This is a genomic window from Dyella sp. (assembly GCF_035685885.1).
GTDB lineage: Bacteria > Pseudomonadota > Gammaproteobacteria > Xanthomonadales > Rhodanobacteraceae > Dyella.
In genome coordinates, this window is record NZ_DASRZX010000146.1 from 1 (window position 1) to 55,167 (window position 55,167).

At 64.3% G+C, this 55,167-nt stretch carries 59 protein-coding genes and 1 tRNA gene (1 of these 60 only partly in view); 23 read left to right on the forward strand and 37 right to left on the reverse strand.

The genetic code is table 11. The annotated features are described in order from the left end of the window. Together VFG49_RS16055 and VFG49_RS16060 are read left to right on the forward strand one after the other, a co-directional pair. The coding region (locus VFG49_RS16055) for a peptidylprolyl isomerase (protein ID WP_324862335.1) at positions 1 to 259 on the forward strand (259 nt) is incomplete at its 5' end. 6 nt (positions 260 to 265) lie between these two features. Further along, entirely contained in the window at positions 266 to 994 is a 729-nt protein-coding gene (locus tag VFG49_RS16060; protein WP_324862336.1) for a UDP-2,3-diacylglucosamine diphosphatase, read from the forward strand. A gap of 102 nt (positions 995 to 1,096) precedes the next feature. Here the strand turns inward: VFG49_RS16060 and VFG49_RS16065 are convergent, their stop codons facing one another. The 9 genes from VFG49_RS16065 to VFG49_RS16105 form a co-directional block, all read right to left on the reverse strand. Beyond that, positions 1,097 to 1,684 (reverse strand): hypothetical protein, encoded by a 588-nt coding sequence (locus VFG49_RS16065; RefSeq protein ID WP_324862338.1) that lies wholly within the window; start codon positions 1,682 to 1,684, stop codon positions 1,097 to 1,099. A gap of 407 nt (positions 1,685 to 2,091) precedes the next feature. After that, a tRNA-Ser gene (locus VFG49_RS16070) sits at positions 2,092 to 2,184 on the reverse strand. A gap of 74 nt (positions 2,185 to 2,258) precedes the next feature. Next, positions 2,259 to 2,465 (reverse strand): carbon storage regulator CsrA, encoded by a 207-nt coding sequence (gene csrA, locus VFG49_RS16075; protein WP_324862340.1) that lies wholly within the window; start codon positions 2,463 to 2,465, stop codon positions 2,259 to 2,261. A 260-nt stretch (positions 2,466 to 2,725) separates the two neighbouring features. Continuing rightward, positions 2,726 to 5,359 carry an alanine--tRNA ligase gene (gene alaS / locus VFG49_RS16080; protein WP_324862342.1) on the reverse strand — a complete coding sequence of 878 codons (2,634 nt, stop codon included), beginning with the start codon at positions 5,357 to 5,359 and terminating at the stop codon, positions 2,726 to 2,728. An 83-nt stretch (positions 5,360 to 5,442) separates the two neighbouring features. Next, the gene (locus tag VFG49_RS16085; protein WP_324862344.1) at positions 5,443 to 5,934 is read right to left on the reverse strand and encodes a regulatory protein RecX; all 492 of its coding nucleotides are present in this window, start codon (positions 5,932 to 5,934) and stop codon (positions 5,443 to 5,445) included. A gap of 22 nt (positions 5,935 to 5,956) precedes the next feature. Further along, a complete protein-coding gene (gene recA, locus VFG49_RS16090) occupies positions 5,957 to 6,988 on the reverse strand; it encodes a recombinase RecA (RefSeq protein ID WP_324862346.1) in 1,032 nt (343 codons plus the stop codon). Positions 6,989 to 7,116: 128 nt separating this feature from the next. After that, on the reverse strand, positions 7,117 to 7,623 hold the full coding sequence (locus VFG49_RS16095; protein WP_324862349.1) for a CinA family protein: 507 nt from the start codon (positions 7,621 to 7,623) through the stop codon (positions 7,117 to 7,119). A 108-nt stretch (positions 7,624 to 7,731) separates the two neighbouring features. After that, positions 7,732 to 8,871, reverse strand: coding sequence for a dipeptidase (locus VFG49_RS16100; RefSeq protein WP_324862351.1), 1,140 nt, complete (start codon positions 8,869 to 8,871; stop codon positions 7,732 to 7,734). After that, on the reverse strand, positions 8,858 to 10,258 hold the full coding sequence (locus VFG49_RS16105) for an amidohydrolase family protein (RefSeq protein ID WP_324862353.1): 1,401 nt from the start codon (positions 10,256 to 10,258) through the stop codon (positions 8,858 to 8,860). Before VFG49_RS16105 ends, VFG49_RS16100 begins: the two co-directional genes overlap by 14 nt. A 148-nt stretch (positions 10,259 to 10,406) precedes the next feature. Between VFG49_RS16105 and mutS the strand changes: the two genes are divergently transcribed. After that, complete coding sequence (gene mutS / locus VFG49_RS16110) at positions 10,407 to 13,034, forward strand: DNA mismatch repair protein MutS (protein WP_324862355.1); 2,628 nt, start codon at positions 10,407 to 10,409, stop codon at positions 13,032 to 13,034. Between the two features lie 110 nt (positions 13,035 to 13,144). Here mutS and VFG49_RS16115 read toward each other — a convergent pair whose 3' ends face one another. From VFG49_RS16115 to htpX, 7 genes are all read right to left on the reverse strand, one after another. Beyond that, the gene (locus tag VFG49_RS16115) at positions 13,145 to 13,396 is read right to left on the reverse strand and encodes a hypothetical protein (RefSeq protein ID WP_324862357.1); all 252 of its coding nucleotides are present in this window, start codon (positions 13,394 to 13,396) and stop codon (positions 13,145 to 13,147) included. Positions 13,397 to 13,555: 159 nt separating this feature from the next. Next, a complete protein-coding gene (locus VFG49_RS16120) occupies positions 13,556 to 14,140 on the reverse strand; it encodes a response regulator (RefSeq protein ID WP_324862359.1) in 585 nt (194 codons plus the stop codon). 102 nt (positions 14,141 to 14,242) lie between these two features. After that, positions 14,243 to 14,641, reverse strand: coding sequence for an RNA-binding S4 domain-containing protein (locus tag VFG49_RS16125; RefSeq protein WP_324862361.1), 399 nt, complete (start codon positions 14,639 to 14,641; stop codon positions 14,243 to 14,245). A 145-nt stretch (positions 14,642 to 14,786) separates the two neighbouring features. After that, entirely contained in the window at positions 14,787 to 15,149 is a 363-nt protein-coding gene (locus VFG49_RS16130) for a DUF4440 domain-containing protein (RefSeq protein ID WP_324862363.1), read from the reverse strand. Positions 15,150 to 15,155: 6 nt separating this feature from the next. Next, on the reverse strand, positions 15,156 to 16,058 hold the full coding sequence (locus VFG49_RS16135; RefSeq protein WP_324862365.1) for an AEC family transporter: 903 nt from the start codon (positions 16,056 to 16,058) through the stop codon (positions 15,156 to 15,158). Between the two features lie 241 nt (positions 16,059 to 16,299). Next, complete coding sequence (gene htpG / locus VFG49_RS16140; RefSeq protein WP_324862367.1) at positions 16,300 to 18,174, reverse strand: molecular chaperone HtpG; 1,875 nt, start codon at positions 18,172 to 18,174, stop codon at positions 16,300 to 16,302. A gap of 105 nt (positions 18,175 to 18,279) precedes the next feature. After that, on the reverse strand, positions 18,280 to 19,173 hold the full coding sequence (htpX, locus tag VFG49_RS16145) for a protease HtpX (RefSeq protein ID WP_324862369.1): 894 nt from the start codon (positions 19,171 to 19,173) through the stop codon (positions 18,280 to 18,282). Between the two features lie 182 nt (positions 19,174 to 19,355). On the opposite strand from htpX, the gene gluQRS reads away from it, so the two are divergent. Together gluQRS and phbB are read left to right on the forward strand one after the other, a co-directional pair. Further along, positions 19,356 to 20,216: a tRNA glutamyl-Q(34) synthetase GluQRS gene (gluQRS, locus tag VFG49_RS16150; protein WP_324862371.1), complete on the forward strand. Its 861-nt coding sequence runs from the start codon at positions 19,356 to 19,358 to the stop codon at positions 20,214 to 20,216. Between the two features lie 154 nt (positions 20,217 to 20,370). Next, positions 20,371 to 21,111 carry an acetoacetyl-CoA reductase gene (phbB, locus tag VFG49_RS16155; RefSeq protein ID WP_324862373.1) on the forward strand — a complete coding sequence of 247 codons (741 nt, stop codon included), beginning with the start codon at positions 20,371 to 20,373 and terminating at the stop codon, positions 21,109 to 21,111. Between the two features lie 129 nt (positions 21,112 to 21,240). Here the strand turns inward: phbB and VFG49_RS16160 are convergent, their stop codons facing one another. Further along, complete coding sequence (locus tag VFG49_RS16160; protein WP_414649160.1) at positions 21,241 to 22,122, reverse strand: tRNA threonylcarbamoyladenosine dehydratase; 882 nt, start codon at positions 22,120 to 22,122, stop codon at positions 21,241 to 21,243. 93 nt (positions 22,123 to 22,215) lie between these two features. On the opposite strand from VFG49_RS16160, the gene VFG49_RS16165 reads away from it, so the two are divergent. After that, a complete protein-coding gene (locus VFG49_RS16165; RefSeq protein ID WP_324862375.1) occupies positions 22,216 to 22,605 on the forward strand; it encodes a cytochrome C in 390 nt (129 codons plus the stop codon). Between the two features lie 134 nt (positions 22,606 to 22,739). Here VFG49_RS16165 and VFG49_RS16170 read toward each other — a convergent pair whose 3' ends face one another. The 6 genes from VFG49_RS16170 to VFG49_RS16195 all read right to left on the reverse strand — a co-directional run bounded on the left by VFG49_RS16170 (position 22,740) and on the right by VFG49_RS16195 (position 26,821). Further along, complete coding sequence (locus VFG49_RS16170) at positions 22,740 to 23,042, reverse strand: DUF962 domain-containing protein (protein ID WP_324862377.1); 303 nt, start codon at positions 23,040 to 23,042, stop codon at positions 22,740 to 22,742. Between the two features lie 69 nt (positions 23,043 to 23,111). Beyond that, positions 23,112 to 23,984, reverse strand: a complete 873-nt coding sequence (locus VFG49_RS16175) for a pirin family protein (protein ID WP_324862379.1) — start codon at positions 23,982 to 23,984, stop codon at positions 23,112 to 23,114. Between the two features lie 12 nt (positions 23,985 to 23,996). After that, positions 23,997 to 25,055, reverse strand: a complete 1,059-nt coding sequence (locus VFG49_RS16180) for an NADH:flavin oxidoreductase/NADH oxidase (protein WP_324862382.1) — start codon at positions 25,053 to 25,055, stop codon at positions 23,997 to 23,999. Positions 25,056 to 25,119: 64 nt separating this feature from the next. Continuing rightward, a complete protein-coding gene (locus VFG49_RS16185; RefSeq protein ID WP_324862384.1) occupies positions 25,120 to 26,010 on the reverse strand; it encodes an alpha/beta fold hydrolase in 891 nt (296 codons plus the stop codon). Between the two features lie 112 nt (positions 26,011 to 26,122). Beyond that, entirely contained in the window at positions 26,123 to 26,332 is a 210-nt protein-coding gene (locus tag VFG49_RS16190) for a cold-shock protein (RefSeq protein ID WP_019465668.1), read from the reverse strand. 279 nt (positions 26,333 to 26,611) lie between these two features. Next, entirely contained in the window at positions 26,612 to 26,821 is a 210-nt protein-coding gene (locus VFG49_RS16195) for a cold-shock protein (protein ID WP_324862387.1), read from the reverse strand. 331 nt (positions 26,822 to 27,152) lie between these two features. Here VFG49_RS16195 and VFG49_RS16200 point away from each other — a divergent pair, with 331 nt between their 5' ends. After that, positions 27,153 to 27,635, forward strand: coding sequence for a hypothetical protein (locus VFG49_RS16200; RefSeq protein ID WP_324862389.1), 483 nt, complete (start codon positions 27,153 to 27,155; stop codon positions 27,633 to 27,635). Positions 27,636 to 27,638: 3 nt separating this feature from the next. Here VFG49_RS16200 and VFG49_RS16205 read toward each other — a convergent pair whose 3' ends face one another. After that, positions 27,639 to 28,784, reverse strand: coding sequence for a winged helix-turn-helix domain-containing protein (locus VFG49_RS16205; RefSeq protein ID WP_324862391.1), 1,146 nt, complete (start codon positions 28,782 to 28,784; stop codon positions 27,639 to 27,641). Between the two features lie 275 nt (positions 28,785 to 29,059). On the opposite strand from VFG49_RS16205, the gene VFG49_RS16210 reads away from it, so the two are divergent. Both VFG49_RS16210 and VFG49_RS16215 read left to right on the forward strand, forming a co-directional pair. Continuing rightward, positions 29,060 to 29,560, forward strand: a complete 501-nt coding sequence (locus tag VFG49_RS16210; RefSeq protein WP_324862393.1) for a hypothetical protein — start codon at positions 29,060 to 29,062, stop codon at positions 29,558 to 29,560. A gap of 116 nt (positions 29,561 to 29,676) precedes the next feature. Beyond that, a complete protein-coding gene (locus VFG49_RS16215) occupies positions 29,677 to 30,789 on the forward strand; it encodes a phospholipase A (RefSeq protein WP_324862395.1) in 1,113 nt (370 codons plus the stop codon). Positions 30,790 to 30,845: 56 nt separating this feature from the next. On the opposite strand, the gene VFG49_RS16220 is transcribed toward VFG49_RS16215, so the two are convergent. Further along, a complete protein-coding gene (locus VFG49_RS16220; RefSeq protein WP_324862397.1) occupies positions 30,846 to 31,328 on the reverse strand; it encodes a peptidylprolyl isomerase in 483 nt (160 codons plus the stop codon). Positions 31,329 to 31,435: 107 nt separating this feature from the next. Here VFG49_RS16220 and dacB point away from each other — a divergent pair, with 107 nt between their 5' ends. Beyond that, positions 31,436 to 33,043: a D-alanyl-D-alanine carboxypeptidase/D-alanyl-D-alanine endopeptidase gene (dacB, locus tag VFG49_RS16225; RefSeq protein ID WP_324862399.1), complete on the forward strand. Its 1,608-nt coding sequence runs from the start codon at positions 31,436 to 31,438 to the stop codon at positions 33,041 to 33,043. Here dacB and VFG49_RS16230 read toward each other — a convergent pair. Next, positions 33,028 to 33,513, reverse strand: coding sequence for a glutathione peroxidase (locus VFG49_RS16230; RefSeq protein WP_324862401.1), 486 nt, complete (start codon positions 33,511 to 33,513; stop codon positions 33,028 to 33,030). The two genes, dacB and VFG49_RS16230, sit on opposite strands and share 16 nt — an antisense overlap. A 135-nt stretch (positions 33,514 to 33,648) precedes the next feature. Between VFG49_RS16230 and VFG49_RS16235 the strand changes: the two genes are divergently transcribed. The 3 genes from VFG49_RS16235 to VFG49_RS16245 all read left to right on the forward strand — a co-directional run bounded on the left by VFG49_RS16235 (position 33,649) and on the right by VFG49_RS16245 (position 36,229). Continuing rightward, the gene (locus VFG49_RS16235; protein ID WP_324862403.1) at positions 33,649 to 34,677 is read left to right on the forward strand and encodes a methionine ABC transporter ATP-binding protein; all 1,029 of its coding nucleotides are present in this window, start codon (positions 33,649 to 33,651) and stop codon (positions 34,675 to 34,677) included. After that, positions 34,674 to 35,354 (forward strand): methionine ABC transporter permease, encoded by a 681-nt coding sequence (locus VFG49_RS16240; RefSeq protein WP_324862405.1) that lies wholly within the window; start codon positions 34,674 to 34,676, stop codon positions 35,352 to 35,354. Before VFG49_RS16235 ends, VFG49_RS16240 begins: the two co-directional genes overlap by 4 nt. A gap of 74 nt (positions 35,355 to 35,428) precedes the next feature. Beyond that, entirely contained in the window at positions 35,429 to 36,229 is an 801-nt protein-coding gene (locus VFG49_RS16245; RefSeq protein WP_324862407.1) for a MetQ/NlpA family ABC transporter substrate-binding protein, read from the forward strand. Positions 36,230 to 36,419: 190 nt separating this feature from the next. On the opposite strand, the gene pncB is transcribed toward VFG49_RS16245, so the two are convergent. Next, complete coding sequence (gene pncB, locus VFG49_RS16250) at positions 36,420 to 37,610, reverse strand: nicotinate phosphoribosyltransferase (RefSeq protein ID WP_324862409.1); 1,191 nt, start codon at positions 37,608 to 37,610, stop codon at positions 36,420 to 36,422. Positions 37,611 to 37,941: 331 nt separating this feature from the next. On the opposite strand from pncB, the gene VFG49_RS16255 reads away from it, so the two are divergent. Continuing rightward, complete coding sequence (locus VFG49_RS16255) at positions 37,942 to 38,757, forward strand: cytochrome c (RefSeq protein WP_324862411.1); 816 nt, start codon at positions 37,942 to 37,944, stop codon at positions 38,755 to 38,757. Positions 38,758 to 38,762: 5 nt separating this feature from the next. Here VFG49_RS16255 and VFG49_RS16260 read toward each other — a convergent pair whose 3' ends face one another. The 4 genes from VFG49_RS16260 to VFG49_RS16275 form a co-directional block, all read right to left on the reverse strand. Beyond that, a complete protein-coding gene (locus VFG49_RS16260) occupies positions 38,763 to 39,785 on the reverse strand; it encodes an aminopeptidase (protein ID WP_414649162.1) in 1,023 nt (340 codons plus the stop codon). Between the two features lie 83 nt (positions 39,786 to 39,868). Then, on the reverse strand, positions 39,869 to 40,267 hold the full coding sequence (locus VFG49_RS16265) for a hypothetical protein (protein WP_324862415.1): 399 nt from the start codon (positions 40,265 to 40,267) through the stop codon (positions 39,869 to 39,871). 145 nt (positions 40,268 to 40,412) lie between these two features. After that, a complete protein-coding gene (locus tag VFG49_RS16270) occupies positions 40,413 to 41,174 on the reverse strand; it encodes a histone H1-like repetitive region-containing protein (RefSeq protein ID WP_324862417.1) in 762 nt (253 codons plus the stop codon). Positions 41,175 to 41,286: 112 nt separating this feature from the next. After that, complete coding sequence (locus VFG49_RS16275; RefSeq protein WP_324862419.1) at positions 41,287 to 41,889, reverse strand: rhomboid family intramembrane serine protease; 603 nt, start codon at positions 41,887 to 41,889, stop codon at positions 41,287 to 41,289. Positions 41,890 to 42,053: 164 nt separating this feature from the next. Here VFG49_RS16275 and VFG49_RS16280 point away from each other — a divergent pair, with 164 nt between their 5' ends. Both VFG49_RS16280 and VFG49_RS16285 read left to right on the forward strand, forming a co-directional pair. Beyond that, a complete protein-coding gene (locus VFG49_RS16280; protein ID WP_324862421.1) occupies positions 42,054 to 42,935 on the forward strand; it encodes a PhzF family phenazine biosynthesis protein in 882 nt (293 codons plus the stop codon). After that, the gene (locus tag VFG49_RS16285) at positions 42,932 to 43,408 is read left to right on the forward strand and encodes a YaiI/YqxD family protein (protein WP_324862423.1); all 477 of its coding nucleotides are present in this window, start codon (positions 42,932 to 42,934) and stop codon (positions 43,406 to 43,408) included. Before VFG49_RS16280 ends, VFG49_RS16285 begins: the two co-directional genes overlap by 4 nt. Before the next feature lie 184 nt (positions 43,409 to 43,592). On the opposite strand, the gene VFG49_RS16290 is transcribed toward VFG49_RS16285, so the two are convergent. Both VFG49_RS16290 and VFG49_RS16295 read right to left on the reverse strand, forming a co-directional pair. Further along, positions 43,593 to 44,480, reverse strand: coding sequence for an NAD(P)-dependent oxidoreductase (locus tag VFG49_RS16290; protein WP_324862425.1), 888 nt, complete (start codon positions 44,478 to 44,480; stop codon positions 43,593 to 43,595). Positions 44,481 to 44,545: 65 nt separating this feature from the next. Next, complete coding sequence (locus tag VFG49_RS16295) at positions 44,546 to 45,724, reverse strand: NAD(P)/FAD-dependent oxidoreductase (protein WP_324862427.1); 1,179 nt, start codon at positions 45,722 to 45,724, stop codon at positions 44,546 to 44,548. A gap of 105 nt (positions 45,725 to 45,829) precedes the next feature. On the opposite strand from VFG49_RS16295, the gene VFG49_RS16300 reads away from it, so the two are divergent. Continuing rightward, on the forward strand, positions 45,830 to 46,312 hold the full coding sequence (locus tag VFG49_RS16300; protein WP_324862429.1) for a YajQ family cyclic di-GMP-binding protein: 483 nt from the start codon (positions 45,830 to 45,832) through the stop codon (positions 46,310 to 46,312). Between the two features lie 44 nt (positions 46,313 to 46,356). Here VFG49_RS16300 and VFG49_RS16305 read toward each other — a convergent pair whose 3' ends face one another. Both VFG49_RS16305 and VFG49_RS16310 read right to left on the reverse strand, forming a co-directional pair. Further along, a complete protein-coding gene (locus tag VFG49_RS16305) occupies positions 46,357 to 46,950 on the reverse strand; it encodes a DUF1345 domain-containing protein (protein WP_324862431.1) in 594 nt (197 codons plus the stop codon). A gap of 191 nt (positions 46,951 to 47,141) precedes the next feature. Further along, a complete protein-coding gene (locus VFG49_RS16310) occupies positions 47,142 to 47,417 on the reverse strand; it encodes a GNAT family N-acetyltransferase (RefSeq protein ID WP_324862433.1) in 276 nt (91 codons plus the stop codon). A 156-nt stretch (positions 47,418 to 47,573) separates the two neighbouring features. On the opposite strand from VFG49_RS16310, the gene VFG49_RS16315 reads away from it, so the two are divergent. Both VFG49_RS16315 and VFG49_RS16320 read left to right on the forward strand, forming a co-directional pair. Then, the gene (locus VFG49_RS16315) at positions 47,574 to 47,999 is read left to right on the forward strand and encodes an OsmC family protein (RefSeq protein WP_324862436.1); all 426 of its coding nucleotides are present in this window, start codon (positions 47,574 to 47,576) and stop codon (positions 47,997 to 47,999) included. 82 nt (positions 48,000 to 48,081) lie between these two features. Beyond that, on the forward strand, positions 48,082 to 48,927 hold the full coding sequence (locus tag VFG49_RS16320; protein ID WP_324862438.1) for an intradiol ring-cleavage dioxygenase: 846 nt from the start codon (positions 48,082 to 48,084) through the stop codon (positions 48,925 to 48,927). On the opposite strand, the gene VFG49_RS16325 is transcribed toward VFG49_RS16320, so the two are convergent. Then, entirely contained in the window at positions 48,924 to 50,012 is a 1,089-nt protein-coding gene (locus VFG49_RS16325) for a 3-deoxy-7-phosphoheptulonate synthase (protein ID WP_324862439.1), read from the reverse strand. The genes VFG49_RS16320 and VFG49_RS16325 overlap by 4 nt on opposite strands. 243 nt (positions 50,013 to 50,255) lie before the next feature. Here VFG49_RS16325 and VFG49_RS16330 point away from each other — a divergent pair, with 243 nt between their 5' ends. After that, the gene (locus VFG49_RS16330; RefSeq protein ID WP_324862442.1) at positions 50,256 to 51,197 is read left to right on the forward strand and encodes an oxygenase MpaB family protein; all 942 of its coding nucleotides are present in this window, start codon (positions 50,256 to 50,258) and stop codon (positions 51,195 to 51,197) included. Here the strand turns inward: VFG49_RS16330 and VFG49_RS16335 are convergent. Continuing rightward, a complete protein-coding gene (locus VFG49_RS16335) occupies positions 51,181 to 51,645 on the reverse strand; it encodes a VOC family protein (RefSeq protein WP_324862444.1) in 465 nt (154 codons plus the stop codon). The genes VFG49_RS16330 and VFG49_RS16335 overlap by 17 nt on opposite strands. Positions 51,646 to 51,792: 147 nt before the next feature. Here VFG49_RS16335 and VFG49_RS16340 point away from each other — a divergent pair, with 147 nt between their 5' ends. The 3 genes from VFG49_RS16340 to VFG49_RS16350 all read left to right on the forward strand — a co-directional run. Further along, positions 51,793 to 53,667, forward strand: coding sequence for a 3'-5' exonuclease (locus VFG49_RS16340; RefSeq protein WP_324862446.1), 1,875 nt, complete (start codon positions 51,793 to 51,795; stop codon positions 53,665 to 53,667). A gap of 103 nt (positions 53,668 to 53,770) precedes the next feature. Then, on the forward strand, positions 53,771 to 54,559 hold the full coding sequence (locus VFG49_RS16345) for an SH3 domain-containing protein (protein WP_324862448.1): 789 nt from the start codon (positions 53,771 to 53,773) through the stop codon (positions 54,557 to 54,559). A 333-nt stretch (positions 54,560 to 54,892) separates the two neighbouring features. Continuing rightward, positions 54,893 to 55,167, forward strand: the 5' end (the start) of a protein-coding gene (locus tag VFG49_RS16350; RefSeq protein WP_324862450.1) for a glycosyltransferase. Its footprint extends 1,126 nt past the window's final position; 275 of the gene's 1,401 nt are visible here — the first part of the coding sequence; it begins with the start codon at positions 54,893 to 54,895; its stop codon lies beyond the right edge, outside the window.

The window sequence follows — 55,167 nt, forward strand, 5'->3', positions numbered from 1 at the left end:
GTTGACCTGGGGTTACGCGGTGTTCGGCAAGGTGATCAAGGGCATGGACGTGGTCGACAAGATCGCGGCCCTTCCCACCCGGGGGCTGGGTCCGTTCGCTACCGACGTGCCCAATCCCATGGTCGTGATCGACAGCGCGAACGTGGTCGGCGAGCAAGCTGCCGATACCGAACCGGCCAAGGCTGCCACGGAGAAAGCACCCTCCGACAAGCCGGCTGCGGCACCCGCGAAGCCCGAAAAGCCCAAGACCAAGGGCTGAAGCACCATGGCCACGTTGTTCATCGCCGACCTGCACCTGGACGACAGCCGCCCGCAGATCACCCAACTGTTTGAAGAGTTCCTCGCCAGTACGGAAGCCCGTTCGGCTGATGCGCTCTATATCCTCGGCGACCTCGTCGAGGCATGGATTGGTGACGACGACGACGCCCGCTTGCCAGGTCGCATCGCCGAGGCTTCAAAGGCGTTGCGCGACAGCGGCGTGCCGGTCTACTTCATGGTCGGCAACCGCGACTTCCTGCTGGGAAAGCGTTTCGCCGAGCGCGCCGGTTTCACACTGCTCGACGATGGCACCGTGCATGACCTGTATGGCCGCCCCACCCTGCTGATGCACGGCGACGTCCTGTGCACCGACGACATCGCCTACCAGACCGTGCGCAAGCAGGTGCGCACGCCGGAGTGGATGGCGCAGGTGCTGTCCATGCCGCTTGAGGCGCGCCGCGCCTTCGCCGCCAAGGCGCGCGAAGACAGCCGCGCGCACACCGGTAGCACCATGGAAACCATCATGGACGTCAACGCCGACGCGGTGGCCGACACCATGCGCAAGGCGGGCGTCACGCGCCTGATCCACGGCCATACCCACCGTCCTGCCATCCATCGCTTCGAATTGGATGGCCAGCCGGCCGAACGCATCGTGCTGGGTGACTGGTACGAGCATGGCTCGGTGCTGCGCATCACGCCGGAAGGCGCCCAATTGCGCGGCTTGTCCCTGGGTTGATTCAACGCCCACCGCGCCCGGGTGCACAGGGCAGGACAAAAAAGGAGTCGCCGACACACATGCCGACGACTCCTCTTTGCTGCATCCTTCAAGAAGCCCGCATCAATGCGACTGCAGTGCGCCGTGGAAGCCCGGACTGTTGAGCAGGCTGTTGCTCAGCTTGAGCACCGCATTGGAGAGTGTTTCGTAGTAATTGTCGGCCTTGTAGGAACGGCCGAAATTGGTGGCGCCGCCTCCCGCCACGCCCTGCCATAGAATCTTGCCTGCGGCATTCGTCGCCGTCACGTAGACGGTGACGTTGCCTACGTACTGGTCGGTCTCGTTGACGAAGAAATCGCGCAGTTCACCATTCACGATCACATCACCGCCGGCATCCACCACGTTGAGCCCGGCCTTGCCGAAAGTCTCCTTCACATGGTCGGTCACGAAGCTCGCCACGTTGTCTCTCGTGGTGACCTGGCGCGCGGCTTCCTTTTCATGGTTCTCCGCGATCAGCGGTGGATTCTTGCGTGCATCGGTAAACGCATTGAACTGCACCTTCACGTTGCCGATGCCGTTGAGGTCAATCGCGCCGAACTCGGCAAAACTCTGCGTGGGCGACCAAACCAGTGGAATATCGGTCAGCGCCTTGGATGCCGACGCACTTCCCGATACCACCAGCAATGCCGCAAAAGCGATCCGCTTGAACATTGTTCCCCCTGTTCCTGATTGGATGGCTGAAAAGGAGCGCCCTCGCCCCTTCCCTTATCGTCAGATCTGCGCCCGTCCAATGCAACGGCGCCGCGCCGGCTGCTCGCGGCGAACGACCGGTCACCAGGGTGAAGGTCCGCAGGGAAATGAAAATCAGGGCGGCGCAACGCAAATTCGCCATGTGCGGAGCAACGCAAACGCCCTCGGGCTCGTTGCAGGGTGCTGTGACGTACAGGTGGGATTGTTCGGCCCATCCTTGGGCCGAACCCTTCCGCGCTGCGCGCTCCAGGGCCAGCCTGCGGCTGTCCAAATTCGCTCCAGGCGAATTTGTCGAACCAGAGGGTTCGTCCACACATCTCTCTCCGCCAGATACGCAAAACGCCCCACTTGGGGGCGTTTTGCGTATCTGGCGGAGAGAGAGGGATTCGAACCCTCGATAAGGCTTTTGACCCTATACTCCCTTAGCAGGGGAGCCCCTTCGGCCTCTCGGGCATCTCTCCAAATTTTTTCCGCATCGCTGCGGAGCCGGTAAGGATACTAACCGGCGCGCTTCAGGTAAAGCTTTTATTGCCGGTCAGTGTTCGCCCGTGTCGCCGGAGGCGCTGCCATCCGGCTCGTGCTCGTTCTTGATCCGCTGATAGATCTCTTCACGATGCACGGCAACGTTCTTCGGCGCATTGATGCCAATACGCACCTGGTTGCCTTTCACACCCAGAACGGTAACGGTCACCTCGTCGCCGATCATCAGGGTTTCACCGACCCTGCGGGTCAGAATCAACATGTTTGCCACTCCATGAATACTTTGGTCATAGGCCAACAGACGGTTATGCCTCACCCCTGAGCTTCACCGTCTGGACAGTTCGACGATCTTACCGCCGAAGGCCCTACCGCCTTCCCCGGATATCACAGACGCGGCACCCCTGTGATGCCATGTCGTACGACACCGTCGCAACCAGCGGTGTCGGCACTGTTTGATACTAGCCGAGCGTCCGCTGGCAGTGCAATGCGTAAACAGAAACGGAATCAGAGCAACTGGCTGCCTCAGGCCAGTCGCTCTCCGATCCACGCCGGCAGGCCGTTCAGGATGGGGAGAAGCTGAGGGCGGTCCGCGCCGCCGCCCTGGGCCATGTCGGGACGACCGCCGCCCTTGCCGTCAATCTGGCTGGCTACGTAGGCCACCACGTCACCGGCCTTGATTCGACCCAGGGCCTTGCCGTTGACACCGGCTACCAGCGACACGCGGCCATCGGCAGCGCCCGCCAGCAGGATCACGCAGTCGGCCAGCTGCTGCTTGAGCTGGTCCATGCTGTCGCGCAGGGCCTTGGCATCGAGCCCTTCAAGGCGCGCGGCGACGACCTTGATGCCGCCAACATCCGTCGCGGTGGAAGCAAGGTCGGCCGTGGCGGAACCCGCTGCCTTGGCGCGCAGCGACTCGAGTTCCCGCTCAAGCTTCTTCTGTTTGTCGAAGATCTGGCGCAGTTTCTCCACGGCGTCATCACCCGTGGACGACAGCAGCTGGGAGAACTCGCCCAGGCGGCGTTCCTCGTCGGCCACGTAAGCCAGCGCGCCGGCACCTGTAACAGCTTCGATACGGCGCACGCCGGAAGCCACGCCGGCCTCGCTGACGATCTTGAACAAGCCGATGTCGCCAGTGCGGCCCACGTGGGTGCCACCGCACAGCTCAGTGGAGAAGTCGCCCATCTTCAATACGCGCACTTCATCGCCGTACTTCTCGCCGAACAGCGCCATGGCGCCGAACTCGATCGCCGCGTCGTAACCCATCTGGCGGATTTCGGCCGCTTCGTTGCGGCGCACCTCGGCGTTGACGAGTTGCTCGATCTCGCGCAATTCGTCGGCGCTCATCGGCTTGAAGTGCGAGAAGTCGAAACGCAGGCGCTCGGGAGCCACCAGCGAACCCTTCTGCGTGACGTGCCCGCCCAGCACCTTGCGCAACGCGGCGTGCAGCAGATGCGTGGCGGAATGATTGAGCACGATGGACTGGCGGCGCGTGCCGTCGACATTGGCGTCGATCACGTCGCCCACGCGCAGGGCCTGCTTGCCACTCCAGCGACCCGCATGGCCGAAGAACACGCCGCCCATCTTGAGCGTATCGCCCACGGCGAACGTGCCCGACGCGTTCATCAGCGAACCGGTATCGCCGACCTGTCCACCGGATTCGGCGTAGAACGGCGTGCGGTCGAGGATGACCAGGCCTTCTTCGCCCTCTTCCAGCGCGTCGAACTGCTTGCCGCCGCGCACGATGCCGACGACCTTGCTGCCCTGGCTGGTCAGCGCTTCGTAGCCCAGGAATGAAGTCGGCTGCAGCTGGCTCGCCAGTTCCGCCGGCATCTGGCCCTTGGCCTCGAACTTTCCGCCTTCGCGACTGCGCTCCTGCTGTTCCTTCATGGCCTGCTCGAAGCCATCCATGTCCACCGTCATGCCGCGCTCGCGCGCGATGTCGGCGGTGAGATCGACCGGAAAACCATAGGTGTCGTACAGACGGAACGCATCAGCACCGGGAATCGTGCCATTGGCCTTGGCGGAGACGGCATCGAACAGGCGCATGCCGTTTTCCAGCGTTTCGCCGAAACGGCGCTCTTCGGTGCGCAGCGCTTCCTCGACAAAGCTCTGCTTCTGCGCCAGCTCAGGATAGGCCGCGCCCATTTCTTCGACGAGCGGCTGCATCATCTTCCAGAAGAAATCGCCGCGCACGCCTAGCATCCAGCCGTGGCGCAGTGCTCGACGGATGATGCGGCGAAGCACGTAGCCGCGACCTTCGTTGGACGGCAGCACGCCATCGACGATGAGGAACGAGCAGGCGCGAATGTGATCGGCGATCACGCGCAGCGATTTGTTGGCGAGATCCTGGGTGTTCGTGAGTTCCGAGGCGACCTTGATCAGGTGCTGGAACAGGTCGATCTCGTAGTTGGAATGCACGTGCTGCAGCACGGCGGCCAGGCGCTCAAGGCCCATGCCCGTGTCCACGCACGGTGCCGGTAGCGGCGACAGCGTGCCGTCGGGCGCACGGTCGAACTGCATGAACACCAGGTTCCAGATCTCGATGTAGCGGTCGCCGTCCTCGTCGGGCGAACCCGGCGGGCCACCTGCGATCTCGGGGCCGTGATCGAAGAAGATTTCGGTGCACGGGCCGCACGGACCGGTGTCGGCCATCTGCCAGAAATTGTCGGAAGCAAACGGCGCGCCCTTGTTGTCACCGATGCGCACGATGCGCTCGGCCGGCACGCCCACTTCCTTGTTCCAGAGGTCGAAGGCTTCGTCATCGGTGTGATAGACGGTGACCCACAGCTTGTCCTTGGGCAGCTTGAGGACGTCGGTCAGCAGCTCCCACGCATAGGCAATGGCATCGCGCTTGAAATAATCGCCGAACGACCAGTTGCCGAGCATCTCGAAGAAGGTGTGGTGGCGGGCGGTGTAGCCCACCGAATCCAGGTCGTTGTGCTTGCCACCGGCACGCAGGCAGCGCTGCACGTCGGCGGCGCGCACGTAAGGCAGCTTCTCGCTGCCCAGGAACACGTTCTTGAACTGCACCATGCCCGAGTTGGTGAACAGCAGCGTGGGATCGCTGGCCGGCACCAGGGAACTGGACGGCACGATGGTGTGCCCTTTCGAACGGAAATAGTCGAGGAAGGTCGAGCGGATTTCGGCAGTTTTCATGCGGCTGGGGAGGACCTGGCGGAGAGGTCACGCCCGGGAAACGGCGCCGAAGCGGCGCTTACCCACCCCAGGGTTCGGGGAGGTCAGGCTTCATCGTCGGCTGCGTCGTCCACGTCGGCGTGGGTAACACTCCGTACTGTGGCGGCGGGAAAGCCCCGACGCAAGAGAAATTGCGCCCGACGAGCCATTTCAGCGGCATCTGGGGCCGATTTGCCGCCATATCGACGCCGAAGCTGCGCGGCGGCCAGCGCGTTCCAGTCCACCTCGGCGGCGTCCAGTACGGCCCGGATGCGGGCATCGGCCAGTCCGTGACTCTTCAGCTCGGCCCGCAATCGCATGGGGCCGTAGCCCTGGGCAATGCGGCTGCGCACCAGCACTTCGGCAAAGCGGTCGTCATCCTGGTAGTGCTGCTGGCCCAGCCGATCGAGCGCATCGCTGGCCTCGCCGCCCTCGTACCCTTTCTGGCGCAGCTTGAGCTTCAGCTCGCGCCGGGAGTGCTCGCGGCGTGCGAGCAGGCCCAGCGCCTTGCTATAGGCGCTGGGCTTGTCAGGCTTGTCGCTTCCGCGGCGAGGCATCGGGCGACCTGTGGCCGGAAGATCAGGCCTCTTCGACCTCGACCGCCGGCAGCGGCGAGTTGCCGCTGCTTACCAGCAGCTTGGCACGCAGGTTGGCGTCGATCTCGTTGGCGATGGCCGGGTTGTCGCGCAGGAACTGGCGGACGTTTTCCTTGCCCTGGCCGATGCGGTCGCCCTTGTAGCTGTACCAGGCGCCCGACTTGTCGATCAGGTTCTGCGCCACGCCCAGCTCGATGATCTCGCCTTCGCGCGAGGTGCCTTCGCCGTAGAGGATCTCGAACTCGGCCTGGCGGAACGGCGGGGCCACCTTGTTCTTGACCACCTTGACGCGGGTCTCCGAACCGATGACTTCCTCGCCCTTCTTCACCGCGCCGATGCGGCGGATATCCAGGCGCACCGAGGCGTAGAACTTCAGCGCGTTGCCACCGGTGGTGGTTTCCGGGCTGCCGAACATCACGCCGATCTTCATGCGGATCTGGTTGATGAAGACCACCAGGCAGTTGGACTTCTTGATGTTTGCGGTGAGCTTGCGCAGCGCCTGACTCATCAGGCGGGCGTGCAGGCCGACGTGGGAGTCGCCCATTTCACCCTCGATTTCGGCCTTGGGCGTGAGCGCGGCGACCGAGTCGACCACCACCACGTCCACCGCGCCCGAGCGCACCAGCATGTCGGCGATTTCCAGCGCCTGCTCACCGGTGTCCGGCTGCGAGACCAGCAGGTCATCCACGTTGACGCCCAGCTTGGCGGCGTAGGTCGGGTCCAGCGCGTGTTCGGCGTCGACGAAGGCCGCGGTGCCGCCGTTCTTCTGGCAGTTGGCGATGACCTGCAGGGTCAGCGTGGTCTTGCCGGACGATTCCGGACCATAGATTTCCACCACGCGGCCACGCGGCAGACCGCCCACGCCCAGCGCAATGTCCAGGCCCAGCGAGCCGGTGGAAACGGTTTCGATGGCGTCGTCGGTACGATCGCCCAGGCGCATGACGGCACCCTTGCCAAACTGCTTTTCGATCTGGCCGAGGGCCGAGGTGAGCGCCTTGCGCTTGTTGTCATCCATCGTCTTGAATCCTGGGTGGCAGTGAATGGAGGCATGATGCCCGCGTCTGGTCTCACGGGCTGCGATCTGTGATCTGAGATGGACGAGTATCCCACACCGGTCAAGCCGGTCAGGAAAGGCTTGGGGAATCAGTCCGTCAGGGCCTTGATGACGCCGCTGAGGGCCGCCGCCACAGTCTGCCGACGCACTGCCTCTCGATCACCGTCGAAATGGAACAGACGCGCATGGGCGTAGCCGCCGCGGCGTTTCCAGCCCAGCCAGACAGTGCCGACCGGTTTCTCCGGCGTGCCGCCGCTCGGCCCTGCAATGCCGGTTACTGCTACCGCCATGCCCGCGCCGAAACGTGCAAGCGCACCCGAGACCATTTCCAGCACGGTTTCCTCGCTGACCGCGCCAGTACGCTCCAGCGTGCGCGGGTTGACGCCAAGCAGGGCCTCTTTCGCCTCGTAGCTATAGGTCACCACGCCGGCATCGAACCACGCGGAACTGCCAGGCAGGTCGGTAAGCGTCTTGGCGATCCAGCCACCCGTGCACGATTCGGCGGTAACCAGCATCAGGCGCTGCTGCAGCGCGGCGGCGGCGATCTGTTCGGCCAGCTCCTTCAGTTCGGCATCGGTGGGAACGGACAAGGTCATGGTGTTTCCTGGGGACGGCACAAGGTCGTCCTTCTACATGTCCGGCGCTGTCCCGCCAAGGGGCGGCACGTTGTCGGACACGCTAAACGGAACCGGTCGCAAGCTTCGTCAACCCCAGATCGTCGTCGCAAAACTCAGGAAGTTGAGGCCAAGGATCTTCTCGATTCGTCCGGATGAATATCCCTTCTGCGCCAGCAGTTGCGCCAGCTTGTGGAATTGCTGCGGGCCACGCAGATCAACCACGAACGGATACGTGTCGGGGCGCTCGCCGGCGGCGCTGATGCCGGCCGCCTTGCGCTCGGCGATCTCCTTGGCCAACGCGGCCTGGTAGGCGTTGAGATCGTCGATCTGGCTTACCGAACCATCCGTGCCGATGCCGACATGATCCTCGCCGCAGACATTCACCGCGTGATCGATGTGCGCAACGACATCCTCGGCCCTGGCGTGGCCGGACGCGTTGAGAAACGGCATGAAATAGATGCCGACGAAGCCACCCCGCTCCGCCACCAGCCGCAGCTCGGCGTCGGTCTTGTTGCGCGGCAGATCGGTCACCGCCCGACAACCGGTGTGGTTGATCGAGATGGGCGCCTTGGAAGCACGTGCAGCATCCAGGCAAGTCTGCTCGCCGCTATGCGAAAGATCGACCATGACGCGGCGCTCGTTGAGTCGCGCCACCACCTCGCGGCCGAACGGCGTGAGCCCGCGGTTCTCGGGCGCCATCGAGCCATCGCCCAGCTGATTGGCCGGGTTGTAGGTGAGCTGGAAAACGCGCACGCCCAGGTTCGCGAAGATGTCCACCCGCTTGGCGTCGTTGCCCATCATGGCGCCGTTCTGGAAACCGTAGATCAGCCCGATCTTCTTCTCGGCCCTGGCGCGGCGGATGTCGCCGGCGGTCAGCACCTTCATCACGTCTTTTTCGTGTGCGCGCACGAGGGCATCGGTGGCGGCAATGTCGCGCACGCTGGCTTCAAACGGATCCTCCGGCCCGGACACATAACCCAGCGTGATGTTCACCGCCGTCAGGCCCGAGGCATGGCCTTCGGACAGCACGCGTGGCGAGAGCTCCGGCACGAGTCCGTCGGCGCCGCGATTGGGATCGTCAAGCCCGCCCAGCGCGTTGATGATGATGCCGCCGTCGGCCGCGCCGGCGCGCTGCACCGATGCACCACGCGCCTCCCACGGCAACATCGACGCTGCTGCCGCCCAGGTTGCTCCCGTCAGGAACGTCCGTCGATCAATCGTCGTCATCGCCCATCTCGTCCTTTGTCACTGGCCGATAGTCGGCGCGCGGATAGGCATGCCCGCGCTTCACCGCCATGCGAATGCTGCGCAGGTTGCCCAGATCCTTGAGCGGATCAGCCGAAAGCACGGCGAAGTTCGCCAGCTTGCCCGCGGCGATGGAGCCCATGTCCTGCGCCTGCCCGGCTGCCTCGGCGCCGATCAGCGTGGCCGAGCGGATCACCTGCAGCGGTGGCATGCCCACGTCATGCGCCAGGAAGAACATCTCGTCGTAGACAGACGGCCAGGCGCTCTTGACGCCGCCGTCGTCGTCAGTGCCCGTGGAAATCGGCACGCCAGCCTGCCACGCCTGGCGCACCAACCGGATGGTGGTCGGGCCTGTGCAACGCAGCGGCTTGCGATCGGGATGCGTCTTGCGCTCGGCGTCGTAGCGGACGAACAGGCTGCCGGTCGCATCGAGGATCGTGCCGTGTTTGAGCATGTCGCGGTAGAGACCGGCGATAACGGGATCATCACCGTTCTTTGCCAGCAGTTCATCGTGAAACGGCGTGTGGTCCTCGTAGGACTTCAGCATCACCGGTTCCAGCTGATAGGCGAGATAACAGGCATGACTGACCACATCGACGCCTGCCGCGATGACATCGGCCGGACGCGTCGGGAACACCGCGCTGTGCGCCCACACCATGATGTGCTGCCGATGCGCTTCGCTGGTGATCGCCGCCACCAACTCCGGCGGCAGATCCGCATACACCTTGATCGCCGTGGCCAAGGTGCCACGCGCCAGCGTCACCGCCTCGCGCAGGTCGGTGTCCTTGTCGATGGCCTGCATCCACGGGCTTTTGCCCGGCGTCACGCCGTAACTCGCTGCCGCGACGCGCGGATCGGCGAAGAACTCCGGGCCGGCCATCACCGCGGCGTAATAGATATCAGGCGAGGGAATCTCGCCCGCCCGCGCCTCGCGCGTCAGTTCGCCGATCGAGCGCAGGTCGTCCGCCATGTCGCGCACGGCCGTGACACCCGCATAGAGATTGCGTCGCAGGATGGCCTGCGCGCGCTTCGCATCCGGCGGCGTGGCCAGATGGACATGGCTGTCGATCAATCCCGGGATCACGTAGCTCCCATGCAGATCCACCGTGCGGACGCCCGCTTCCCTGGCAGCAGCCAGCGAACCGTGCTGCCCTACCGCCACGATCCGCTCCCCGCGCACCAGGATGTCCTGGTTGGGGTGTGGCAGCGCACCTGTTCCGTCGATCACCGTGGCGCCGGCGTAAAGCGTCACGGCTTCGGCAGCGGATTGCTTGGATGGCTCGCCCCCTTCGGAGAAGGCAGCGGGAACAGACAGCGCCAGAACCAGCGCTGCCGTCAGACGGCGGGCGGATCGAAGAGGACTATGCATGGCGAACGATCCTACCCAGCCGCTTCTCGTCCCCACAAGGGCAGCGATATCGGAGCAATTGGGTTATCTTGGCGGGCCTCTTCGAACGGCGCGCAGCGCCTTCCCGCCACGGCGCACGCCACCGTCAGGCCAGGTAAAACAGCACGTTATGGTTGCCCAGGATTTCGATACCCACACCCCCGTGATGCGCCAGTATCTGGGCGCCAAGGCCGAGCACCCCGAGGTGCTGCTGTTCTTTCGGATGGGTGACTTCTACGAACTGTTCTATGACGACGCGCGCAAGGCCGCGCGGCTGCTGGACATCACGCTGACCCAGCGCGGCCAGTCGGCGGGCCAGCCGATTCCGATGGCGGGCGTGCCTTATCACGCGATGGAAAACTACCTGGCGCGCCTCGTGCGCCTGGGCGAGTCCGTGGCGATCTGCGAGCAGATCGGCGATCCGGCGCTGTCCAAGGGGCCGGTGGAGCGCAAGGTGGTTCGCATTGTCACGCCAGGTACGGTGACCGATGCCGCCCTGCTGGAGGAGCGCCGCGACAACCTGTTGATGGCCATCAGCGCCGGTGCGCATGGCGCCTACGGCCTGGCCTGGGTCGATCTCGCCAGTGGCCGTTTCCTGCTGAGTGAAGTGTCGAGTGCCGAGGCGCTTTCCTCGGAACTGGCACGCCTGCAACCAGCCGAGACGCTGGTGGGCGAGGACGTGGCCTGGCCGAAGTTCGTAAGCTCGCTGCCCGGCCTGCGCAAGCGTCCGCCGTGGCATTTCGACGGCGACGCGGCACGTCGCGAACTCAACCGCTTCTTCGGCACGCGCGACCTGGGCGGTTTTGGCGTGGATCGCATGCCGCTGGCAATCGCTGCCGCCGGCTGCCTGCTCGGCTACGTGGAAGAGACGCAGAAGAGCGCGCTGCCCCACCTATCGGGCATGGCAGTGGAAAGCGCGGGCGAAACCATCGCACTGGATGCCGCCACGCGACGCAATCTCGAACTGGACACACATCCGAGCGGACGCACCGAACACACCCTGCTCGGCGTGCTGGATGAATCGGTGACGCCGATGGGCGCACGTCTGCTGCGTCGCTGGCTCAATCGACCGCTGCGTTCGCGTGATCTGCTGCGCAGTCGCCACCAGGCCATCGGCACGCTGATCGACAACCGTCAATACGAAGCGCTGCGCGAACAGCTGCGCGGCATCGGCGACCTGGAACGCATCCTCGCGCGCGTGGCGTTGCGTTCGGCGCGTCCGCGCGATCTGTCCACCCTGCGCGATGGCCTGGCCGCCGCGCCGAATTTTGCGCGCGCGCTCTTCCCTGAGCGTGAAGATCAACAAGCGGCCACCCATGACCGCACTCTTCAGACACAGCTCAACCCGCTGCTCACGGCATTGGTGGAACGCATCGGCGATCACGCCGGTACCGCTGCCCTGCTCGCCCGAGCGGTGGTGCCGCAGCCACCGGTGCTGCAGCGCGATGGTGGCGTGATTGCGGACGGCTATGACGCCGAGCTCGACGAGTTGCGTCGCCTCTCCACGCACGCCGACCAGTACCTTGTCGAGCTTGAGGAGCGCGAGAAAGCCGCCAGCGGCATCGCCACGCTCAAGGTTGGCTACAACCGCGTGCATGGCTACTACATCGAGATCACCAAGGGTCAGGCCGACAAGGCGCCCACGCACTACACGCGCCGCCAGACCACCAAGAACGCCGAGCGCTACATCACCGAAGAACTGAAAACCTTCGAGGACAAGGTGCTCTCGGCGAAGGAACGCTCGCTGATGCGCGAGCGCGCACTGTACGAGGCCTTGCTCGACACGCTGATCGCCGAACTCGAACCGCTGAAGAGCGCCGCCTCCGCGATGGCCGAACTGGACGTGCTCGCCACGCTGGCCGAACGCGCCTCGACGCTCGACTGGAGCGCGCCGGAACTCACCGATGCGCCCGGCATCGCGATCGAGCGCGGCCGTCACCCGGTGGTGGAAAAAGTGCGCGACGAGCCGTTCGAGCCGAACGATCTCGCGCTGGACGACAACCGCCGCATGCTGGTTATCACCGGTCCGAACATGGGCGGTAAGTCGACCTACATGCGACAGAACGCGCTGATCGTGCTGCTCGCGCATATCGGCAGCTACGTGCCGGCCTCGCGCGCGGTGATCGGTCCGATCGACCGCATTTTCACTCGCATCGGCGCGGGCGACGATCTTTCGCGCGGCCAATCCACCTTCATGGTGGAGATGAGCGAGACGGCCAACATCCTGCACAACGCCACCGAACACAGCCTGGTGCTGATGGATGAAGTCGGTCGCGGCACCAGCACCTACGACGGCCTGGCACTGGCGCGCGCCGCCGCCGTGCATCTTGCTGCCAGCAGTCGTTCGTACACGCTATTCGCCACGCACTACTTCGAGCTGACCGAGCTGGCCAACGAATATCCTTCCATCGCCAACGTGCATCTGGACGCCGTCGAGTACGGCGAGCAGTTGGTGTTCATGCATGCAGTGAAGGAAGGCCCCGCCAACCGCAGCTTCGGGCTGCAGGTGGCCGCGCTGGCCGGCCTGCCTAAGTCGGTGATCGCGGATGCGCGACGCACGCTTGCCGAGCTCGAACGCGGCATGTACCAGCACGCGTCGGCGGCTACGGGCAAGGCGCCTGCGCAGGAGTCGCCGCAACTCGGCCTGTTCGCCAGCGCGCCCTCCGCAGTGGAGCGCGCGCTGGAAAACATCGATCCGGACGCCATGAGTCCGCGCGATGCGCTGGAAGCGCTCTATCGACTCAAGGCGCTCGGCTGATCACGGCCTTCGCGTTCTCGGCAAGGTCAAGAATGTTTCATCTGCCGGGAGCCGTTTGCGCATTGCGCGAGACAGACCACGTTTTTATCGTGGCCGGACCCTAGCGAAGCTTAGTGCGGAAACTCCGACTTTCGCGCGTTGGCGATGGCATCGAGCACCGGCCGCGGCAGATGCTCCACGTCCAGCATGACCTTGCCCGAATGCACGGCGCGTACACCTTTCGCGGGTATCACGAAGTCGCCGGCGTTTTCGACATAGACCACGATGGCGTTTTCTTCCGGCAGCAAGCGGCGCACGGAACCGATGCCGTCCTCGCCATCGGCCACGAACACCAGCGAACCTTCTTCGATCGACTCGTCCACGGAATGCCTCCACGCACCGATGCTGAAGAGCAATCGTCGGTGTGTTCCCGTCTGGCCGATGTGAAGCAAGGCTCCATGGCTTGTTCATGGCCTGCTTCGATGAGATGCAAAAAAAGGCGGCCATCATGGATGGCCGCCCTCGTCATCGCCCAGCGTCGGTCAGGCGGCGAGTTCGGGCACGCTGCCTTCCACCGAGCCTTCCATGCTGGCATTGGCGAGCATGGCCGGTATGTTTTCGACAGGCACCGACACCGGCAGGCTGATCACCTTGGCCGCTTCGCGTGGCGCCAGGCGTCCCTGGCGAACGAGGCGGTCGATGCTGGTGGCCACTTCAGCCTGGCCGAACGGCTTGCTGATGAAATCGTCGGCACCAAAGCGTTGCACGTAGAACTGCTCGGTCGCCTGCGGGTTGCCGCTGATCATCACGATGGGAATGTGTTGCGTCGCCGGATCGTGCCGCAGCGAACGCAGCACCGAAAAGCCGTTCATGCCCGGCAGGACGATGTCCAGGAAGATCAGCGACGGCGGCTCGGCCTTCGCCATCTCCAGGGCACTCTCGCCATCATGCGCTCGGTCCACCAGGTAGCCGTCAACCTCCAGCATGCGCCCCAGCACCGCACGGATCGTGGCCGAATCGTCCACTACCAGAACCCGGGCGCCCTGGGTCGCCTTGCGCATCACCTCGGGTGGCTGTTCGAGAGTCGTACCGCCAAACCAACGCTTGAGAAATGCCAAGCCTGCCATTGTCGACCTCCTGCATCACTTCATCGGTAGGCCGCCGCTGTGCGGCCTCTTCCCCGTTGGTGATGCTCCCGCAGATTTACGGCGCTTTCTGCGATGTGCGACTCACATGGAACCCTTAAGCCGTCGCAATTCCCGACGTGCCTGCTTGTCGGGACGCCCTGGCGGGGCCATGGCGCCGACGAGCTTGCGCTGGGCCTTCGCCTCTTCGCGTGCCTTCTGGCTGGCCTCGCTCTCGCGGTAGAGCGCCTGGGCAACGCTGGCCGGCCCACGCTTTTCGGACAGCGCCAGCACCTCTACCTCCATGCGTTCCTCGCCTCGGGTAAGGCGGAACACGTCCCCCACTTCCACGGCTTTCGCCGGCTTGCAGCTGCCGTCGTTGAGGTCGACCTTGCCGCCGTCGATGGCCTGCTTAGCCAGGCTGCGGGTCTTGAAGAAGCGCGCAGCCCATAGCCAGACATCGGCGCGCACGGTGGGCGAGTTGGGAGCGGAAACGAGGGACATGGGGCTATTGTCGCTCATCCTGTCCTTTGCGCAGCGCCACGCCTGACGCTGCAGGAGCGTACTCTGTGCGCGAAAAGCCCATCCCACAAAGGGACGTTGCGGAGCGGCGGCACGGTGATTCTGCGGTCGCGCACAGGGTGCGCTCCTACAAGGTAAGCGGGGTGCCCTGGTGGAACACCATCTGCCACTTGCCCTGGCGAAGCCGCCACAGGGAGCTGCGCAGCGAATCGGCGGCGGGGCGGGCGGCCGTGGCGCCGCGGTGCGCGCGATAGGTCAACAACGCCACGCCATCAGCCAGGCAAGTCAGGCGAAAGTCCATCGCTTCACTCGGCGAGAACCCCTCGTCTTTCAGCGCTTCGATCACCGCCTCCCGCGTCCACACCGTGCCCGATACGCCAAATTCGAAGAAGTCTTCGGCGATCAGTGTGCGCAAGGCATCCGCATCGGCGCGTACGTCTTGCCTGTGCAGCTGCGTTTCGAGATCGATCAGATGCGCTTCAAGATCCATGGCATGTCATCCGCCCAGCCAGAGGTTTCCCAACGGAATGGTGATCAGCGACAGCACGATGCCCGCCCCCAGGATCGTGTTGGCCAGCGTGGGTTCGAGCTTGTGCTCGTCGGCCAGGATGGCCGCGGAAATCATCGGTGCCATCGCCGCCTGCAACACGCCGACGGTAAGCGTCAGTCCACCCACGCCGGCAGCCACGCCCAATCCGAGGGCCGCCAGCGGGGCCAGCGCCAGCTTCCAGCCGAGGCCGAGCAGGAGCGCGGGAAGCTGCCGTTCGCCAAGGTGAAACTTGAACTGCAGGCCCACCGAGAACAAGGCCAGCGGCGTCAGCGTGGCACCGATGGGTGCGAACACGCTGTCGAACACGGGCGGCCATCCGCCCAAAGCACCTGCGATGCCACCCACGACGAGCGCGAGGAAAGCGGGAAAGGTCAGGATACGACGGGCGATCATCGCCGGCTGCGGCGAATTGCCCGAATACCATGCGGCCACCGCGACACCCGCGGAAGCCAGCAACGGAAAACAACCCAGCTGGTCTGCGACGACGGCCAGCGTCAGCCCTTCGCTCCCATGCAGCGCCTGCATCATGGGATAACCCATGAACGAGGTATTGCCCAATCCGCAGACCAGCGTAAGCGCGCCCACGCGCGCACGTGACCAGCCCAGCCAGCGCCCCAGCAACGCAAACAGCAGCCACGCGCCGAAGAACGTCACCCACATCGCCGCCACGGGAAACCACAGCTGCGCATCCACCTTCACCTTGGGCACCAACTCAAGCACCAACGCCGGCAGCGCGATGCGGATGACCCACCAGTTGATGCCGTGGACAATGCCAATGGGCGGCTTGGCGTAACGCGCCACGAGCGCGCCGAGCAATAGACAGGTGAAGAGCAGCAACAGCGCGCTCATGGGAAGACCTTTCGGGAACAAGCACCAGTATAGCGAGCGCGCTCCTACCCACCTGGCGAAAGCGCCCCATCCATCGTCATTCCGGCGCAGGCCGGAATCCAGCGTCGATGATGCCCGGTGGTCGCCGCTTGATTCGCGTGGCTACGCTGCCATCGAATGCGCCGCGAAAACCGGCCGCTCACGTCACTGGATTCCGGCCTGCGCCGGAATGACCGAAAAGGGCCTGTGAGGTATTACCGGATCAACCGCCCGCGATCAGGCGATTGAGCCGCTGCACGAACCCCGCCGGATCGGGCAACTGCGCACCCGCAGCGATCTCCGCCTGGTCCAGCAGGAGATTGGCGAGGTCGGCCGCCTTGGCCGGATCACCCTCACTCTCCACGCGCTTGAGCAACGGATGCTGCGGATTGATCTCCAGCGTCGGCTTGCTCTCGGGCATGTCGTGGCCCGCTTCGCGCAGCAGGCGCGCCAGGTGGGGGGCCATCTCGAAATCGGACAGCGCCAGGCACGACGGCGAATCGGTGAGGCGCGCGGACACGCGTACCTCGTTGACCCGGTCACCGAGCAGTTCCTTGAGTCTGTTGAGCACGGGCTCGGCAGCCTTGCTGGCTTCTTCCTGCTGCTTCTTGCCCGCCTCGTCCAACGGCAGTTCGCCCTTGGCGACGTTGCGGAGCTTCTTGCCGGAGTATTCGTTGAGGCTTCCCAGCATCCACTCGTCGACGCGATCGGACATCAGCAGCACTTCGATGCCCTTGGCCTTGAACGCCTCAAGTTGCGGGCTGCCCAGCGCGGCCGTGTAGCTGTCCGCGGTGATGTACCAGAGGGTGTCCTGGCCCACGTCCATGCGGCCGATGTAATCGTCCAGCGATACCGTCTGGCCGGCGCCCTCACCCTTGGTGGACGCGAAGCGCAGCAGTTTGGCGATACGCTCGCGGTTGGCGCTGTCTTCGGCGATGCCTTCCTTCAGGGTATTGCCGAACGACTTGTAGAAGGTGGCGAACTTCTCCGGTTCGTCGCGCGACAACTTCTCGATGAGGTCGAGCACGCGCTTCACGCAGGCAGCGCGGATACGCTCCAGCTGGCGATTGTGCTGCAGGATCTCGCGGCTCACGTTGAGCGGGAGGTCATCCGCATCGACCACGCCGCGCACGAAGCGCAGGTAGTTGGGCAGCAGTTCCTCCGCGGCGTCCATGATGAAGACGCGCTTGATGTAGAGCTTGAGACCCTTGCGCTCGTCACGGCCACCCATCATCAGGTCAAACGGCGGCTGTTCCGGGAGGTACAGCAGCGTGGTGAAGCTCTGGCTGCCTTCCACGCGGTTGTGCGTCCACGCCAACGCATCGTTGAAGTCGTGACCCAGCGACTTGTAGAAGCTCTGGTAGTCCTCGTCGGAAATCTCGTTGCGCGGCTTGGCCCACAGCGCCGAGGCGTCGTTGACGGTCTCCCACTCGGCCGTGGGCTTGCCGTCCTCTTCCTTGGGCATGCGGATCGGGAACGCCACATGGTCGGAATACTTGCGGATCAGCGAGCGCAGCTCCCAACCCTTGAGGAATTCATCCTCATCCGCCTTCAGGTGCAGGATCACGGCCGTGCCACGCTCGGGAATGTCGACCTGCGAAAGGCTGTACTCGCCCTTGCCGTCGCTCTCCCACTTCACGCCTTCGGTCGCCGGCTGGTCGGCGCGGCGGCTCAACACGGTGACGCGATCAGCCACCACGAAAGCCGAGTAGAAGCCCACGCCGAACTGGCCGATCAGGCGCGCGTCGGTCTTCTGCTCGGCGCTCATCGCTTCCAGGAAACGACGCGTGCCGGAGCTGGCGATGGTGCCGATGTTGGCGACTACCTCGTCACGGCTCATGCCGATGCCGCTGTCGCGAATGGTGATGGTCCGCGCCTCGGCGTTCCAGCTCACCTCGATCTGCAACTCGCCATCGCCGGCCAACAGGTCCGGGTTCGCAAGCGAATCGAACCGCAGCTTGTCGCAGGCGTCGGAGGCATTGGAGATCAGTTCGCGCAGGAAGATCTCCTTGTGCGAGTAGAGCGAATGCGTCACCAGGTGCAGGACCTGGGCGACTTCAGCTTCGAATTTGCGGGTTTCGGGTGCGGTGGTCGTCATACGGAGGGGCTCGTTCGAAAGTCAGGCTAAGAGGAGATACACAAGCGAAGGGGCCGACGAATCGGCCCCTCAGGCTAGCCGCCCCCAGCGGGACGGCAGGTGAAGTCAGGTGCTGGTCGAGTTCTGCAGCGCGGCGATGCGCTCTTCCAGCGGCGGGTGGCTCATGAAAAGGCGCTTGAGTCCCGTCGCCAGATGACCGGAGATGCCGAACGCAGCGATGGTCTGCGGCAAGGTGCTCTCACCATGCTGCACCTGCAGGCGCTGCAGGGCCGAGACCATCGCGCCACGGCCGGCAAGCTTGGCGCCGGCTGCATCGGCACGGAACTCGCGCCAACGGGAGAAGGCCATCACGATCATCGACGCGAACAGGCCGAACACCAGCTGCAGCACCATCACCACCACGAAGTAGCCGATGCCACCACCGTCGCGGTCGCGGCCGCCCGAAAGCCAGCTGTCGACCAGACGGCCGACCACGCGGGCCGCCACGATCACCAGCGTGTTCACCACGCCCTGGATCAGCGCCAACGTCACCATGTCGCCATTGGCGACGTGGCCTATCTCGTGGCCCAGTACGGCCGATACCTGCTCGCGATCCATCTGCTGCAGCAGGCCCGTGCTCACCGCCACCAGCGAGCTGTTCCTGGTCATGCCGGTGGCGAAGGCGTTCATCTCCGGCGCGTCGTAGATGGCCACCTCCGGCATGCCGATGCCGGCGTTCTGCGCATGATGGCGCACGGTATCGACCAGCCAGCGCTCGGCCTCGTTCTGCGGCTGTTCGATCACACGGGCGCCGGTGCCCATCTTGGCGGTCCACTTGGACATGGCCAGCGAAATGAAGGCGCCGCCCATGCCGAACACGGCGGCATAGATCAGCAAGCCTCCCATGCCGCCATAACCACGGGCGGCGGCCCACTGATCGACGCCAAACAGGTGGCAGACGATGCTCAGCAGGAACAGGACGGCGATATTGGTAAGGAGGAACAGTGCGATGCGACGCATGGCTGTCTCTTTGGCAGTCATGAAGGAACACAGACGGCTCTCGCCGTCACCCAAGGATCGTGGCGAAATCCTGCGGTTTCAAGGCCACCCCCGAGGCGACGCTTCCGATACGCCGCCGTTCCCCGTCGGGCTGCACGCCCGGACCGGATGGCGACACACAGGATGCACCGTACAATCGGCGGATGACCTATCGCGGACGTTTCGCTCCTTCTCCGACCGGCCATTTGCATTTCGGTTCACTGGTTGCCGCCGTGGGCAGCTGGATGTGCGCGCGCCATGCGGGCGGCCAATGGCTGGTGCGGGTGGAGGACATCGATCCTCCCCGTGAAATGCCCGGCTCGGCTGAAAGCATCCTCGCTGCGCTGCCGGCGTTCGGACTGGTCGCGGACGGTCCGGCACTGTTCCAGTCAACGCGCCTGGCGGCCTACGACGCTGCCTTCGAACGACTGAAGGCCGCGGACCTGGTCTTCCCCTGCTGGTGCAGTCGCAATGACCTGGCGGGCGGCCTGCACCTGGACGGGCAATGCCTTGCGTCGGCGAATCCCCACCGTCCGCCGGCATGGCGCCTGCGCGTGCCCGACGTGGACATCGGCTTCGACGATGCCCTGCAGGGCCCGCAATCACAGAACCTGCGCGACACCGCAGGCGATTTCGTGATCCGCCGGGTGGAGGGCTTTTACGCCTACCAGCTGGCCTGCGTGGTGGACGATGGCTTCCAGGGCATCACCCATGTGGTGCGCGGCAACGATCTGCTCGACTCCACGCCACGCCAGCTCTATCTACAGCAATGCCTGGGCCTGCCGGCGCCTGCCTACCTGCATCTGCCGCTGGCGCTGGATGGCGATGGGCAGAAGCTTTCCAAATCCGGGCAGGCCCATCCGGTGGACCCGACCGACCCCATGCCAGCGCTGCGGCGCGCCCTTGCCTTCCTCGACCTGCGGGTCGGCCCTGGCGCACAGAATCCTTCATCACTTCTCGCTCACGCCCTCGAGCAGTTCGATCCTGAACATTTTCCGCATTGCAGTGACCGCGCGGCCGCATAAGCGGCTATAAAAGCATCCTGGTCCTGACCCGCCGCTCACGGTGGCCGCGGGACGTGCTTTCCGTAGACGTTTTGCCATGTAGAGCGGTTACACATGGCTTCGCCCGGCAGCACGGCCGGGTCGGATGGATATCCGCATCTTTCGGAGAAATGGCATGACGCAGCGCACGGCATTGGTCACTGGCGGCACAGGCGGTATCGGCACCGCGATCATTCGCTATCTCGCCCGCCAGGGGCATCGGGTCGCCACCAACTATCGCGACCAGGCCAAGGCGGAAGCGATGAAGGAAATGATGGCAAAGGAAGGCATCGAAGTGATGCTGGTGCCAGCTGACGTGAAGGATCCCGACTCCTGCGAAGACATGGCGCGCATCATCGAAGGCGCCCTGGGCCCGATCGGGATCCTGGTCAACAACGCCGGCATCACGCGCGATACCACGTTCCACAAGATGACCTATCCGCAGTGGATGGAAGTGGTGAACACCAACCTCAACGCCTGCTTCAACGTGACGCGTCCGGTGATCGAGGGCATGCGTGCGCACAAGTGGGGCCGCATCGTGCAGATCAGCTCGATCAACGGCCAGAAGGGTCAGTACGGCCAGGCCAACTACGCCGCGGCCAAGGCCGGCATGCACGGCTTCACCATTTCGCTCGCGCAGGAAAACGCCAAGTTCGGCATTACGGTGAACACCGTGTCGCCCGGCTATGTGGGCACGGACATGGTGATGGCGGTGCCAGAGGATGTGCGCGAGAAGATCATCGCGCAGATTCCGGTGGGTCGCCTCGGCAAGCCCGAGGAAATCGCCCATGCGGTGGCGTTCCTGACGGGCGAGGAAGCGGCGTGGATCACGGGTGCCAACCTGTCGATCAACGGCGGGCATTACATGGGTTGGTGATGGGGCCAGGAGTGAAGGGCCAGGAGTGAGTGAAGAGGAGTGGGTAGTGAGAGAACAGCCGGGGATTGCGCGGCCCTCTCTCGTTTCTCACTTCTCACTTCTCACTTCTCACTTCTCACTTCTCACTTCTCACTTCTCGTCTTTCAACAATCGCTCCATGACCCGGCCCACCGCCGCGAACGCAAACGCGCCCGTGACATGCGTCGCTGCGCCCAGGCCGCCGCCGCAGGCGAGGTTCAACGCCTCGGTGCCATTGGTCACCGGTGGACGCGTGCCGCACACCGTGCCGTCCGGCTGCGGATACTGGACGTTCTGCAATGAATACACGGCCGACACGCCGAAATAGCGATCGGGGTTCTTGGGGAAGTTGAAATCCTGGCGGAGCTTTTTGCGGATCAGGCTGAACATCGCGTCATGCTCGGTGCGTGAGAGGTCGCGTATGCGGATTTGCGTGGGATCCGTGCGGCCTCCTGCCGAACCGACCGTAACCATCGGCAGCTTGCGGCGGCGGCACCAGGCGATGGCCTCAAGCTTCACCCGAAACGCATCGCAGGCATCAAGCACGACGTCGTAGCCGCGATCGAGCAGCTCGTCCAATGTGGACGTCGTGAGGAATCGTTCGATCGCATCGATCCTGATGGCCGGGTTGATGGCACGCAGGCGCTTCTCGATCACGCCTACCTTGGACTTGCCGTATTCACCGTCGAGCGCGTGCAACTGGCGATTGGTATTGGACACGCAGATCTCGTCCGCATCGATCAGCGTGAGATGCCCCACGCCACTGCGCGCCAGCGCTTCGGCCGCCCACGAGCCAACGCCGCCGATGCCAATCACGCACACGTGCGCCTGGGCCAACCGGTCGATGCTGCCGGTGCCGTAGAGGCGTTCCACGCCGGCGAAACGTTCCCGGGGAAACGTCACTTCTCCCGCAGGCGCGGCGTCAGGGGTATGTCGCGCGGCCACAAGACCGGCCGTGCCATCAGGGTGCGTCACAGGGAGCCTTTCCAACATCTTGAAGTTTGTGCATTTTAGCGGGAGACGAGCCACCGTGCAGGCCGCCGGTTATGCTTGCGATCTTTGTGCCTGCCCACAGGAATTCAACGCATGCGTGCCGCCCTACTGATCGTGCTCGGCCTGTTCATCGGCATCATCGGCACCGTGTTTGCCCTCAACGCACTTCATCAGCACCAGCCATTGTCCCATTCGCTCATGTCGCTGATGGATCATCACGCTGGTGAACTTCGCGCGGCGCTCAAGGCCCAGCGCTGTGATGCCGCCCCGGTGCGCCAGCATCTGACGCGGCTGCTGCAAACCCAGGCCGACATCGGTGACGCCTTTCCGGGCGTCGACCAGCCGTTCCTGGATGAAGCGACGAAGCTGCACGACAAGACCCAGGCCGCTCTGGATGCCGCACCGGCTGACTGCAAGGCGCTTGCCGCGGTGCTCAAGCCAATCGGCGAGACTTGCCAGTCCTGCCACCAGCAATACCGCTGAACGCACACGCCCCTGCAGGAGCGCACCTCGTGCGCGACCGCAGAGCTCATCGTTACCGCGACGCGGCGTCCCGTTGAGGGATAGGCCTTTCGCGCACCGGGTGCGCTCCTACAAAAGGGTGGTCCAGCGGCTTCTCAGAGCCTGATCCTGCCTCGCAGGATCTGCCAGTACATCACCCAGTCGCCCATCAGGCTGTAGAGCGGATGGATGAACGTCGCGGGTCGGTTCTTCTCGAACACGAAATGCCCGATCCACGCGAAGCCATAACCCATGACGGGCGCAAGCCACAGCCACCTTGCGTTGCCTGTCACGAGTGCCACCACGATCACCGCCAGCACCAGCGTGCTGCCGGCGAAGTGCATCCGACGGCAGCGACGATCGCTGTGTTCGTTGAGGTAGAACGGATAGAAGTCGCGAAAGCTGGCAAAACCGGACATGCGCTCATCCTCGGCGTGAGGACTGCAGGTTAAACCGCCGCGCACCACGATGCATGCGCGGCCGCAGCATCAGGCCGGCAGCGGAATGTATTCCTCTTCGTCGCCGATCACCTTGCCCATGCGCTGTGCAGCCCAGTCGGCCTTGGCCTGCTCGATGCGCTCGCGGCTGCTGGCCACGAAGTTCCACCAGAGGTGGCGTTCGCCATCCAGCGGCGCGCCGCCGAACAGCATCACGCGGCTGGCGCTGCGCGCACGAAGCGGCGGCGCATCGGCCCCCGCCTGTACCGCGGCCTGCATGGGCGACACGGTGACCCCGCCCCACTCGACCTCGCCATCGACCACGCATACGCCGCGTTCGGTGTGATCCGCCGGCCACGGCAGCTCGGCGCCGGCCTCCAGCGTGACCTCGATGAAGAACATCGGTGCAAACACCTTCACCGGCGATTTGCTGCCGTAACCGGTGCCTGCAATCAACACCAGGCTGGCGCCCGGCAGTTCGACGCGCGGAAGTTCGTCCGTGGTGTGGTGATGGAACTCAGGCTCCACTTCCGCATCCTTCTGAGGCAGCGCCACCCAGACCTGGATGCCGTGAGTGCGCAACCCGCCGCCACGCGCTTCGGGCGGCGTGCGCTCGGAATGCACGATGCCCTTGCCCGAGGTCATCCAGTTGACTTCGCCGGGCCGGATGTCGGCGATGCTGCCCAGACTGTCGCGATGACGAATGACGCCCTCGAACAACCAGGTCACCGTGGCCAGGCCGATGTGCGGATGCGGCCGCACGTCCATGCCCTTGTCCTCGAGGAAGGTCACCGGACCCATGTAGTCGAAGAACACGAACGGCCCCACGTGCCGCGCCTGAAGCACGGGCAAAAGGCGTCGCACATTGAAGCCATCACCCAGGTCGTGGACGCGACCTTCAATCAACATCGGCTGCTGTTCCATGCTGTCTCCTCGTTACCACGCCCGCTGGTATTGCAACGGCGCAGCGATCGGCACGCCAAGTTCCTGTGCCGCGCGACGCGGAAAATACGGATCACGCAGGCTTTCGCGCGCGATGAGCACCACGTCGGCGGCCCCTTCCTCGATGATGCGCGCGGCATGTGTGGATTCGGTGATGAGTCCCACGGCACCGGTCGCGAGGCCGGCGTCATGACGGATGCGCGAGGCAAACGGCACTTGGTAGCCCGGTGCGACGGGAATCTTCGCATGGGGAATCAGACCGCCGCTGGACACATCGACAAGGTCCACGCCCAACAGCTTGACCTCGCGGGCCAGTTGCACACTCTGCTCGACATCCCAGCCGCCGTCAGTCCAGTCTGTGGCCGAAATGCGCAGCCACAACGGCGACTCTTGGGGCCACACCTCACGCACGGCGGCAATCACCTCGCGAATCAGGCGCGTGCGGTTCTCGAAACTTCCGCCGTACTGGTCGGTGCGCTGGTTGCTCAGCGGTGAGAGGAACTGGTGCAGCAGGTAACCATGCGCGGCATGCACTTCCACCAACTGGAATCCGGCGGCCAATGCGCGCACGGCAGCAGCGCGGAAATCGGCAATCACCTTGGCGATGCCTTCCGCATCAAGCGCATCAGGCACATGCCAATGCGCATCGAAGGGCACTGCGGAAGGCGCCACTGTCTGCCATGCGCCCTGCCCGGCCGCAAGCGGATGGCCACCCTGCCATGGCGGCAGCACGCTCGCCTTGCGGCCGGCGTGTGCCAGCTGCACGCCCATAACGGCTCCCTGGCCCTTGATGAAGCGCGTGATCGGTTGCCAGGCGGCCAGTTGCGCGTCGTTCCACAAGCCCACGTCGCCCGGGGAAATGCGGCCCTCCGCTGATATGGCCGTGGCTTCGACGATTACCGCGCCCGCGCCACCCACGGCCCGGCTGCCCAGGTGGACGAGGTGCCAGTCGTCCGGCACGCCGTCCGTGGCCGAGTATTGGCACATCGGCGCGATCACCAGGCGATTGCGCAGGGTGAGGCTGCGCTGCGCAAAGGGGGTAAACAAGTTCATCGTGGCGGGTCCACAGGAAGATCCGCCCGAGATGCCGACGCCGCCTGCCCGCTTCAAGGGGTGATCACGCCATCGATCCCGACGACAACCAGTCGCTCACACGTTGAGCGATCGGCGCAGGCGCTTTCATCCAGCCGAAGTGATCGGCGACTTTGCCATCGAGATCGCCGGAGGTAACGACCTGCACGGTCGCCTTGCTACGCGATAGCTTGCCCAATAGCCACGACAAGGATGCTTGCGGCCCCAGCCAGTCGTCGGCCAGGCGCAACGCGAGCACGGGCAAGGTGAGCTCGGAGAGGCGATGCTCGAAATCGTCCGTCATGCCCAGCGCGGCATAACGTCCCGTGCGTCCGGTGCGCGCCCAGTCGTCGATGAGCTGCCTGGCCTCGTTACCGCCGAAACCGATCTTCCGTCCAGGCAGATGTCCGAACAGGCGTGACAGCCAGGGGGCGAGCACATAGGCGAGCCACAGGAGGCGTCCTTGCGGAAATTGCCGCCAATAAGGCGCTCCGCTTGCCACCATCACGAGGCCTTGCAGGTCACGCGGATGCAGGCTGGCGTACAGCGCCGCCATCTGCGCCCCGAGACTGTGGCCACCGAGCACGATGCGGGCCTGGGGCAGTTGCTGCCGGGCAGCAGCCAGCCCCGCCGGAATATCGTCTTCGAGCAACTCGCGATAACCCCAGTTTTCGTCGCGCCCTGCTCGCCGATCGCTTGAGCCGATGCCGCGCCACTCGTGGATGACCATCGCTACGCCTTGCGAGGCCAACGATTGTGCGAGCGGCAGATACTGCCGCGCAGACACGCCAAGCGCCGGCAACCAATAGATCACGTTGGTCGCGACAGCTTTCTCTGGCAACTGCAGCAGCAGTTCGGTGCGCGCACCGTCCGCTGCGACAACTGGACAGGTTTTGTATGGCGATTCGGGCAACGCAGGCGACAACGGAAGGGACATGGCCATATCGATGGGAAAATTCACCGCAGGCTAGCGAATCCACCCATTGGGAAAAAGCCCACAAAAAAAGGCCGGCGCAAGGCCGGCCTTTTTTCGGGAGGACTGACGAAGCTCAGGCAGGTGCCACTTCATCTGCCTGCAGGCCTTTCTGGCCCTGCACGACTTTGAAGCTCACCTTCTGTCCTTCCTTGAGGCTGCGAAAACCCGACCCGCTGATTGCCCTGAAATGCACAAAGACGTCCGGGCCGCTTTCACGACTGATGAAGCCAAACCCCTTGGCGTCGTTGAACCACTTGACGGTGCCAACTTCACGATCCGACATGACTCACTCCGATCTGCTCGATGCTGAGACAAGTCAGCCTCCCCCTTCGGCCGACGGCTTACTGGGCATGCAGGGATCGGGTGAAGCGATGTGGACTCTGTCGAGTCGCGCACCGGGCACGCACGTGACCGAGCAACCACAGTGAATCCAGCATAACGGATTTCTTTAATACAAGTGAATGATCTTAATCGCCTTCACATTTTAAAGACATTTGTATAGAAAATAAAAAAGCCAGGCATTGATGCCTGGCTTTTTATTTGCGTTATGAATAACGCTTTATTAGGCGACGTTCACTTCGTCAGCCTGCAGGCCCTTTTGGCCCTGCACGACCTTGAAGCTCACCTTCTGGCCTTCCTGCAGGCTCTTGAAGCCGTTGCCCTGGATCGCGCGGAAATGCACGAAAACGTCCGGGCCATTGTCACGGCTGATGAAGCCGAAACCTTTGGCATCGTTGAACCACTTGACGGTACCGATCTGACGATCAGACATATTGATCACTCCTAAGATTGAACAGACTCAGCCCGCGCAACATGCGCAGGCGGCTTACTGGTGTGCAAGGAAACCCTAGGGGTGAGGCGATGAGGCAAGATCGAGATCAGGCGGCATCGGGTCACAAAACTTTGGTGACCCCAGCAAACACAGTCTGCGGATGATAACCCGGCCGGTGGGCGCATGGCGAATCCGGGGCCTTTCCAACCTGAATGAAACCTCTGCCCGACTTTAAGCAAAAGTTTGATTTTCACACCGTCTTCTCGTTTTATCCGGTCTTTAGCTCAGTGAGACCGAGCAATACCAGCGGCCGTTCCAAGGAGAAAGCGTCATGACACCCAGCCGTTACCGCCTAGCCATTCTCGCACTGTTCGCCGGAGGCATTGCCCTCGCGGGCTGCAATGGCCAGTCCAATAATCGCCCCGCTACGAAAGCCGCGAGCACCAGCACGAGCGCTCCCGCGTCGACCGGAACAGGCACGGGAACCACCCGATCGACCACCACCAGCAAGCCAAAATCAGCCGCCACTGCCAAGCCACTGCCTGAGAACACCGGCATCCAGGCCTGCGACGATTACCTGGCCAGCTACGTGGCCTGCCATCGCGCTGCGGCCATCTACCCGCAGGACCAGATCGAGGGCCGCTACGAAACCATGCGGGAAACGCTGCTGCGGGATTCGCAAGATCCGAACGTGCGCCCCGAACTGAGTGCCCGCTGCAACTCGCTGGCGCTGTCGCTTCGTCAAGCGCTCCACGGCAAATCGTGCGCTCCGGTCAACCCTGCACCTACGTCCAGCACGGGCGCGTCCCCATAACCGTCACGCGCTGCGCCAGAGTGCGCGCAAGGCACTAGTCACCCCAGCCGGGCGACTTTTCGCCAGTCGCACCTGCGGCGTGCCGTGCCAGCGAGCCGTGGCCTGGATGGCTTCCGCCACATCCTTCAACAGGCCGGGCGTGGGTTCCACGCCGGCTTCAAGGAAAAACGCCTTGATCTCGAAGACGTCGTCGCTTCGATGCGCCTTGGCATCCAGACGACCTATGAGCCGTCCGCGGTGGAGGATCGGCAATACGTAATAGCCGTAGCGTCGCCTGGGTGCGGGTACATAGCACTCGATGGCGTATTCGAAACCGAATAGCGCCTGCGCACGGGCGCGATCCCACACCACCGGATCGAATGGCGACAACAGCGTGGTATGCGTGCCACGCAGCTTTCCCGCGACGGCTTGCTCCAGCAGCGCGGCATGGTCGACGTGCACGTACGCTGGCGACGTCCAGTCCGCAACGGTTACCTGCCGCAGGCACCCTGATGCCATGAGTGCGGCGAGCTCCGCATCGGTCACCGCGGGCTTGAGGCGATAGTAGTCGGCGATCCAGCGCGCCTGCGTAATGCCCAGTGCTCGCACGCTGTCCAGTATGAACCGCTGTCGCACCGCTTCAGGATCAAGTGAAACCTGTGTGGTGTCCATCGGCGGATCGAGCTTCGCCGTCACACGCTCGGCCAGATCGTAGACGCGCTGGAAACGCTCGCGTCGGGTGACCATCAGCTCGCCCAGCGCAAACCATGCTTCCAGCCAGCGCTTCTCCGGCTTCCACGACCACCAGCCGCCCGCGCCACGCTGTTCGCTCTCGAAATCCGAAGCACGCACCGCGCCCGTCTCGCGTATGCGTGCAAGCATGCCGTCCATGCCTGGCCTGTGTTCGCGATGCATGCGCGCTGCGTGCTTGTACGCCCAATGCATCGAACGCTGCATTCGCCATGCATGGTGCAGCGGCATATCCGCGGAAGGCACGAAGCACGCTTCGTGTGCCCAGCATTCGGCGACGAGCCCTGATTCCAATGCATCATCCAGCCAGGCCTGTTCGTAATCGCCGAGGCGTGAATGCAGCACAAGATACGGACTGCGCGCGACGACGTGGATGCTGTCGATCTGCAGCAGTCGCATGCGGGTGATGGCCTCAATCACGCTCGATGGTCGCGGTCGCTTGCGCGGCTTTTGCAACAAGCCCTGTGCAGCAAGGTGAAGACGTTGTGCTTGCGACAACGTCAGCGTGACTGAAGGAACCGACAACGGTAACGATGACTTCACGCGTTCGCGATGCCTGTATTGAGGCGGCATTTATCCGGCCTTTGTTAGCGTTGGTGTCAGCGCGGAGGACGTTGCAGCACGTTTATTCGTCACGACTATCGCACCGCGCACATCCGTCCACGAGCCACGCATTCTGGCATGGAGTAACGACGATGAAATCCCGCAAACCCTTTCTCGCGCTTCTGACCATCGGTTCGATGACGCTGGCCGGTTCGCTGCTTGCGCAGGACCAGAGCATGCAGCCACCTCCGCCTCCTCCGATGCCCGCCAGCCCCATGCCGGCCACGCCGCCATCGCCTCCACTGCCACCGGCACCGGTTGCGCCGATGCCCACCACGCAGACGGCGCCCATGCCTTCGGCGCCGACGGCGACGATGCCTTCCAGTTCGCCCACACGTCCGCCTCCGCCGGGCGGCACGCAGGCCAACGTGGCCAGCCCGCAGGGCCAGGTCACCATCAATTCGAGCGTGCCACCGGTCGCCGCCGGTCCGGCACCGAGCTTCGAACAGCTGTCAGGCGGCTCGTCTTACATTACCGAGGCGCAGGCCTCTGCCTATCCGTTGCTTGCCAATGACTTCCTGTATGTCGACAAAGGCAAGACGGGTCACATCAACAAAGCGCAGTACGAGCGCTGGTTGAACAACAACAAGTAAGATGTCGACTCCCCGGCGCGGGCTGCATGCGTTGCAGCCCGCGTCGTCGTGTGCGATGCATGCGCCCTGCAGCCAGCCCGCACCACACCCACCGCGGACCAGGACGGAGCCCGACGATGCGATCGATTTTCCCGGCAGCCACCGCGCTTGCGTTCGGTTGCTTCGTGCTTGGCGCCCGCGCACAGAATCCGAGCCCGATGGATATACGTGCATGCACGGCCATCGAAACCGATTCCCAGCGACTGGCCTGCTACGACCACGCCACGGGACGGGACAACCTGCCTGCGGCGCAGAAGAAAAACGAATCGAGCACGGTGTCCGAAGAGTCACGCAACGCTCCAGCCAGCAGCGTATTCGGCCACGAAAATACATCGCGAGTGCCAGCCGAGCAGAGCGAAAACGCGCCTATCAAGTCGCTGTCGCTGCTCGATACTCGCTGGGAACTCGCGCCTGAAAGCAAGCTGGGCACGTTCAACCTGCGCGGCTACAAACCCATCATCGTGCTGCCGCTGTTTGCCACCAGCAACCAGAACACGCAGCCGCACAGCCCCAATCCGGTCAACACCGTCACCACGCCACAGGATCTGGACAACGTCGAAGGCAAATTCCAGATCAGCCTCAAGACCAAGCTATGGCAAGGCGTGTTCGGCGATGCGGGTGATGTCTGGGTGGGCTATACCCAGTCCTCGCGCTGGCAGGTCTACAACAAGGAAATCTCGCGCCCCTTCCGCGAGACGAACTACGAGCCCGAAGCGATGCTCGTGTTCAATACCAACTATGAATTCGCGGGATGGGATGGGCGCCTGCTGGGCATCGGCATCGACCACGAATCCAATGGACGCTCCGACCCGTTGTCGCGCAGCTGGAACCGCGTGATGGGCTATGTGGGCTTCGAACGTGAAGGCTGGACAGTGATGTTGCGTCCATGGTGGCGCGTGCCCGAAAGCCGCGGCGACGACAACAATCCCGACATCAGCAACTACATGGGTCGGGCGGACATGCAGATCGTCCGCGAATGGAAGGGCCAGGAGTTCGGGCTGATGCTTCGCCATTCACTGCGCGGTGGCAGCGAAAGCCATGGCGCCGCCCAATTCACCTGGGCTTTTCCGATTGCCGGCAATCTGCGCGGCTACATGGAACTGTTCAAGGGCTACGGCGAAAGCATGATCGATTACAACCACAACGCCACGTATCTCGGTCTCGGCCTGACGCTGCTGGACTGGTACTGACGTCTGCCCGCAGGCAGGCAACGCGCCGGCTCTGACGCCGGCGCGTGCAACATCACTTAGTGGTGATGGCCGCCTTCACCGTGCACATGACCGTGCGCGAGTTCTTCTTCGCTGGCCGCACGCACGTCGGTCACTTCGACGTCGAAGTGCAGGGTCTGGCCGGCCAGCGGATGGTTGCCGTCGATGTGCACCTTGCCGTCTTCCACCTTGGTGACGGTGACGTTGATGACGCCCTGCGGGCCGCGGCCCTGGAACTGCATGCCCGGCTGGATATCTTCCACGCCCTGGAACGCCTCACGCGGCACTTCCTGGATCAGCTCCGGGTGATGCACGCCGTAGCCCTCTTCCGGCACCACGTCCACCTTGAACTGGTCGCCCACCTGGCGGCCTTCCATCGCCTTCTCCAGGCCCGGCACGATCTGGCCGGTACCCTGCAGGTAGACCAGCGGCTCACGGCCTTCGGAGCTGTCGAGCACCTGGCCCTGGTCGTCGGTCAGCGTGTAATGGAAGGCAACAACGGTGTTCTCTGCGATCTGCATGACGGTCTCAAATGGGGAGGAAACGCCCGCAGGCGCGGGCGCGAAGGGGCAAGGGTACCAGACCGCGCCGATAGGCATCGGCGGTGCGTATTGGCGATACTGGCGCCATGGGAACGCTGCATCGCCTTTTTCTTCGCTGGAATGCCGTCGTGCTGGGCGCCAGCCTGGCCTGTGTCGCCTTTTCGCCCGACGCCCTCGCAGCAGCTCCGCAGGCCGCTCCGACGGCGCCGATGCCGGCCGGTTCACTGGCCGAACAGATCGACAGCCTGATCGGTCAGCCCCGTTTTGCCGGCGCCGACTGGGGCATCGCCGTGGTGTCGCTGGAAAGCGGGCGGACGGTGTATGCCCATCGGGCCGATCAGCTGTTCCAGACGGCCTCGACCGCCAAGCTTTTCACTGCCGCGCTGACGCTGGACGAGTTGGGTAGCGACTACCGCATTCCCACCCGCGTACTTGCCAACGGTGAAATCCGCGACGGCCGGCTCAACGGGCCACTGATCCTCTACGGCATGGGCGACCCCACGCTGGGCGTCGATGCGGGAACCGCGCAATGGGCGGACCAGCTCGCCACACAACTGGCCTCCCAGGGCCTGCGTCATGTGCACGGCGATCTGGTCGCCGACGCCACGTATTTTGCCGGCCCGATGATGGGCACAGGCTGGGAGGCCATCGACCTGCAAAGCTGGTTCGCCGTGCCGGCGGCGGCGCTGAGCGTGCGCGAGAACGAAGTGGACGTGACGGTGACGCCTTCGGCCAGTGCCGGCGAACCTGCATCGGTGAGCGTGGAGCCAGGCGACGCGATTCCCAGCGTCGTGAGCGAGATCACCACCACGGCCGCACGCTCGCGCAATGACATCAATCTTTACCGGGCTCCCGGCGATGGCGTGCTCTATGCCTTCGGCAACATTGCCGCGAAATCACCCGTGCAGAATTACCGCCTCGCCGTGCCCGATCCGGCGCGCCTTGCCGGATCGAAACTGCTGCAGGCATTGGCCCGCCGCGGCATCCGCGTCGACGGCAGGCTGATCGCAGTGCAATGGCCGCGGCGCGACACGATGCTGCAGGCGCAAGCCAGGACGCTGGCCGAAGTGCTGTCGCCGCCGATCGGCGACATCCTGAGCCAGGGATTGAAGCGTTCGCAGAACCTCTATCTGCAGAACCTGTTGCTACTGGCCGGCGTCAAGGCCCAAGCCGATGCGGAACAGCGTGAGGGCGACTCGGGCTTCGTCACCAGCGAGCGTTGGGGCATCCGCGCCATGCAGCAGATGCTCGAACGCATCGGCATCGCGCCGACCGCCACCGTCATCGAAGAAGGCACGGGCCTGTCCCGCCGCAACCTTGCCACGCCCAATGCGATGGCGCGGCTGCTGGCCTTCCTCGCCAGCCAGCCGTATGCGGCGACTTTGCAGGAAGCCCTGCCGCTTGCCGGCGTGGATGGCACGTTGCTGGGGCGCATGCGCAACACGCCCGCGCAAAACAATCTCCGCGCCAAGACGGGCAGCATGAGTTACGTGCATTGCCTGGCCGGCTACGTCACTTCCGGCGACGGCGAGCGGCTGGCTTTTGCCATCATGCTCAACAACTACACGGCGCCGCCCGGAGCGCCCAGCGCCAGCCGGGATATCGACGCCATCGCCGTGATGCTGGCGGGCATGCGGGCGCGCACCGCGGTGCCAGCAACCTCACCGTCAGTGGCGACTCATCCGGCCAACTGACCCGCCAGGTCCTTGCCAATCTTTTCCGGCGTATCCGTGGGCGCGTAGCGCTTCACCACCTGGCCATCGCGATCGACCAGGAACTTGGTGAAATTCCATTTGATCGACTCGCTGCCGAGGATGCCCTTCCCCTCGCTCTTGAGCCACTTGTAGAGCGGATCGGCGCCGTCGCCGTTGACTTCGACCTTGGCAAACATCGGGAAGGTGACGTCATAGCTGGTGGAGCAGAAGTTGCGGATTTCGGCCTCGTCACCGGGTTCCTGGTGGCCGAACTGATCGCAGGGGAAGCCCAGCACCACCAGCCCTTTGTCGCGATCCGCCCGCCACAGCGTTTCCAGCCCCGAGTACTGCGGGGTGAAGCCGCACTTGGAGGCGACATTCACGATCAGCAGCGTCTTGCCGCGAAATTCGGCAAGCGAACGCTCGTTGCCGTCTATATCGCGGGCGGAGAAGTCATACACGGACGTCATGGCAGCCTTCCTGAAGACAGAGCGTCCAGTCTAGTCGCCCCCGCCGGCCCCGGCACATGCCTTATGCTTCGTTTCCCCACCGGTTGTGCCGGTGCCTGACCCCAGGCCAACGCCGCAGGCTCCCAAAGGTATCCCGTGATCAGATTCCAGGCCGTTCACAAGTCCTACCGTGTCGACGGCAAGGACATTCCCGCGCTGCACCCATTCGATCTCGACATCACCAATGGCGAGGTATTCGGCATCATCGGTCATTCCGGCGCGGGCAAATCGACGCTTATACGGCTGATCAATCTGCTCGAACGCCCGACCGGCGGACGGGTGCTGATCGACGACACCGACATGACCGTCTTGAGCGATGCGCAACTGCGCCAGCAGCGCCAGCGCATCGGCATGATCTTCCAGCATTTCAACCTGCTCAGCTCGCAGACCGTGGCGCAGAACGTGGCTTTCCCGCTGCGCCTGGCCGGCAAACATGATGCGGCCGCCATCCGGCGTCGCGTCGACGAATTGCTGGCCCGCGTGGGCCTGAGTGCGCACGCAGAGAAATACCCGTCGCAGCTTTCGGGTGGACAAAAGCAGCGTGTGGGCATTGCACGCGCACTGGCCAATCACCCGTCGATCCTGCTGTGCGATGAGGCGACCAGCGCGCTCGACCCGCAGACCACGGCCTCCGTGCTCGACCTGCTCGCCGAAATCAACCGTGAACTCAAGCTCACCATCGTGTTGATCACGCACGAGATGGATGTCGTTCGCCGTGTATGCGATCGCGTGGCAGTGCTCGATGCCGGCAGGATCGTGGAAAGTGGCGCCGTCGCTGACGTCTTCCTTCATCCGCAGCACGCGACCACGCGACGCTTCGTCAACGAGGCGCTGCCAGAAGAGGCGGCCGGCGAACAGGCGCCGTTCTCGCACGTGCCGGGGCGCATTCTGCGTCTGTCGTTTCGCGGAGAAACCACCTGGACGCCTGCGCTGGGCCGCGTGGCGCGTGAAACCGGCGTGGATTTCAACATCCTCGCCGGCCGCATCGACCGCATCAAGGATCTTCCCTACGGCCAGCTCACGCTAGCCATGCAGGGCGAACGCGTGGACGACGCGCTCGATTGCCTGCGCAAGGCGGGCATCGAGATCGAAGAAGTCATCGCATCGCCGGAGAAGCGCGCATGAGCTCGCCACTGCAGACCCTGTTCCCCAATATCGACGACTGGAGCGAAATCGGCCAGGCCTGCATCGACACCCTGCTGATGCTGGGCGGTTCGCTGCTGCTCACCGTGGTGATCGGCCTGCCGCTGGGCGTATTGCTGTATCTCACCGGCAAGGGTCAGCTGCGCGCGATGCCCAAGCTCTACGCCGTGCTGTCGCTGCTGGTCAACGTGCTGCGCTCGATCCCCTTCATCATCCTCATGATCGTGTTGATGCCGCTCACCTACGTACTGGTGGGCACCAAGCTGGGCATACGCGGCGCGATTCCGCCGCTGGTGATCGGCGCAGCGCCCTTTTTCGCGCGACTGGTGGAAACCGCGCTGCGTGAGGTGCAACGCGGCGTCATCGAGGCAAGCCAGGCGATGGGCGCCAGTACCTGGCAGATCGTGCGCCATGTCCTGCTGCCGGAAGCCAAAAGCGGCCTGATCGCAGGTATCACGGTCACCGCCATCGCGCTGGTGGGCTATACCGCCATGGGCGGCGCCATCGGCGCTGGCGGCCTGGGCGACCTGGCTTACCGCTACGGCTACCTGAGCTACAAATCGGACTACATGCTGGTCACGGTCGTGCTGCTGATCGTGCTGGTGCAACTGCTGCAGATGCTCGGCGACCGCATCGTGGCGCGCTACAGCAACCGCTGACGGTCGCTTTTGCATTCGGCGGTATGGATGGCTATTCTTGTGCACCGCACCAACCATCCATGCATATGACGAAGATGAATAAGCTCATTGCCATTCTTGCCGCCCTGCTCCTGCTGGCCGGCTGTTCTTCGCCCAGCAACAGCGGTGATGCGGGCAGCCAGAAACTGGTGGTAGCCGCCACTGCGGTTCCCCACGCGGAAATCCTCAAGCAGGTGAAGCCGATCCTGGCGAAGGAAGGCGTGGACCTGGAAATCAAGGTATTCGCTGACTACGTGCAGCCGAACACACAAGTGCTGGAGAAGGCCATCGATGCCAATTATTTCCAGACCAAGCCTTATCTCGACGCATTCAACCGCGAGCGCGGCACCAACCTGACCGTGGTCACCGGCGTTCACATCGAACCGTTCGGCGCGTATTCGCACAAGATCAAGTCGATCGACCAGCTGCCCGACGGCGGCACTGTAACCCTGCCCAACGATCCCAGCAACAACAGCCGCGCCCTGCTGCTGTTGGCCAGGCACGGCATCATCACACTGAAGGACCCGAGCAACGAGTTGTCCACGCTCAAGGACGTCACGTCGAACCCAAAGCAGCTGAAGTTCCGCGAACTGGAAGCGGCGATGCTGCCGCGCACGCTGGACGAAGTGGACCTGGCCTTGATCAACACGAATTATGCGCTGGCCGCAGGCCTCAATCCCACCAAGGATGCGCTGCTGATCGAGGACAAGGATTCCCCGTACGTGAATTACCTGGTGGCTCGCCCGGACAACAAGGACGACCCGCGCGTGCAGAAGCTGGCCAAGGCGCTGACCAGCCCGGAGATCAAGGCGTTCATCGAGCAGAAGTACCAGGGCGCGGTACTGCCGGCGTTCTGACGCTTGCTCTTTGGGCGGGCGCAAATGATGCACTCCCGCCATTCTTCACCGTCATTCCCGCGAAAGCGGGAATCCAGAGCCTTTGGGATTGCCCGGGTGACTGCGGAAAAGCCACTGGATTCCCGCTTTCGCGGGAATGACGGTAAGGGGTTCGGGCGATGGGATGTCTTGCCTTGACGGAGTGAGGCGATCACGCCACTTCAGGCACCGCCGGAATCTCGAACACCTGCCGCAGGTAGGTCACGTAGGCGCTGTCTTCGCACATGTTCTTGCCCGGCGTGTCGCTGATCTTTGCCACCGGTTGGCCGTTGCAGCGGATCATCTTGATGACGATCTGCAGCGCCTCGGGACCTACATCGTTGGTGAGATTGGTCCCCACGCCGAAGGCAAGCTGGCAGCGACCGTGGAAGTGCTTGTACAGGCGCATCACCTTCGGAATATCCAGGCCATCGCTGAACACCAGCACCTTGGTGCGGGGATCCACGCGATTGGCGCGATAGTGCGCCAGCACGCGCTCGCCCCAGGCGAACGGATCACCCGAATCATGTCGCGTGCCATCGAACAGCTTGCAGAAGTACATGTCAAAGTCACGCAGGAATGCACTGAGACCGTAGACATCGGACAACGCGATGCCAAGGTCGCCGCGATATTCCCTCGCCCAGGTCTCCAGCGCCGCCACCTGCGAGTCACGCAGCCGCGGACCCAGTGCCTGGTGCGCCTGCAGATATTCGTGCGCGAGCGTGCCCAGCGGCGTGAGTCCGAGCTTCCATGCCAGCCATACGTTGCTGGTGCCGGCCAGTTGCGGGCCCAGTTCATTGCGCAAGGTGGTGACGACTTCCGCCTGCCATTGCCTTGAAAAACGGCGGCGCGTGCCGTAATCGGCGACCTTGCAGGTCTCGAAGCCCTCCGCATCCCGCAGCAACGCGATCTTGTCGCGCAGGCGTTGTCGCCCTTCAGCCAGATCCAGGCCGGCTTGCGTGTTGCGGAAATACACCTCGTTGATGATCGCCAGCAGCGGTACCTCAAAGAGGATGGTGTGCAACCACGGCCCGCGGATGTGCAGCTCGATCTCACCCGGACCATCCTGCGCGGGACGAATGTCCACGTACTTGGTATTGAGCTGGAACAATCCCAGGAAATCGATGAAATCGCTCTTGATGAAGCGCCAGCCGCGGAGGTAGTCCAGCTCTTGCGCGGTGAAACGCAGCGAGCACAGGTGATCCAGCTCGGCCCGGATCTCATCGATGTAAGGCACCAGGTTGATGCCCGGGTTGCGGCACTTGAACTTGTACTCGACCTGGGCGGCCGGATAGTGGTGCAGCACCACCTGCATCATGGAGAACTTGTACAGGTCGGTGTCGAGCAGGGAGGAAACGATCATCGGTCGCTCGCGCGGCGCGGGGAATGAGCCGATTATCCCGCCCAGGCACCGCAGGCGCGAGCGCAGGCGCCCCGCGGGCAAAATGAAAACCCCGATAGCCAGGGGAGGGGCTATCGGGGTTTTGTCAGGCCGGTCTCAAACAAAGAGGGGGAAAAGGACCGACCCCTCAGTGACACGATGAAGCTATGCCACTTCTGGTCGCCGTCACGGCGATACGTCCAGTTAGTGTGGCCGCCCCTGTACTAGTTCAAGGCGTCCCCCGAACGCGTTCAGCTTTCGGCAAGCTGGTGGCGTCCCTACAATCAGCCGCCTTGCTCCGCGGGAACGACCCATGCCTTCGCTGCTGCGCTGTCTGTGCCTTTTCGCCCTGTGCCTTGCCCTGCCCGTGCGGGCCGCGGAACTTGCCGTGGACCTGGGCCATGGTGCGCGCACGTACACCACCGCTGAGCTCCTGGCGCGCAGCGATGCCCGCCAGGTCGACATTCCACACGACGTGGCTTTCAAGCGCGCCATGCATTACCGCGCCGTGCCGCTCAAGGCCCTGCTGGACGGAGCGGGCGCGGATGACGCCCTGCTGTTCGTTGCCGGTGACGGTTTCGCAGTGGAGATTCCGGCGGCGCAGATCAACCGCGCGCATGGATCGGAAGCCTGGTTGGCAATCGAAGAACCCAACCATCCCTGGCCTGCCATTGCCGAGGACAAGGGCGGTGCGGGTCCGTTCTACGTGGTGTGGACCCATCCGGAGGACATGCGCGTCAGCCAGGAACAATGGCCATTCCAGCTGGCTGCCATTCGCCGGCTGCAGCCCGTAGCCGAGCGCTTCCCTGCCATCGTGCCGGAGGCCACCCTCAAGCCCAATGGGGCGGTGCGCCGTGGCTTTGCGGTATTCCAGCGAACCTGCTTTGCCTGCCACACCCTCAATGGCGAGGGCGACGCGCGGCTGGGGCCGGATCTCAACATCCCGCACAGCCCCACGGAATACCTGCGCGAAGACCTGCTGCGTGCCTATATCCGCGATCCCCAGTCTCTACGGCGCTGGCCGCAGGCACGCATGCCCGGCTTCGACCGCCGTGCACTGACCGACGCCGAACTGGACGCTCTGCTGGCCTATCTGCGCCATATGGCGACACGCAAGCGGCGACCATGAGCAGTTCAGGGCTGGCCGCTGGCTGCCTGCCATTGTCGCAAGGACTGCTCGCGCTCTGCCGGCGACAGGCGAGCGAGGCCACGCACGCTTGCATAGAACGCCGGCCACTGCCCGTCGGCTTGCTGGAACAGCCGGGCAAAAGCGGGCGTCCAGCGATCGTAGAGACCGAACGGCAACAGCCTGGCGTTGTTGATGGGCGCGGCAACCCAGGCGTCGTAGCGATGATCGTCAGGCCATGCCTTGGCCCGCCACTGCGCATAACGGGTGCGAAAGTCCGCTATCTCGCGCTGCTTGCCGGCCTCCATTGCCGCATCATCCACACCGCTCGCGTACAGGGTCTTCAATCGATCGCGCAAATCGAGCACCAGCTGCGTGAAGCCGTCCTCGATGGCCTTGTCATGGCCATCCTGCGCGGGGAGATCACGTGACTGCCGCCATTCGCGCAGACCTTCTTCCTGCACGAAACTGGCGAAAGATTCGTTGAAGGCGCTGTCGTCCTTCACGTAGATCAGCTGGTGCGCCAGCTCGTGGAAGATGGTGCTGGCCAGCTCATCGTCATCCCAGCGCATCATGCTGCTGAGGATCGAGTCGGAGAACCAGCCCAGCGTCGAATAGGCGGGCACGCCGCCCACATAGACGTCATCGCCGCTGGCGCGCAGACGATCCGCTTCATGATTCGCCTTGTCGCGGGAGAAATAGCCGCGATAAGCCACGCACCCGGCGAACGGAAAGCAATGCGTGATCGGGGCGACCGAATAACGTGGCGTGGCAAACACGTTCCACACCACGTAGGGCCGGTCGAGCTGGACGTAGCTGGTATAGCTGCGGTTGTCCGGCAATCCGAGATCGGTGCTGGCAAAGCGGCGCGCCTGCTGGGCAAGCTCCAGCCGTCGCTTGACCGCTGCGTCCGTGGCGGGATCGCCGAGCACCTGGGCAACATCGCGACGATGCGCCACGAGTTCCCCCTGCCCCTTGGCGACATGGGCGTAGTAGCCCATCGTGCTGCAGCCGGAAAGCATGAGGCCCATCGCCAGCGTGGCAATGGGCCTTGGAAGTCGTCTCACAGGCGGCATGCAGGCATTCGACCTCATGCCGCCATTTTGCCCTGTCGTCAGTGTCCGTGGTTGCTCGAATGGCCGCTCCAGCTGCCGCGGGTGCCACCGTGGCCGCCACTGTAACCGCCGCGCCCGTAGTAACCGCCGTGGCCGTAATACCCGCCATGGCCGTAGTAGCCGCCATGGCCGTAGTAACCGCCGTGGCCGCCATACCAGACGCCTCCAATGCCAATGCTCACCGCCGGTCCATAACAGCATCCGTAGCCGTAGTACCCGTAACTCGGGTAGTAGTAGCCCGGCGAGGCGTAGCCATAGCTGGCGCTCGTGCCGTAGTAGGCGTCGCCACCGCCATAGGTGGCCACGGGTCGCACATAGCTGTAGCCAGGATCGTAGTAACAACCGGATAGCGCCGCGGTGGCGACCGCCAAGGCAACACCGGCAAGCATGCGTTTCATGGTCCAAAACCTCAGGGGAGGATGACTCCACTGTGGACCTTGGCGATTAAGTGCGCACTGAATGCAAAACCCCAGGCCGGCAGGGATTTACCTGCCAGCCATGCGCATCGTCACGCCGGGAATGAAGCGGCGGGAGACGTGTCGTTCAGCTGTTGCCGCCGTGCTCTGGGGGCTGGCGGATGTGTCCGTAGGTGGCTTCGCTCGACACACCGGAGGCCTGGTTGCCATTGCTTCCGTTGCCAGCATCACTGGACGGGAATTCGCCTGCGCCCGGCCAGGTCGGTCCCTGCCGCACGCGTTCCTGCTTGGCCTCCAGCAGCTCCTGGATCTGGGCTACCGCTTGCTGCGGGGTCAGGCGCCGCTTGGCGACTTTGCGAGGCGCCTTCGGCGTCTTGCTGACGGCCTTGCGCGCAGCTCCGGTAGACGCCTTCCGCGTGGCGACCTTGGGGGCAACAGTCTTGGCGGGAGTCTTCCGGGCGACTACTTCCTTGGCGCTGGCTTTGCCAGCCGTCTTGCGTACGGCCTTCTTGGCGGCCACCTTGCGGGTCGCGGCTTTGCGCGCTGCCGGCCGCTTGGCTACTACTTTTCGGGCTACTTTGCGGACGGCCTTCTTGGCAACGGCCTTGCGGACGGCCTTCTTGACGACTGCCTTGCGGACCACCTTCTTGGCCGCTGTCTTGCGGGCCACCTTCTTCGCCGCGATCTTGCGCGCTGCCGTTTTGCGTCCGGCGGTCTTGCGGGTCGCCGTCTTCCGCGTTGCGGTCTTGCGGGTAGCGGTCTTGCGAGCGGCGGTCTTGCGGGGTGTCTTCCTGGCGGCCGACTTGGCGGCGGTCTTGCGGGTGCTCTTGCGTGTGGCTGTTTTTCCGGCCGAAGACTTTTTCGCGGCCGGCCTGCGCGTCGTTGCCATGCGTCTTCACTCCTGCGGTAGTCGAGATAGCCCGACGCCTTGCTCGCCAGGCAACGCGAGGATTAACACCGCGAACATGTATCCGCGGTGAGCGAAAACGCGAAAACTCCAGTCAAAAGCGCGGCTGCGAAAGCTGGTAGAGAAAGTTGGACACCAGATCGGGCTTCATCAGCAGCGTGAATGCCACGCCGAACGCCGCGCCCCACAGATGTGCGCTGTGGTTGATGTTGTCCTTGCCCTGGCGATCCATGTAGATCGAATAGACCAGGTACAGCACGGCATAAAGGATGGCCGGCATCGGCACCACGAGCACCACGATGCGCGCCCACGGGAATTGCAGGATGAAGGCGAACAGCACGGCCAGGACCGCGCCCGACGCACCCAGGCTGCGGTAACTGGCGTTGGTCCGGTTCTTGAAATACGTGGGCAGGATGGAAACCACCAGGGCCGCGATATAGAACAAGGCAAACCCGAGCATGCCCAGCTGCCTCGTGTAGAAATCCTCGATGGCGCGCCCGAAGAAAAACAGCGTAATCATGTTGAACAGCAGGTGGCTGAAATCGGCATGGACCACGCCGTAGGTCACCAGCCGGTGGTATTCGCGGTTGCGCGTGATGGCCGGGGGCCAGAGGATCAGGTCGTTCATCAACCGGGCGTTGTTGAACGCCATGAATGACACGATGCAGGTGATGGCGATGATGGCCAGGGTGATCATGCAGCTTTTCCGTAGCAAGCGTGGGACAAAGAACACGCATCTTGGCGTCGGGCGACGGGCTTGTCGACCACGACGCCCTCCCCGGCCGTCGCCCGCGACTTGCCGATAGGCACTATCATTCGGCGTTTCGCGCGTTTCCCCACGCCTGCAGGCTTCCCTTCCCCATGCCTATCCGTTACCTGCATCTGGACGTCTTTGCCGCCACATCCGGCGGCGGCAACCACCTGGGCGTCGTCACCGACGCTGCCGGCTGGACCGACGACCGCATGCAAGCCTTCGCCCGTTGGACCAATCTGGTTGAGACCACGTTCCTGCTGCCGCCCAGCCAGCCCAAGGCGAGCTATCGCGTGCGCATATTCACGCCGCACAAGGAAATCCCCTTTGCCGGCCACCCCAGTATCGGCAGCGCCCATGCGGTGCTGCTGTGCCAGCTGGCCGTGCCCCAGGATGGCGTGCTGTGGCAGGAATGCGGCGCGGGTGTGCTGCCGATCCGCGTCGAAGGCAGCGGCGAATCGCGCCAGCTGCTGCTCAAATCGCCGCACGCCACGGTGGAGAAGACCGGACGCGATGCTCATCCGCTGTTGCAGCCGGCGCTGGCAGGCATTGAACTCGGCGCGCTGCCGCCGGCCTATGTCGCCGGTGGCCGTCATTGGTGGCTGGCCGAATGCGCCGACGAAGCCAGCCTGCGTCAGTGGCAACCCGATCATGCGGCCATCGGCGCCCTTGCGCACGCGACGGACAGCCTGGGCCTGTGCGTGTTCGCGCGCAGTGAGCACCCGAACTACCAGCTGGTGGTGCGCGCGTTTCCGGCGGGCGTCGGGCTGGTCGAAGATCCTGCGTCCGGCGCAGCCAACGGCCTGATCGCCGCCTATATCGCCCATGCCGAACCCCACGGCCCCCTCGCGCGCGGCTATGCCGTGAGCCAGGGCCGCGAGATCAGCCATGACGCGAGCCTTACCGTGCGCATCGATGGCGATGCGGTGTGGATTGGCGGGCGCACCAACACCATCATCGATGGCACCCTCCACTGGAACGGCGCGGAGTGACCACCGAGTCGCAAATCTGGGTGGACGCCGACGCCTGTCCTGCTGCGATCAAGGAAGTGTTGTTCCGCGCGGCGGAACGCGAGCAGGTCCACGTCACGCTGGTTGCCAACCAATGGTTGCGGACACCACCTTCGCGCTTCGTGCGTTCCATCCAGGTGCCTGGCGGTTTCGACGTTGCAGACAACGAGATCGTGGAGCGCGTCGCCGCGGGTGACCTGGTGGTGACGCAGGACATTCCGCTGGCATCTGCCGTGATCGCCAAGGGCGCGCTCGCCATGCATCCGCGAGGCGAGCTTTACACCGCCGACACCATTGCGCAGCGGCTGGGCATGCGCAATTTCATGGATGAATTGCGCGGCGCGGGCGTCGACACCGGTGCGCCTGCCGCCTTCCACCCGCGCGACAAGCAGGCATTCGCCAATCAGCTCGATCGTTGGTTGACGCGGCGTCGCCAGTCGAAGCCGGCGCCGTAGGAATGCATCCTGTGTGCGACCGCAGAACCGAACATTGCCGCTGACCGCTGGGCCTTTCGCGCGCTGGGTGCGCGCCCACTGTTTTCGGTCATCCGGATGCGCACCGTGATCTGCAACCCCTGTGGCGACCGCAATACCAAACACCGCCCGCTGACTGACGAGCCTTCGCGCACTGGCTGCGTTCCTACAGTTTTCGTTCGTCCAGATGTGCGCGGCGCGCTGCGACCTGCGCCATCACCGACCAGTCGACGTCTTCATCACCTGCGGACAGCGCCTCAAGCAACGTGTCATGCAGCAGGCTCGCCAAAGGCAGCGGCACGCGCGTGGCATCGGCCGCCGACAGGGCCAGGCCAATGTCCTTGTAACCCAGCGGCAGCGCGAAACCGGCAGGCTTATAACGCTGTTCCGCGATGAGCCTGGCGTAGCCCTGGTACGCCGGAGTCGCAAACAAGGTGCTTGTCATCACTTCCAGGAAATCGGCAGCGCTCACGCCGTGTGCGCGTGCAAGCGCAGAGGCTTCCGCCATGCTTTCGATGGCTGCGCCGAGCATGAAGTTGCCCGCGATCTTCACCACGTTGGCGCGCGGCGGCTCATCGCCCAGCGGCCAGATGCGGCTGCCCATCGCTTCCAGCAGCGGACGGACGCGATCGATCACATGGGCGCGGCCAGCGGCGAGGATCTGCAGCTTGCCCGCCGCCGCCACGTCCGGACGGCCAAATACCGGCGCGGCAACGTAGTCCAGTTCCCGGCGCGCATGTTCTTCCGCCAACTCCTTGGCCAGCGCGACGGAAATGGTGGCGTGGTTGACGTGCACGATGCCCTTGTCCATCGCGTCCAGCAGACCATCCGTGATGAATACATCGCGCACCGCCTGATCGTTGGACAGCACGCTGAACACCGCATCGCCCAGCACGGCGCGATCAGGAGTTCTGGCCACTTTTGCGCCCAGCGAGGCCAGCGGTTGCGTCGCCTCCGGCGAACGATTCCACACGGTGACCTCGTGGCCCGCCTTGAGCAGATTGCTCGCCATGGCGCTGCCCATGGCTCCCACACCGATAAAACCAACTTTCATCCGCACATCCTCCGTATCGCTCAGCCGGGCCAGTGGATCATGCGTCACGTCCACCGCGTGCGAAATCACGCCACTTCGCCGGCCGCATGGCCCGAGGCCCACGCCCACTGGAAGTTGTAGCCACCCAGCCAGCCAGTGACATCCACCACCTCACCAATGAAGAAGAGGCCTGGCACTTTCTTGGACTGCAGTGTGGAGGACGACAGGCCGTCGGTGTCCACGCCACCCAGCGTCACCTCGGCGGTGCGATAGCCCTCCGTGCCGCTGGCCACGATGGGCCAGTCATGCAGCTGCGCTGCGATCTGGGCGAGTTCCGCCTCGCGATACTGGCGCATCGGTCGGCTTTCGAACCACAGCTCGCAAAGTCGTTGCGCCATGCGCCTTGGCAGCACATCAGCCAGCACGTTCTTCAGCTCCGCGGCGGGACGCGCCACGCGTTGCTCCTGCAACCATGCACTCGCGTCCAACTCCGGCAGCAGGTCGATGCGCAAATCGTCGCCCGGCTGCCAATACGAGGAAATCTGAAGGATCGCCGGGCCGCTGATGCCCCGGTGAGTAAACAGCATGCCCGCGCGGAACGATCGCTTGCCCACGCGCGCTTCGGTCATCGGCAAGGCCACGCCGGACAGGTCCTGGTAGCGCTCCTGGTGCTTGCCGCTCAGGGTCAGCGGCACAAGTCCGGCGCGCGTCGGCAGCACGTCGTGCCCGAACTGCCTGGCCAGCTCGTAGCCGAAACCCGTGGCGCCCATGCTGGGAATGGACAGTCCGCCCGTGGCGATCACCAGCGATTGCGCATGCACTTCGCCGCGTGCCGTAAGCACGTTGAAGCCCTCATCCGTGTGTCGCACGCGCGTCACGCCGCAGCTGGTCTCCACGCGTACGCCAGCCCGCGAGCACTCGTCCAACAGCATGCGAACGATGAGCTTGGATGATTCATCGCAAAACAGCTGGCCAAGTTCTTTCTCGTGATAAGCGATGCGGTGCTTTTCCACCAGCGCGATGAAATCCCACGGCGTATAGCGCGCGAGCGCAGACTTGGCGAAATGCGGGTTGGCCGACAGGTAACAGCCCGGCGTCACGCCCATGTTGGTGAAATTGCAGCGGCCACCGCCGGACATGAGGATCTTCTTCCCCACCTTGTTGGCATGGTCCACCACCAGCACGCTGCGCCCGCGCTGGCCGGCCGTGATGGCGCACATCAGCCCAGCCGCACCCGCGCCAATGACCAGGACATCCACTTTCACGCGACCACCACCTTCATGACGAACCTCTTCGCAAGGCGCGCATTATCCGACAGCCACCGGCTTATCGCTTAAACTGCCGCTTTCGAACCCCAATGGACCGCCACCATGCCCTCCTTTGACGTCGTTTCCGAAGTCGATACGCACGAGCTGACCAATGCCGTGGACCAAGCCAACCGCGAGTTGACCAGCCGCTTCGACTTCAAGGGCACCGATGCGAAGTTCGAACTCGACAAGTTCGTGATCACGCAGACCGCGCCAAGCGAATTCCAGCTGCAGCAGATGCTGGACATCCTGCGAGGTCGCCTTGCCTCGCGAAAGATCGACATCCGCGCCCTGGAAGCCGGCGACGTGGAAACCAACCTGGCCGGCGCCCGCCAGAAGATCACGGTCAAGCAGGGTATCGAGCAGCCCATTGCGAAGAAGCTGGTCGCCGCGCTGAAGGAAGCCAAGGTCAAGGTCGAGGCGCAGATCAACGGCGACAAGCTGCGCGTCACCGGCAAGAAGCGCGACGACCTGCAACTGGCCATGGGCGTGCTGCGCAAGGCCGACGTGGAATTGCCGCTGCAGTTCGACAACCTGCGCGACTGACCTCGGCTGTGCCGTCGCCCGCGCGTTCCGGGCGGCGGGGTCTTTTACTGCGCCAGGCCCGCCGCGATATTCACGCTCATCGCAATGATGAAGACGTTGAAGAAGAACGCGATGACGCTATGCATCAGCGCCACGCGACGCAGGTAACGGCTGGTGATCTGGACGTCCGAAACCTGGAACGTCATGCCGATCACGATGGCGAAGTAGGTGAAATCCCAGTAGTCGGGCTGCGGTGTTCCGGGGAATTCCAAGCCTTCGTGCTGCTTGCCGAAGTCGCCGTAGTAGCCATGCGCATAGTGCATGGCGAACATCACATTGAGGAACAGCCACGACAGCACGATGCTTGCCGCGGCAATGACCAATGCCGCGGCCCCGCCGCCCTTCGCCGCGTTGAGTTCCGTGGTCAGCGCCAGCGCCACCACCGCCGTCACCGCCAGACCGCTCCATAGCACGCCCCAGCGACCCGAATCCTGGCGGCGTGCCTGGCTGCGCATCGCCTCAGGCGACGTGGCCTCGCCGAACAGCACGGCCAGCGCGATCAGGTACACCAATACGCCCAGGTCGTAGCCAAGCAGCAACGCCTTGGGAGGATTCATGCCGAGCACAAGCCAGAGCACCAGGCCGGTGGCGAGAAACACGACCGTGGATGCAAGCAGCCGAGGCCGGGCGCGAAGATTTCGAAAGGGAACGCGCGCGGATGGCGCGGGTTTTCCGGCAGGGGCATTCATACGGACATCCTGGTCATCGGCAAACGGCGTGCGTTCAAGCGGCTATCTCCCCTTGCCCCGAAGCGGGCAAGGGGCATCTTAATGCCGTTAGGCGCGGCCGCTCAGATATGCAGGTCCTGATATTCAGGATGCCGCGTCATCCATATCTCGGAGTAGGAACACGCGGGGTCGACCTTCCAGTGCTCGGCCCGTGCCATATCCAGCGCGGTGCGCACGAGGTTCGCCGCAATGCCGCGGCCACCCACGGCCGAAGGCACGATGGTGTGGGTGATCGTCATGACGCCATCGACGAGCGTGTAGTCCAGCACGCAGGGCACGCCGTCAACCTTGACTTCGAAGCGATGTGTTCTCGGGTTGTGGTTGATCTCGGCGGACATGAACACTCACCCTGATGAAGCGTCGGCGGGCAAGACTAATGCATGGCGCAGCGAACCTCGCGTGAAGGGTTGGAACGTGCAGCTTCGCGTTTCTTGCATGGCCCGCCGCGCACACTTGCTTGAGTGTCCTTGTCCACCTGCGTGAGGAACGGCACGATGAAGAAGACGGCTTCGGCAGCCTGGTCCGGCGGCCTCAAGGAAGGCACGGGCAGCATATCCACCGGCACCGGCGTGCTGCGTGACGCGCCCTACGGCTTCCATTCTCGCTTCGAGGACGGCCCCGGCACCAATCCGGAAGAGCTGCTTGGCGCCGCGCACGCCGGCTGCTTCAGCATGGCGCTCGCGCTGGGACTCGAACAGGCCGGTTTCGTCGCCACACGGATCGAGACCAAGGCCGTCGTGACGCTGGACAAGGACGGCGATGGCTTTTCCATCACCACGGTGGACCTGACCTGCCGCGCCCACGTGCCACGCATCGACACCGCCGCCTTCGACAAGATCGCGCAGGCCACCAAAGCTGGCTGCCCTGTGTCCAAGGTGCTCAAGGCAACCATCAACCTGGATGCGCAGCTCGAAGCCTGAGCCAAGGCACGGGTGCAGATCGCCTGTCATCCCCGCGTGTCCACACGCGTTCGATGACAGGCCTCCCGCCCTGGAACGCTGAGTGAAAACCTTCCGGAATCGACGTCGCTTCCTGCAACTTTGCCTCGGCAGCCTCGCTACGCTGCCTCTGTCGCGGATTGCACGCGCCCTGCCTGACGGGCGCGCGGCCTGCGTGTTGAGCCCCGAGCAAACCGAAGGTCCGTACTACCTCGATCGGGCGTTGCTGCGACGGGACATCACCGAAGGCAAGCCGGGCTTGCCGTTGGCATTGCGCTTCGAAGTGCTGGACAGCCGTACCTGTCGCCCGTTGAGCGGCAGCGCGCTTGAGATCTGGCACTGCGACGCGCAAGGGCTGTATTCCGGATTCACGCGAATGTCCGCGGGCCCGGCCGGCGTCGGCCCATCAGCCGGGGGACGACCACCGGGACCGCCACCGGAAGGCATGCCGCCCGGTCTGCCGCCTGGCATGCATGGCGCGAGGCCTGGCATGCCGCCAAAGAGCGAAGCCACCGACACGCTCACCTTCCTGCGCGGCGTGCAGCTGGCTGATTCGCGCGGGCAACTGTCATTCGACACGATCTTTCCCGGTTACTACGCCGGCCGCTGCAATCACATCCATCTCAAGCTGCATGTGGGCGGCCAGATGGAAGATGGGCACTACCGCGGCGGACAGGTCGTGCACACCGGCCAGTTGTTCTTTCGCGAGGCCGACAGCCTTGCCGCCATGGCGGATGCCGCGTATCGCCGAGACGGCATCATGCGCACCACACTGGACGAGGACAACGTCTACGCCACGCAACACGGAAGTGGCTCGGTGGCCGCGATGTCACGCGAAAGCGCGTTGCAGGTGGCAACACTCACTCTAGCCGCCGATCCCACGGCGCCAAGCCGCGAAGGCATGCATTAGCAACCCGCAGCGAGACGCACCGGCTGCCGCGTGGCGGCACGGCGCGCTCGTACCGACCGGGCAAGGCGATCCAGCACGCCGACGGTGGTGTCCCAGTCGATGCAGCCATCCGTGATGCTCTGCCCATAGCGCAGCGGCTGTCCTGGCGACAGCTCCTGTCGACCGCCGACAAGATGGCTTTCCACCATCACGCCAACGATGCGCTGCTCGCCGCACGACAGCTGCGTGGCGATGTCATCCACCACGCGAGGCTGGTTTTCCGGCTGTTTGGAACTGTTGGCGTGGCTAGCGTCGATCATCACGCGGCTGCCAAGTCCCGCTGCGGCAATGGCGCGGCAGGCGGCGTCCACGCTGGCCGCGTCGTAGTTGGGTGTCTTGCCGCCGCGCAGGATGACGTGGCAATCCTCGTTGCCCGTGGTCGCCGCAACGGCCGTCTGGCCGTCTTTGGTCACCGCCATGAAGTGATGCGGCTGCGAGGCCGCCTGCACGGCGTCCACGGCAATCTTCACGTTGCCATCCGTGCCGTTCTTGAAGCCGACCGGGCACGACAGCCCCGACGCAAGCTCTCGATGCACCTGGCTCTCCGTCGTGCGTGCACCGATCGCCCCCCACGCCACCAGGTCGGCGATGTATTGCGGCGTGATCATGTCGAGGAATTCGCAGCCGGCCGGCACGCCCAGCTCGTTGATGTCGCGCAGCAGGCCGCGCGCCAGCCGCAGGCCCTTGTCGATGTGGAAGCTGCCGTCCAGATCCGGATCGTTGATGAGCCCCTTCCAGCCCACGGTGGTGCGTGGCTTCTCGAAATACACGCGCATCACGATCTCCAGCTCGCCGGCGTGGCGTTCGCGCTGCGTGGCGAGGCGTGCGGCGTATTCCAGCGCGGCTTTCGTGTCGTGGATCGAGCACGGCCCGATGACCACGGCAAGCCGATCGTCATTGCCGCTGAGAATGCGATGCATGGCCTGACGCGAGGCGCTCACGGCGTGTGCCGCACGTGCGCTCAGCGGAAAATCGCGCATCACCTCGGCGGGTGTGCTGAGCGTGGTGATGGCGCGGATGCGCAGGTCATCGGTGGAGGGGTTCACGGTGGTCTCCTTGTGGGGGTTTCCACTCGCGGCCATAAAAAAGGCCGCCAGTGGTGGCTGGCGGCCTTGTGGGATCTGTGTCGTGTCTCAAGACAGTCGCGACCCACCCTCCGCCAGCGGCATCGGATAGCCGTAAAACCAAAAATACTGGCGGGCGGTTGGGAAGGTCATGGTCGGTAGAGATAACACAGGCATTTCGCGCATGCAAAGGATGCAATTGAAACCAAGCGATACACTCGGTGCATGCGAACGCCATGGAAACTTCTCGCCCTGCCCGCGCGCGAGCCGATCCGCCGCTGGGTATTGAGTGCGTTCCCGCGCGGTGGCGGCGGCCATGTCGACTACGATCATCCCGTCGGCGATCCCGGCCTGTTTGGCCCTCAAAGCGCCACGTGGCGCGTGCATGCGGACTTTCCCGGCATGCTCGCCGGCGGCCTCGCTGCGCTTATGCTGCAGACCGTGCACCCACTTGCACTGGCAGGCGTCTGGGATCACTCCAACTTCCGCGAGGACCTGGTCGGTCGCTTGCGACGCACGACGTCGTTCGTGAGCGGCACCACCTACGCGCCGCGCGAACAGGCGCAGAAGCTGATCGAACGCGTGAAGGGCATCCATGCACAGGTGCGCGGCACGGCGGAAGATGGACGTCCCTACTCGGCGGACGACCCGCACCTGCTCACCTGGGTGCACGTGACGGAGGCATACAGTTTTTTGCAGGGCTATCGGCGCTACAGCCATCACCGCCTGCCCGCCGGTGCGGCGGATCGTTACTACGACGAAGCACGGCGCGTGGCCGAAGCGCTGGGCGCACGCGATGTACCCGCGTCGGAAAGCGACATTGCGGCGTATTTCCACGGCGTGCAGCAGGAACTCCATTTCAGCGCACGCTCGCGCGAAGTGCTCGACGTGCTCTCGCGCGTGCGCCTGCCGGTGCCGGTGGCCGGCTTGTCGCGCGACGTGTTCCTGCAGGCGGGCGCTGCGCTGCTGCCCGCCTGGGCCGAATCGCTGCTGCAGCGCACGCCGCTGCAGCGCGCCCAGGCAAGGCTTGCCGCACGGGCATTGTGGTCGGTGGCGCCGATCTTTGGTGCAGCCCTGCACGACGGCATTGCCAGCCGGGCGTGTGCACGCGTCGGCGTGGCCAGCGACACGCTGCAGCAATGGCCCGCTTTCAGCTCCCGGCCATGAGCGCGTCGTAACGACGCTGCATGTCCTCGGGGCTCACCTTCTCGATGCTGTGCCCGATCAGCCACTCATGGCCGAACGGATCGCGCACGGTGCCACCGCGTTCGCCATAGAAGGCATCGGTGGCCGGCCGCACGAGTTCACCGCCGGCCTCCACGGCGCGCGCCAGTGCGTTGTCGGCGTTGTCCACATGCAGATGGATCGACACGCTGGTGCCGCCGATGCTCTGCGGTCCCACGATGCCGTGCTCAGGATATTCATCGGACACCATCAGCACGGCCGGGCCCAGTTCCAGCTCGGCGTGCCCCACGCGGCCGGTGCCCGCCTCGTCCAGCCGCAGTCGCAGCCGGGCACCGAAGGCCTGCTGGTAGTAGGCGATCGCCGCGTTGGCGTCGCGCACCCGCAGGTAGGGAAACATTTCGTGCACGACCGGCTTGGCATGACTACTCATCGCAGGGCTCCGTTGCGTTTGACCCCTCCGACCTTACGCCGGTAGTCAAGCGCCGTCTTGGAGAAAATCCGAGGGCGCACGTCCCGTGAGATTGACAGCCTGTGCCGTTTCGCTAACGTCGCCGGATCGGAAAACCCAAGGGCCACGATGGCAACCCTCATTCCATCCCGAAACAGTGGCCTGTCGCGCATGACCAGCGGCGAGAAGCGCGTTTCCGAACGCCTGGAACAGAAGCTCGAGGACGACTACCTGGTCTGGTACGACGTGCCGGTGGGTCCACGCCAGCGACAGCCCGACTTCATCGTGTTCCACCCGCGCCGCGGCCTGCTGGTGCTGGAGGTCAAGGACTGGAAGCCCGGCACCATCCAGCAGGCGGACCGCACGCTGTTCACCCTGCTCACCGGCAGCAGCAGCGTGAAGGAACACAACCCGCTGATGCAGGCACGCGACTGCGCCAACGAAATCCACAAGGAACTGGCGCGCGATCCCGCGCTGGTCTATCCGCCCGGCCACGCCTATGCAGGCAGGCTGCAGATGCCGCTGGGCCATGGCGTGGTGCTGGCCAACATCAGCCGCAAGCAGTTCGATGCCGGCGAACTGGACGGCGTGCTTCCCTCGCACCTGGTGATCTGCCAGGACGAGATGTACGAGTCGGTGGAAGCGGAGGCGCTGCAGGAGCGCCTGTGGGCAATGTTCCCGCAGATCTTCCCCACCACGCTCACGCTGCCGCAGATCGATCGCGTGCGCTGGCACCTGTTCCCCGAGATCCGCGTGGAGGCCGGTGAAGGCCAGTTCGGCCTGTTCGCGTCACAGGAAAAAGCTGCGGGCGCCAAGGTGGCCATCCCCGACCTGATCAAGGTGATGGATGCGCAGCAGGAAATGCTGGCGCGCTCACTGGGCGATGAACATCGCATCATTCACGGCGTCGCCGGTTCCGGCAAGACCATGATCCTGGGCTTTCGCGCGATGGAACTGGCGCGCTCGCTGTCCAAGCCCATCCTGGTGCTCTGCTACAACAAGACGCTCGCCGCGCGGCTGGAACAGCTGATGGGCGAGCGCGGCCTGAGCGACAAGGTGCAGGTGTACAACTTCCACACCTGGTGCCGCAGCATGCTCACGGCCTACCACGTGCCGCTGCCGGCAGAAGGCCCGCACGAGGCCGAGGAACTGCCGCCCGCGGTGATCGCCGGCGTGGATGGCGGGCAGATTCCGCGCTTCCAGTACGGCGCCGTGCTGGTCGACGAAGGCCACGACTTCGAGCCCGAGTGGTACCGGCTGATCGTGCAGATGATCGACCCCAACACCAACTCCCTGCTGGTGCTGTACGACGACGCGCAGAACATCTATGGCCAAGCCAGCCGCAAGCGCATCAGCTGGAAGAGCCTGGGCGTGCAGGCGCAGGGTCGCACCACCATCCTCAAGCTCAACTACCGCAACACGCTGGAAATCCTCTCGGTAGCGCGCGGTTTTGCGCAGGAGCTGCTGGTCGAACGACGGGAAGACGAAGACAGCGTGCCCTTGATTGCGCCGCAGAGCAGCGGTCGTCGTGGTGCACTGCCCGAGCTGATCCGCGTGGAGCAGCAGGAAGACCAACTGCCCGCGATCATCCAGCGACTGCGCGACGAGCACGCGCATGGACGGCGCTTGTCTGACATGGCGGTGATCTTTCGCAACAGCTGGGAAGGCGAGAAGCTGCACGAGGCCTTGCAGCGCGCCGGCATTCCAAGCCGCCTGGCCGAAGGCAATGGCAGCCGTGCCCTGTTCGTGGTGGATGACACCGTGAAACTCGTGACCATGCATGCCAGCAAGGGCCTGGAGTTTCCGCTGGTGATCATCCCGGGCCTCGGCTCGCTGCCCAAGCCCGGCAAGAGCGAGGCCGATGAGGCTCGCCTGCTGTACGTCGCCATGACGCGTGCCACCGAACGACTCGTGCTGATCCATCACGAAGATTCAATCTTCAGCCAGCGCATTCGCCACTCGATCAACGACGTCCAGGACCAGCTGACGGCGGCCATCGCGTGATCCTGCGATCTTGCTGAAGGGAAGCCGTTCGGCATGCTCCTCTTTTGACAATGCCTTCGCACAGCGGGCAGTCTCATCGATGCGCATACTGGGAGATGCCTCGATGAAACGCTTTCTATGTGCTGTGCTGCTTGTGTTCGGCTTTGCCGGTACGGCATCGGCGCAGGTGGTGAACGGCGTCGTGACGGCTTACGTCGATCTCTACGCCGGCCCCGACGTCGGCTACCCGCCCATCGCGCAATTGCCCGCGGGCACGCCCGTCGCCATCCAGGGCTGCATTACGGGTTGGACATGGTGCGATGTGGTCACCATGGGCACGCGCGGCTGGGTGGCCGGCACGTTCGTGCAATACACCTACCAGAGCCAGCCGGTGATCGTGGCCGATTACGGCGCGCGCATCGGCGTGCCGATCGTCGCGTTCTCCATCGGCCTGTACTGGGACAATTACTACCGCAACCGGCCGTTCTATCGGAACCGCGATTACTGGTATGGCCGTCCATACGCGCCGCGCCCGCCGCCGCGTCCGCCGGGCTGGCATCCGGGCTACCGGCCGCCGCCGAATCCGGGCCATCGTCCTCCTCCGCCGCCAGCCCATCGGCCGCCGCCGAACCAGGGACATCGCCCTCCGCCGCCTTCGGGCAATCGACCGCCACCGCAGGGAAACCGCCCCCCTTCGAATCCAGGTAACCGGCCACCGCCGAACCAAGGCAATCGACCGCCACCGGGCCAGGGACACCAGCCCGACGCTGGCAACCGCCCATCGCCAAGCCCAGGCGCACGACCGCCCAGCCAGGGCAATCGACCACCGCAAGGGGGCAATCACGGCGGCAGCCATGGCGGCCAGAAACCGCCGCCGAAGCCGCCCGGCAACCAAGGGAACAGCGGAGGCTGAAACCCGTCATGACACCAAACGCCGCGGCCAGACCGCGGCGTTTTTTGTCATGCAGTGACGTCACGGGGCGCCTTCCCACCAAGCCCACGCGCCGAGGTTTTCCGGCCTCAAGCGTCCGGGCCTTGCCCAGCGGCGCTTCCGGAAGAAAACGGACATCTGGGAGCTGATGGCACGGCTCTTGCGACGACTTTCCCAGGCAGGGGAAAGACACGCAGCCATGCAGACAGGGCGTCAAGAAACAGGGGCCGAACGCCTCCATCAACGAACCGGGACAACGCCCGCGACGACCCTCTGCGTGCCAATCGCCGCGTACCGGCCAAGGCGGGCGCGACCATGAACATCCATGCCCACGACTGGCTGGCGAAATCGGTCCCGTCTCGCCCGTATCCGCTGCCCTCCGCGGCAGCCAACGACAGTCGCGTGCATCGCTGGCACTACGTCTCCGTCCGCTTCAAGTTCGCCCTGACGCTGCTGCTGGCCATTGGCTGGGGCGTGGCGTCGTATGCATTGAGCCGCAGCTGGATCCAGCCGCTGTCCATCGCCATGGGCGACGTGGGTGCGCACCTGCTGGTGTTGGGCATCGCCACCCTTCCCGGCTGCATGAACGT

Bases quoted from the DNA above. Each gene is read 5' to 3' on its own strand.
- VFG49_RS16200 (WP_324862389.1), top strand. From the start codon at position 27,153: ATGACACCCAGCCGTTACCGCCTAGCCATTCTCGCACTGTTCGCCGGA.
- VFG49_RS16175 (WP_324862379.1), bottom strand. From the start codon at position 23,984: ATGGAACAGCAGCCGATGTTGATTGAAGGTCGCGTCCACGACCTGGGT.
- VFG49_RS16130 (WP_324862363.1), bottom strand. From the start codon at position 15,149: ATGGATCTTGAAGCGCATCTGATCGATCTCGAAACGCAGCTGCACAGG.
- VFG49_RS16300 (WP_324862429.1), top strand. From the start codon at position 45,830: ATGCCCTCCTTTGACGTCGTTTCCGAAGTCGATACGCACGAGCTGACC.
- VFG49_RS16315 (WP_324862436.1), top strand. From the start codon at position 47,574: ATGAAGAAGACGGCTTCGGCAGCCTGGTCCGGCGGCCTCAAGGAAGGC.
- VFG49_RS16280 (WP_324862421.1), top strand. From the start codon at position 42,054: ATGCCTATCCGTTACCTGCATCTGGACGTCTTTGCCGCCACATCCGGC.
- VFG49_RS16195 (WP_324862387.1), bottom strand. From the start codon at position 26,821: ATGTCTGATCGTCAGATCGGTACCGTCAAGTGGTTCAACGATGCCAAA.
- VFG49_RS16120 (WP_324862359.1), bottom strand. From the start codon at position 14,140: ATGGCAGGCTTGGCATTTCTCAAGCGTTGGTTTGGCGGTACGACTCTC.
- VFG49_RS16260 (WP_414649162.1), bottom strand. From the start codon at position 39,785: ATGGGCCTCATGCTTTCCGGCTGCAGCACGATGGGCTACTACGCCCAT.
- VFG49_RS16085 (WP_324862344.1), bottom strand. From the start codon at position 5,934: ATGCCTCGCCGCGGAAGCGACAAGCCTGACAAGCCCAGCGCCTATAGC.
- VFG49_RS16160 (WP_414649160.1), bottom strand. From the start codon at position 22,122: ATGTTGGAAAGGCTCCCTGTGACGCACCCTGATGGCACGGCCGGTCTT.
- VFG49_RS16340 (WP_324862446.1), top strand. From the start codon at position 51,793: ATGGCAACCCTCATTCCATCCCGAAACAGTGGCCTGTCGCGCATGACC.
- htpG (WP_324862367.1), bottom strand. From the start codon at position 18,174: ATGACGACCACCGCACCCGAAACCCGCAAATTCGAAGCTGAAGTCGCC.
- VFG49_RS16165 (WP_324862375.1), top strand. From the start codon at position 22,216: ATGCGTGCCGCCCTACTGATCGTGCTCGGCCTGTTCATCGGCATCATC.
- alaS (WP_324862342.1), bottom strand. From the start codon at position 5,359: ATGAAAACTGCCGAAATCCGCTCGACCTTCCTCGACTATTTCCGTTCG.
- VFG49_RS16180 (WP_324862382.1), bottom strand. From the start codon at position 25,055: ATGAACTTGTTTACCCCCTTTGCGCAGCGCAGCCTCACCCTGCGCAAT.
- VFG49_RS16210 (WP_324862393.1), top strand. From the start codon at position 29,060: ATGAAATCCCGCAAACCCTTTCTCGCGCTTCTGACCATCGGTTCGATG.
- VFG49_RS16100 (WP_324862351.1), bottom strand. From the start codon at position 8,871: ATGACGACGATTGATCGACGGACGTTCCTGACGGGAGCAACCTGGGCG.
- phbB (WP_324862373.1), top strand. From the start codon at position 20,371: ATGACGCAGCGCACGGCATTGGTCACTGGCGGCACAGGCGGTATCGGC.
- VFG49_RS16135 (WP_324862365.1), bottom strand. From the start codon at position 16,058: ATGAGCGCGCTGTTGCTGCTCTTCACCTGTCTATTGCTCGGCGCGCTC.
- csrA (WP_324862340.1), bottom strand. From the start codon at position 2,465: ATGTTGATTCTGACCCGCAGGGTCGGTGAAACCCTGATGATCGGCGAC.
- VFG49_RS16215 (WP_324862395.1), top strand. From the start codon at position 29,677: ATGCGATCGATTTTCCCGGCAGCCACCGCGCTTGCGTTCGGTTGCTTC.
- VFG49_RS16230 (WP_324862401.1), bottom strand. From the start codon at position 33,513: ATGACGTCCGTGTATGACTTCTCCGCCCGCGATATAGACGGCAACGAG.
- VFG49_RS16330 (WP_324862442.1), top strand. From the start codon at position 50,256: ATGCGAACGCCATGGAAACTTCTCGCCCTGCCCGCGCGCGAGCCGATC.
- VFG49_RS16065 (WP_324862338.1), bottom strand. From the start codon at position 1,684: ATGTTCAAGCGGATCGCTTTTGCGGCATTGCTGGTGGTATCGGGAAGT.
- pncB (WP_324862409.1), bottom strand. From the start codon at position 37,610: ATGATCGTTTCCTCCCTGCTCGACACCGACCTGTACAAGTTCTCCATG.
- VFG49_RS16265 (WP_324862415.1), bottom strand. From the start codon at position 40,267: ATGAAACGCATGCTTGCCGGTGTTGCCTTGGCGGTCGCCACCGCGGCG.
- VFG49_RS16190 (WP_019465668.1), bottom strand. From the start codon at position 26,332: ATGTCGGATCGTGAAGTTGGCACCGTCAAGTGGTTCAACGACGCCAAG.
- VFG49_RS16310 (WP_324862433.1), bottom strand. From the start codon at position 47,417: ATGTCCGCCGAGATCAACCACAACCCGAGAACACATCGCTTCGAAGTC.
- VFG49_RS16125 (WP_324862361.1), bottom strand. From the start codon at position 14,641: ATGTCCCTCGTTTCCGCTCCCAACTCGCCCACCGTGCGCGCCGATGTC.
- VFG49_RS16170 (WP_324862377.1), bottom strand. From the start codon at position 23,042: ATGTCCGGTTTTGCCAGCTTTCGCGACTTCTATCCGTTCTACCTCAAC.
- VFG49_RS16240 (WP_324862405.1), top strand. From the start codon at position 34,674: ATGAGCTCGCCACTGCAGACCCTGTTCCCCAATATCGACGACTGGAGC.
- VFG49_RS16270 (WP_324862417.1), bottom strand. From the start codon at position 41,174: ATGGCAACGACGCGCAGGCCGGCCGCGAAAAAGTCTTCGGCCGGAAAA.
- htpX (WP_324862369.1), bottom strand. From the start codon at position 19,173: ATGCGTCGCATCGCACTGTTCCTCCTTACCAATATCGCCGTCCTGTTC.
- VFG49_RS16185 (WP_324862384.1), bottom strand. From the start codon at position 26,010: ATGTCCCTTCCGTTGTCGCCTGCGTTGCCCGAATCGCCATACAAAACC.
- VFG49_RS16335 (WP_324862444.1), bottom strand. From the start codon at position 51,645: ATGAGTAGTCATGCCAAGCCGGTCGTGCACGAAATGTTTCCCTACCTG.
- gluQRS (WP_324862371.1), top strand. From the start codon at position 19,356: ATGACCTATCGCGGACGTTTCGCTCCTTCTCCGACCGGCCATTTGCAT.
- VFG49_RS16220 (WP_324862397.1), bottom strand. From the start codon at position 31,328: ATGCAGATCGCAGAGAACACCGTTGTTGCCTTCCATTACACGCTGACC.
- dacB (WP_324862399.1), top strand. From the start codon at position 31,436: ATGGGAACGCTGCATCGCCTTTTTCTTCGCTGGAATGCCGTCGTGCTG.
- VFG49_RS16290 (WP_324862425.1), bottom strand. From the start codon at position 44,480: ATGAAAGTTGGTTTTATCGGTGTGGGAGCCATGGGCAGCGCCATGGCG.
- VFG49_RS16245 (WP_324862407.1), top strand. From the start codon at position 35,429: ATGAATAAGCTCATTGCCATTCTTGCCGCCCTGCTCCTGCTGGCCGGC.
- VFG49_RS16105 (WP_324862353.1), bottom strand. From the start codon at position 10,258: ATGCATAGTCCTCTTCGATCCGCCCGCCGTCTGACGGCAGCGCTGGTT.
- recA (WP_324862346.1), bottom strand. From the start codon at position 6,988: ATGGATGACAACAAGCGCAAGGCGCTCACCTCGGCCCTCGGCCAGATC.
- VFG49_RS16060 (WP_324862336.1), top strand. From the start codon at position 266: ATGGCCACGTTGTTCATCGCCGACCTGCACCTGGACGACAGCCGCCCG.
- VFG49_RS16275 (WP_324862419.1), bottom strand. From the start codon at position 41,889: ATGATCACCCTGGCCATCATCGCCATCACCTGCATCGTGTCATTCATG.
- VFG49_RS16095 (WP_324862349.1), bottom strand. From the start codon at position 7,623: ATGACCTTGTCCGTTCCCACCGATGCCGAACTGAAGGAGCTGGCCGAA.
- VFG49_RS16345 (WP_324862448.1), top strand. From the start codon at position 53,771: ATGAAACGCTTTCTATGTGCTGTGCTGCTTGTGTTCGGCTTTGCCGGT.
- mutS (WP_324862355.1), top strand. From the start codon at position 10,407: ATGGTTGCCCAGGATTTCGATACCCACACCCCCGTGATGCGCCAGTAT.
- VFG49_RS16255 (WP_324862411.1), top strand. From the start codon at position 37,942: ATGCCTTCGCTGCTGCGCTGTCTGTGCCTTTTCGCCCTGTGCCTTGCC.